This is a genomic window from Bradyrhizobium sp. LVM 105 (assembly GCF_003957705.1).
Lineage (GTDB): Bacteria > Pseudomonadota > Alphaproteobacteria > Rhizobiales > Xanthobacteraceae > Bradyrhizobium > Bradyrhizobium frederickii.
Genome location: NZ_QZMV01000014.1, coordinates 1 through 57,671, shown reverse-complemented (window position 1 = coordinate 57,671; position 57,671 = coordinate 1). Strand labels below are relative to the sequence as shown.

At 65.4% G+C, this 57,671-nt stretch carries 46 protein-coding genes and 4 pseudogenes (1 of these 50 running past the window's edge); 24 read left to right on the top strand and 26 right to left on the bottom strand.

What is annotated here, in order from left to right:
- The 5 genes from fahA to D6B98_RS29890 form a co-directional block, all read right to left on the bottom strand.
- Window positions 1-893: the 5' portion of a fumarylacetoacetase gene (gene fahA, locus D6B98_RS29910; RefSeq protein ID WP_126260621.1), read on the bottom strand. 379 nt of this gene lie to the left of the window's left edge; 893 of the gene's 1,272 nt are visible here — the first part of the coding sequence; its start codon is at window positions 891-893; its stop codon lies beyond the left edge, outside the window.
- A gap of 141 nt (window positions 894-1,034) precedes the next feature.
- A complete protein-coding gene (gene hmgA / locus D6B98_RS29905) occupies window positions 1,035-2,381 on the bottom strand; it encodes a homogentisate 1,2-dioxygenase (RefSeq protein WP_164718954.1) in 1,347 nt (448 codons plus the stop codon).
- A 2-nt stretch (window positions 2,382-2,383) separates the two neighbouring features.
- Window positions 2,384-3,340 (bottom strand): MBL fold metallo-hydrolase, encoded by a 957-nt coding sequence (locus D6B98_RS29900; RefSeq protein ID WP_126260619.1) that lies wholly within the window; start codon window positions 3,338-3,340, stop codon window positions 2,384-2,386.
- A 37-nt stretch (window positions 3,341-3,377) separates the two neighbouring features.
- The gene (locus D6B98_RS29895) at window positions 3,378-3,602 is read right to left on the bottom strand and encodes a DUF2783 domain-containing protein (protein WP_126260618.1); all 225 of its coding nucleotides are present in this window, start codon (window positions 3,600-3,602) and stop codon (window positions 3,378-3,380) included.
- Between the two features lie 21 nt (window positions 3,603-3,623).
- Window positions 3,624-5,240 (bottom strand): FAD-dependent oxidoreductase, encoded by a 1,617-nt coding sequence (locus D6B98_RS29890; protein WP_126260617.1) that lies wholly within the window; start codon window positions 5,238-5,240, stop codon window positions 3,624-3,626.
- A gap of 109 nt (window positions 5,241-5,349) precedes the next feature.
- Between D6B98_RS29890 and D6B98_RS29885 the strand changes: the two genes are divergently transcribed.
- Window positions 5,350-5,892, top strand: coding sequence for a MarR family winged helix-turn-helix transcriptional regulator (locus D6B98_RS29885; RefSeq protein WP_126260616.1), 543 nt, complete (start codon window positions 5,350-5,352; stop codon window positions 5,890-5,892).
- Window positions 5,893-6,607: 715 nt separating this feature from the next.
- Here the strand turns inward: D6B98_RS29885 and D6B98_RS29880 are convergent.
- Entirely contained in the window at window positions 6,608-7,420 is an 813-nt protein-coding gene (locus tag D6B98_RS29880) for a nickel-binding protein (protein WP_126260615.1), read from the bottom strand.
- 321 nt (window positions 7,421-7,741) lie between these two features.
- Window positions 7,742-8,548, bottom strand: coding sequence for an N-acyl homoserine lactonase family protein (locus D6B98_RS29875; protein WP_164718953.1), 807 nt, complete (start codon window positions 8,546-8,548; stop codon window positions 7,742-7,744).
- A gap of 376 nt (window positions 8,549-8,924) precedes the next feature.
- On the opposite strand from D6B98_RS29875, the gene D6B98_RS29870 reads away from it, so the two are divergent.
- From D6B98_RS29870 to D6B98_RS29845, 6 genes are all read left to right on the top strand, one after another.
- Complete coding sequence (locus tag D6B98_RS29870; protein ID WP_126260613.1) at window positions 8,925-10,472, top strand: caspase family protein; 1,548 nt, start codon at window positions 8,925-8,927, stop codon at window positions 10,470-10,472.
- Between the two features lie 143 nt (window positions 10,473-10,615).
- Complete coding sequence (locus D6B98_RS29865; RefSeq protein ID WP_164718952.1) at window positions 10,616-11,287, top strand: OmpA family protein; 672 nt, start codon at window positions 10,616-10,618, stop codon at window positions 11,285-11,287.
- A 158-nt stretch (window positions 11,288-11,445) separates the two neighbouring features.
- Complete coding sequence (locus D6B98_RS29860; RefSeq protein ID WP_126260611.1) at window positions 11,446-12,375, top strand: efflux RND transporter periplasmic adaptor subunit; 930 nt, start codon at window positions 11,446-11,448, stop codon at window positions 12,373-12,375.
- Window positions 12,375-15,524: an efflux RND transporter permease subunit gene (locus tag D6B98_RS29855; RefSeq protein WP_126260610.1), complete on the top strand. Its 3,150-nt coding sequence runs from the start codon at window positions 12,375-12,377 to the stop codon at window positions 15,522-15,524. Before D6B98_RS29860 ends, D6B98_RS29855 begins: the two co-directional genes overlap by 1 nt.
- Before the next feature lie 60 nt (window positions 15,525-15,584).
- On the top strand, window positions 15,585-15,824 hold the full coding sequence (locus D6B98_RS29850; protein ID WP_126260609.1) for a DUF433 domain-containing protein: 240 nt from the start codon (window positions 15,585-15,587) through the stop codon (window positions 15,822-15,824).
- A complete protein-coding gene (locus D6B98_RS29845; protein WP_126260608.1) occupies window positions 15,821-16,186 on the top strand; it encodes a DUF5615 family PIN-like protein in 366 nt (121 codons plus the stop codon). Before D6B98_RS29850 ends, D6B98_RS29845 begins: the two co-directional genes overlap by 4 nt.
- A gap of 2 nt (window positions 16,187-16,188) precedes the next feature.
- On the opposite strand, the gene D6B98_RS29840 is transcribed toward D6B98_RS29845, so the two are convergent.
- Window positions 16,189-16,863 (bottom strand): Crp/Fnr family transcriptional regulator, encoded by a 675-nt coding sequence (locus D6B98_RS29840; protein WP_126260607.1) that lies wholly within the window; start codon window positions 16,861-16,863, stop codon window positions 16,189-16,191.
- A 237-nt stretch (window positions 16,864-17,100) separates the two neighbouring features.
- On the opposite strand from D6B98_RS29840, the gene D6B98_RS29835 reads away from it, so the two are divergent.
- The 4 genes from D6B98_RS29835 (at window position 17,101) to D6B98_RS29825 (ending at window position 23,731) form a co-directional block, all read left to right on the top strand.
- The gene (locus D6B98_RS29835) at window positions 17,101-19,167 is read left to right on the top strand and encodes an AsmA family protein (RefSeq protein WP_126260606.1); all 2,067 of its coding nucleotides are present in this window, start codon (window positions 17,101-17,103) and stop codon (window positions 19,165-19,167) included.
- Between the two features lie 171 nt (window positions 19,168-19,338).
- Window positions 19,339-21,786, top strand: a complete 2,448-nt coding sequence (locus D6B98_RS29830; protein WP_126260605.1) for an adenylate/guanylate cyclase domain-containing protein — start codon at window positions 19,339-19,341, stop codon at window positions 21,784-21,786.
- A gap of 765 nt (window positions 21,787-22,551) precedes the next feature.
- Window positions 22,552-22,692, top strand: coding sequence for a hypothetical protein (locus tag D6B98_RS40175; RefSeq protein WP_164718951.1), 141 nt, complete (start codon window positions 22,552-22,554; stop codon window positions 22,690-22,692).
- 214 nt (window positions 22,693-22,906) lie between these two features.
- Window positions 22,907-23,731, top strand: a complete 825-nt coding sequence (locus tag D6B98_RS29825; RefSeq protein ID WP_245481484.1) for a hypothetical protein — start codon at window positions 22,907-22,909, stop codon at window positions 23,729-23,731.
- Here the strand turns inward: D6B98_RS29825 and D6B98_RS29820 are convergent, their stop codons facing one another.
- Together D6B98_RS29820 and D6B98_RS29815 are read right to left on the bottom strand one after the other, a co-directional pair.
- Window positions 23,732-25,033, bottom strand: coding sequence for a Spy/CpxP family protein refolding chaperone (locus tag D6B98_RS29820; RefSeq protein ID WP_126260603.1), 1,302 nt, complete (start codon window positions 25,031-25,033; stop codon window positions 23,732-23,734). It lies immediately after the preceding gene.
- 364 nt (window positions 25,034-25,397) lie between these two features.
- A complete protein-coding gene (locus D6B98_RS29815; protein WP_126260602.1) occupies window positions 25,398-26,477 on the bottom strand; it encodes a LysM peptidoglycan-binding domain-containing protein in 1,080 nt (359 codons plus the stop codon).
- 177 nt (window positions 26,478-26,654) lie between these two features.
- Here D6B98_RS29815 and D6B98_RS29810 point away from each other — a divergent pair, with 177 nt between their 5' ends.
- Together D6B98_RS29810 and D6B98_RS29805 are read left to right on the top strand one after the other, a co-directional pair.
- Window positions 26,655-27,347 carry a hypothetical protein gene (locus D6B98_RS29810; RefSeq protein WP_126260601.1) on the top strand — a complete coding sequence of 231 codons (693 nt, stop codon included), beginning with the start codon at window positions 26,655-26,657 and terminating at the stop codon, window positions 27,345-27,347.
- A 327-nt stretch (window positions 27,348-27,674) separates the two neighbouring features.
- Window positions 27,675-30,338 carry a bifunctional diguanylate cyclase/phosphodiesterase gene (locus D6B98_RS29805; protein WP_126260600.1) on the top strand — a complete coding sequence of 888 codons (2,664 nt, stop codon included), beginning with the start codon at window positions 27,675-27,677 and terminating at the stop codon, window positions 30,336-30,338.
- A 110-nt stretch (window positions 30,339-30,448) separates the two neighbouring features.
- Here the strand turns inward: D6B98_RS29805 and D6B98_RS29800 are convergent, their stop codons facing one another.
- From D6B98_RS29800 to D6B98_RS40170, 3 genes are all read right to left on the bottom strand, one after another.
- On the bottom strand, window positions 30,449-31,426 hold the full coding sequence (locus D6B98_RS29800; protein WP_126260599.1) for a phosphatase PAP2 family protein: 978 nt from the start codon (window positions 31,424-31,426) through the stop codon (window positions 30,449-30,451).
- Window positions 31,427-31,708: 282 nt separating this feature from the next.
- Window positions 31,709-31,831 carry a hypothetical protein gene (locus D6B98_RS41530; RefSeq protein ID WP_283810171.1) on the bottom strand — a complete coding sequence of 41 codons (123 nt, stop codon included), beginning with the start codon at window positions 31,829-31,831 and terminating at the stop codon, window positions 31,709-31,711.
- A 109-nt stretch (window positions 31,832-31,940) separates the two neighbouring features.
- Complete coding sequence (locus D6B98_RS40170; RefSeq protein ID WP_164718949.1) at window positions 31,941-32,117, bottom strand: hypothetical protein; 177 nt, start codon at window positions 32,115-32,117, stop codon at window positions 31,941-31,943.
- 279 nt (window positions 32,118-32,396) lie between these two features.
- Between D6B98_RS40170 and D6B98_RS29795 the strand changes: the two genes are divergently transcribed.
- The gene (locus tag D6B98_RS29795) at window positions 32,397-33,539 is read left to right on the top strand and encodes a lactonase family protein (RefSeq protein ID WP_126260598.1); all 1,143 of its coding nucleotides are present in this window, start codon (window positions 32,397-32,399) and stop codon (window positions 33,537-33,539) included.
- 284 nt (window positions 33,540-33,823) lie between these two features.
- Window positions 33,824-33,955, top strand: coding sequence for a hypothetical protein (locus D6B98_RS41525; protein WP_283810173.1), 132 nt, complete (start codon window positions 33,824-33,826; stop codon window positions 33,953-33,955).
- A gap of 8 nt (window positions 33,956-33,963) precedes the next feature.
- Here the strand turns inward: D6B98_RS41525 and D6B98_RS29790 are convergent, their stop codons facing one another.
- Window positions 33,964-34,575, bottom strand: coding sequence for a PAS domain-containing protein (locus D6B98_RS29790; protein ID WP_126260597.1), 612 nt, complete (start codon window positions 34,573-34,575; stop codon window positions 33,964-33,966).
- A gap of 288 nt (window positions 34,576-34,863) precedes the next feature.
- On the opposite strand from D6B98_RS29790, the gene D6B98_RS29785 reads away from it, so the two are divergent.
- Window positions 34,864-35,757, top strand: coding sequence for an efflux RND transporter periplasmic adaptor subunit (locus D6B98_RS29785; RefSeq protein WP_164718950.1), 894 nt, complete (start codon window positions 34,864-34,866; stop codon window positions 35,755-35,757).
- A gap of 175 nt (window positions 35,758-35,932) precedes the next feature.
- On the opposite strand, the gene D6B98_RS29780 is transcribed toward D6B98_RS29785, so the two are convergent.
- The gene (locus D6B98_RS29780) at window positions 35,933-36,781 is read right to left on the bottom strand and encodes a caspase family protein (protein WP_126260595.1); all 849 of its coding nucleotides are present in this window, start codon (window positions 36,779-36,781) and stop codon (window positions 35,933-35,935) included.
- 441 nt (window positions 36,782-37,222) lie between these two features.
- Here D6B98_RS29780 and D6B98_RS29775 point away from each other — a divergent pair, with 441 nt between their 5' ends.
- The 3 genes from D6B98_RS29775 (at window position 37,223) to D6B98_RS29765 (ending at window position 41,174) form a co-directional block, all read left to right on the top strand.
- Window positions 37,223-38,950 (top strand): hypothetical protein, encoded by a 1,728-nt coding sequence (locus D6B98_RS29775; RefSeq protein WP_126260594.1) that lies wholly within the window; start codon window positions 37,223-37,225, stop codon window positions 38,948-38,950.
- A gap of 213 nt (window positions 38,951-39,163) precedes the next feature.
- Window positions 39,164-39,886, top strand: coding sequence for a thermonuclease family protein (locus D6B98_RS29770; protein ID WP_126260593.1), 723 nt, complete (start codon window positions 39,164-39,166; stop codon window positions 39,884-39,886).
- Between the two features lie 100 nt (window positions 39,887-39,986).
- Window positions 39,987-41,174 (top strand): pyridoxal-phosphate-dependent aminotransferase family protein, encoded by a 1,188-nt coding sequence (locus D6B98_RS29765; RefSeq protein ID WP_126260592.1) that lies wholly within the window; start codon window positions 39,987-39,989, stop codon window positions 41,172-41,174.
- A gap of 168 nt (window positions 41,175-41,342) precedes the next feature.
- On the opposite strand, the gene D6B98_RS29760 is transcribed toward D6B98_RS29765, so the two are convergent.
- Window positions 41,343-42,446, bottom strand: a complete 1,104-nt coding sequence (locus D6B98_RS29760; RefSeq protein ID WP_126260591.1) for a hypothetical protein — start codon at window positions 42,444-42,446, stop codon at window positions 41,343-41,345.
- Window positions 42,446-43,882, bottom strand: a complete 1,437-nt coding sequence (locus D6B98_RS29755; protein WP_126260741.1) for an MBOAT family O-acyltransferase — start codon at window positions 43,880-43,882, stop codon at window positions 42,446-42,448. Before D6B98_RS29755 ends, D6B98_RS29760 begins: the two co-directional genes overlap by 1 nt.
- A 313-nt stretch (window positions 43,883-44,195) precedes the next feature.
- Here D6B98_RS29755 and D6B98_RS29750 point away from each other — a divergent pair, with 313 nt between their 5' ends.
- Window positions 44,196-46,301, top strand: a complete 2,106-nt coding sequence (locus tag D6B98_RS29750; RefSeq protein WP_126260590.1) for a S9 family peptidase — start codon at window positions 44,196-44,198, stop codon at window positions 46,299-46,301.
- A gap of 197 nt (window positions 46,302-46,498) precedes the next feature.
- Here the strand turns inward: D6B98_RS29750 and D6B98_RS29745 are convergent.
- The 3 genes and pseudogenes from D6B98_RS29745 to D6B98_RS29735 all read right to left on the bottom strand — a co-directional run.
- Window positions 46,499-47,179: pseudogene (locus tag D6B98_RS29745) on the bottom strand (ribonuclease activity regulator RraA); the annotation flags it as partial.
- A gap of 151 nt (window positions 47,180-47,330) precedes the next feature.
- Entirely contained in the window at window positions 47,331-49,067 is a 1,737-nt protein-coding gene (gene araD / locus D6B98_RS29740; protein ID WP_205680532.1) for an L-arabinonate dehydratase, read from the bottom strand.
- Window positions 49,064-49,220, bottom strand: a pseudogene (locus D6B98_RS29735) (ABC transporter permease); the annotation flags it as partial. The gene araD and the pseudogene D6B98_RS29735, both read right to left, overlap by 4 nt.
- Between D6B98_RS29735 and D6B98_RS29730 the strand changes: the two are divergent.
- From D6B98_RS29730 to D6B98_RS29720, 3 genes and pseudogenes are all read left to right on the top strand, one after another.
- Window positions 49,216-49,698: pseudogene (locus tag D6B98_RS29730) on the top strand (GntR family transcriptional regulator); the annotation flags it as partial. The pseudogenes D6B98_RS29735 and D6B98_RS29730 overlap by 5 nt on opposite strands.
- 190 nt (window positions 49,699-49,888) lie before the next feature.
- A complete protein-coding gene (locus D6B98_RS29725) occupies window positions 49,889-50,308 on the top strand; it encodes a response regulator (protein WP_126260589.1) in 420 nt (139 codons plus the stop codon).
- Complete coding sequence (locus D6B98_RS29720; RefSeq protein ID WP_126260588.1) at window positions 50,286-53,876, top strand: PAS domain S-box protein; 3,591 nt, start codon at window positions 50,286-50,288, stop codon at window positions 53,874-53,876. The genes D6B98_RS29725 and D6B98_RS29720 overlap by 23 nt, the downstream gene beginning before the upstream one ends.
- Before the next feature lie 91 nt (window positions 53,877-53,967).
- Here D6B98_RS29720 and D6B98_RS29715 read toward each other — a convergent pair whose 3' ends face one another.
- Window positions 53,968-54,603: a response regulator transcription factor gene (locus D6B98_RS29715; RefSeq protein WP_126260587.1), complete on the bottom strand. Its 636-nt coding sequence runs from the start codon at window positions 54,601-54,603 to the stop codon at window positions 53,968-53,970.
- Between the two features lie 148 nt (window positions 54,604-54,751).
- On the opposite strand from D6B98_RS29715, the gene D6B98_RS29710 reads away from it, so the two are divergent.
- Entirely contained in the window at window positions 54,752-55,063 is a 312-nt protein-coding gene (locus D6B98_RS29710; RefSeq protein WP_126260586.1) for an aldo-keto reductase family protein, read from the top strand.
- 155 nt (window positions 55,064-55,218) lie between these two features.
- Here the strand turns inward: D6B98_RS29710 and D6B98_RS29705 are convergent, their stop codons facing one another.
- From D6B98_RS29705 to D6B98_RS40995, 5 genes and pseudogenes are all read right to left on the bottom strand, one after another.
- Complete coding sequence (locus D6B98_RS29705) at window positions 55,219-55,722, bottom strand: response regulator (RefSeq protein ID WP_126260585.1); 504 nt, start codon at window positions 55,720-55,722, stop codon at window positions 55,219-55,221.
- A gap of 141 nt (window positions 55,723-55,863) precedes the next feature.
- Window positions 55,864-56,181, bottom strand: a complete 318-nt coding sequence (locus tag D6B98_RS29700; protein ID WP_126260584.1) for a PilZ domain-containing protein — start codon at window positions 56,179-56,181, stop codon at window positions 55,864-55,866.
- 2 nt (window positions 56,182-56,183) lie between these two features.
- Window positions 56,184-57,062: a CheR family methyltransferase gene (locus tag D6B98_RS29695; protein ID WP_126260583.1), complete on the bottom strand. Its 879-nt coding sequence runs from the start codon at window positions 57,060-57,062 to the stop codon at window positions 56,184-56,186.
- 59 nt (window positions 57,063-57,121) lie between these two features.
- Window positions 57,122-57,508, bottom strand: a complete 387-nt coding sequence (locus tag D6B98_RS29690) for a response regulator (RefSeq protein WP_018321619.1) — start codon at window positions 57,506-57,508, stop codon at window positions 57,122-57,124.
- A 31-nt stretch (window positions 57,509-57,539) separates the two neighbouring features.
- Window positions 57,540-57,671 (bottom strand): annotated as a pseudogene (locus D6B98_RS40995) (chemotaxis protein CheW); the annotation flags it as partial.

The window sequence follows — 57,671 nt, the reverse complement described above, 5'->3', positions numbered from 1 at the left end:
TTGCTCTGCTTGAGATAATCGAGCGGCACCGGCTCCTGCTGCGGCCCCTTCAGCCGGAACGGCTCCAGCGCCTCGTGCGTCACCACCCAGGGGCTGATCGAGGTCGCGAACGCCTTGGCAAGGAACGGCCCGAGCGGCACATATTCCCATTGCTGGATGTCGCGCGCGCTCCAGTCGTTGAGCAGCACGAAGCCGAAGATCATCTCCTCGGCCTGTTGCTCCCCAAGCATGCCGCCCATCGGCGAGGGCTGGCCGATCACCGCGCCCATCTCCAGCTCGAAATCGAGTCGCTTGCACGGCGCAAAGCTCGGCAGATCCACATTCGGCGGCTTCAACTGCCCGCGCGGGCGCTTCACCTTGGTGCCGGAGACCACGACGGTCGAGGCGCGGCCGTTATAGGCGATCGGCATATGCAGCCAGTTCGGCTGCAGCGCATTGTCCTTGCCGCGGAACATCACGCCGACATTGGTGGCGTGTTCCTTCGAGGAATAGAAATCGGTGTAGCCGGAGACGGCGAACGGCAGATGCAGCTTGGCCTCGCGCATCGGCACCAGCGCCTGTTTGCGCAGCTCCTCGTTGTCGCGCAGCTCCGGATGATCGTGGCGCAACAGCTCGCTGATCCGTGCCCGTGTCTTTGCCCAGACTTTTGGCCCCAGCGCCATGAAGGGATTGAGCGAAGCTCCGGAGAACACGCCGAGCGGACCGACATCGAGCCGGGAATCCTGCTCGAGCTCCCAGAGATCGAGCACGTAATTGCCGATCGCGACACCGACGCGCGGGGTCGGATTGACCGCGGTCGAGAACACGCCGTAGGGCAGGTTCTGGATCGGGAAGTCGGAAGAAGGATCGACCTCGATGAAGGAGCGCAGGCTGGGGTCGTTGGGGTGGGGCATGGGTTTCCTGCCGGATATTTTCTGACGGTTTCTCCACCGTCATTCCGGGGCGCGCGGAGCGCGAGCCCGGAATCCATACTCACGATCGTGGTTATGGATTCCGGGCCTGCGCCTTCGGCGCATCCCGGAATGACGCAGTAACTACGGCTTGCTCGGATCGAACTTCTTCTCCAGGCCCTTCCAGCAATCCGCATAGTCGTCCTGCAGCGTCGAAGCATTGGCGGCGTGCGCGGTGACGCGCTGCGGATAGCGGGTCTCGAACATGAAGGCCATGGTGCCGGTCAGCTTCACCGGCTTGAGCTCGCCATTGCTGGCATGCTCGAAGGCGTCGCGGTCGGGGCCGTGCGGCAGCATGCAATTGTGCAGGCTCATGCCGCCGGGGACGAAGCCTTGCGGCTTGGCGTCGTAGACGCCGTAGATCAGGCCCATGAACTCGCTCATGATGTTCATGTGGTACCAGGGCGGACGGAAGGTGTTGTCGGCCACCATCCAGCGCTCGGGGAAGATGACGAAGTCGATATTCGCGGTGCCCGCGGTTTCCGACGGCGAGGTCAGCACCGTGAAGATCGAGGGATCGGGATGATCGAACCCGATCGCACCGACCGGCGAGAAGGTGCGCAGGTCGTATTTGTAGGGCGCGTAATTGCCGTGCCAGGCGACCACGTCGATCGGCGAATGCGCGAGCTGCGTCTTGAACAGCGAACCGCCCCATTTCACGTAGAGCTCGGTCGGCGTGTCCTTGTCCTCGTAATGCGCGACCGGCGTCAGGAAGTCGCGGGCATTGGCAAGGCAATTGGCACCGATCGGCCCGCGCTCCGGCAGCGTGAACGCGCCGCCGTAATTCTCGCAGAGATAGCCGCGGGCCGGCCCGTTCGGAATCTCGACGCGAAACTTGACGCCGCGCGGGATCACCACGATCTCGCCGGGCTCGGCATCGATGCGGCCGAACTCGGTGACGAGGCGAAGATTGCCCTGCTGCAGCACGAACATCAGCTCGCCGTCGGCATTGTAGAAATGCTGGTCCACCATCGACTTGGTGATGAGGTAGACATGCGCGGCCATGCCGGCCTGCGTGTTGACGTCGCCGGCGGTGGTCATGGTCTGCACGCCCTGGACGAAGGTGACGTCCTCCTTCGGCAGCGGCGTCGGATCCCAGCGCAGCTGCGCGATCGGCAGATCGTACTCATGGCACGGTGCCGAGCGCCACAGGCCGGCATCGACCTTCTCGAAGCGGCCGGAATGCTTCACCGACGGGCGGATACGGTAGAGCCAGGAGCGCTCGTTGCTGCCGCGCGGCGCGGTGAAAGGCGAGCCGGACAATTGCTCGGCATAGAGCCCGTAGGCGCAGCGCTGCGGCGAGTTGCGCCCGATCGGCAGCGCGCCAGGCAGCGCCTCGGTCTCGAAGCTGTTGCCGAAGCCGGACATGTAGCCCGGCGTCACCTGGGCCGAGCTGCGGATGATCTGATCGGGCGAGGTGTTGATGTTCATGGCTATCCTCCTCCTTGCAGGGCGGCCCACATCTCCTGGTCGCGCTTGTCGGTCCAGATCACGGGATCGTCGATCCCCGAGGCCTCGTCATAGGCGCGCGACACGTTGAACGGCAGGCAGTGCTCGTAGATGGCAAAGCTCGAAAACTTCGGATCCATCACCTCGCGCGTCGCCGCCATCGTCTCCTTCAGCGAGCGGCCCTTGGCCACGGACAGTTCGGCGGCACCATAGAGCGAGGTGACGAAGTCGCGCGTCATCGCGATGGCCTCGCGGCCCGTGGCGAGCCCCTTCAGCGCGTCGCCTCGGCCCGGCGCGATGGCCTTGGGATTGAAGTTGCGGATCTCGTTCAGCGTCAGCGGCCATTCGCGCAAATGCGCATCGCCGCAATAACAGGCCGAATGATATTCGATCAGGTCGCCGGAGAACATCACTTCGGCATCCGGCACCCAGGCGACGATGTCGCCCGAGGTGTGGCCGGCCCCGAGCTGCATCAGCCGCACCTCGCGCTTGCCGAGGTAAATTGTCATCTCGCCTTCGAAGGTCAGCGTCGGCCAGGTCAGGCCCGGGATGCTCTGCGCATCCTGGAACAGGCGCGGGAAGCGGCCATATTCGGAATCCCAATCCTGCTTGCCGCGCTCCGCGATCAGCCGGTAGGTCTCCTGCGAGGCGACGATGCCCTGCGCCTTGTAGGCGGAGGCCCCTAACACGCGCACGGCGTGATAATGCGACAGCACGACATATTTGATCGGCTTGTCGGTGACGGCGCGGACGCGCTCGATCACCTTGTTCGCCATCGCCGGCGTCGCCTGCGCGTCGAACACGAGGCAGCCGTCGTCGCCGACGATCACGGCCGTATTCGGATCGCCCTCGGCGGTGAAGGCATAGAGATCGGTGCCGATCTCGGAGAAGGTGATCTTCTTCTCGGCGAGATCGCCGGTGGATGCGAAGTTCTTCGCCATCAATTCGTCCTTTGAGCTTTGCTTTGAATTCTCAGGGTCATTGCTGCTGTTGTTGCTGCTGCTGGCCGTCGATCATGCGGCGCTTGGCGAGGCCGATCGCCTCGCGCAGCACATCGATGTCGCCGATATGATTGGCGAGGATCAGCACCAGCGCCGCGTCGAGATCGGCGCTCTGCTCCTCGGTGAGGCCGCGATGCGCTTCGACGACGGCGCGAAAGGCGTCGTCAGGTCGCGCGAAATTGGAGCTGGTCGACAACGGCATGCAAAACCTCGATTCAGGCCGTCAATTGAAACCTTGGGCGCGCGACAGCGCCGCAGCGACGGCTTCGCGTGTGGGATGACGGAAGCGCGCCGTGACATAGCCGTCGGGCCTGAGCAGATAGGCCGTGCCGGGCTCGCCATCATAGCGCTTCGCGACGAGGCCGGAGGGATCGGCAAGTCCGCTCTCACCGCCGATCCGGATCGCCTTGACGCCGGCCGGCGCATCGATCGCGGCGCCATTGCTGAACGACAGCAGCGTGAAGTCCGTTCCACCCTTGCGGAACGCATCCGTCAGGTAGGCCTGCTCGGCAATCGGCGCATCGAGCATGGAGCAGCCGGGAGGCGGCCCGCCGTGCCAGGCATCGGCATCCGGCGACGACAGCGGGGAGTCGTAGCTGCACGGCACCGACAGCCGTCCGCCATTGACCATGCGCTTGCCGAACTCGGTCTCCTTGGCGAGCGACAGCACCGCCTTGCGCAGCCGCGCTTCCTGATGCGAGTTCGGCGCCATGAAATCGGTGGAGCGGGTGGATTCGCGGATGTTCTCGTCGGCCGCCATGCTGCGCTCGGCGTTATAGCTTTCGAGCATGCTCGCCGGCGAAGCGCCGCGCAGCACGCGGTCGAGCTTCCACGAGAGATTTTCGGCGTCCTCGAGTCCGGAATTGGCGCCACGCGCACCGAACGGCGAGACCTGATGCGCGGAATCGCCGGCGAAGATCACGCGGCCATGGATGAAACGATCCATCCGCCGACACTGGAATTTGTAGAGTGAGATCCATTCGAACTCGAACTTGTCGTGCCCAAGCATGCGCGCGATCCGCGGCCGCACATTCTCGGGCTTCTTCTCGACCACGGGGTCGGCATAACGATTGAGCTGAAGATCGATGCGCCAGACGTCGTCGGGCTGCCGGTGCAGCAGCGCGGAGCGGCCGGCATGGAACGGCGGATCGAACCAGAACCAGCGCTCGGTCGGGAATTCCGCCGTCATCTTGACGTCGGCGATCAGGAACTGGTCCTCGAACACCTGTCCCGCGAACTCGGCGCCGACCATCTGCCGCAGCGAGGATCGCGCGCCGTCGCAGGCGATGACATATTGCGCATGCAGACGATAGACGCCCTCCGGCGTCTCGATCGTCAGCGCCACGCCGTCGTTGCGCTGCTCCAGCGCCGTCACCTTGTTGCGCCAGCGCAGGTCGATCTCGGGAAGCTCGCTGACGCGATCGACCAGATAGGCCTCGGCGTAATATTGCTGAAGATTGATGAAGGCCGGCCGCTTGTGGCCGTCTTCAGGCAGGAGGTTGAACTGGTAGAGCTGGGACTCCCCGTGAAAGATCCGGCCGACGCTCCAGACCACGCCCTTGGCGACCATGCGGTCTCCGACGCCGAGCCGGTCCCAATATTCCAGCGACCGTTTCGAGAAGCAGATCGCGCGCGAGCCCTCGCCGATGCGGTCGGCGTCATCCAGCAGGACGACGCGCTGGCCGCGCTGGGCCAGATCGATCGCAAGCGACAGCCCGACCGGGCCTGCGCCGACAACCACGACCGGATGCTCGGCCGGGCTTTGGCTGGCGCGGTCCTGATCGGGATGGCGGCGATAGCCGAACTGGGCTTTGGCCTGATGCGTCGTGGGTTGCGCCATACACTAACCTCGGCTCTGGTCAGGAGAGCACTGATCTGTTAGATAGTCTCACGTGCAACTATTTTGGACCGGAGCCGGCCGGCCGTCAACTGGAATTCGGAGCACTCTCTTGGCGAGGACATCCAGCGACACCGCACTGAAGGCGCGCGAGGCCGATCAGGCCGCAGTGCGGCGAGAACCGCGGCTCGATCTGTTCAAGTTCGTGCCGTTCCGGCTCAACCGGCTCGCGGCCGAAGTCAGTTCCGCGCTCGCGGTCGAATATCAGGAACGCCACGGTCTCGACATCCCGGCCTGGCGCGTGATCGCCACGCTCGGGTTCCGTAACGATGCCTGCAGCGCGCAGTTCATCGCGCAATGCACCCGCACGCACAAATCCACCATCAGCCGCGCGGTGACCGCGCTGCTCAATCAGGATCTGATCGAGCGGGTCGAGAACAAAGCCGACCGTCGCGAATTCCGCCTGCAACTGACGGCGAAGGGCCGCGCCCTCTACGAGCAACTGTTCCCGCAATTGCTGCGGCGTGAAGACGAGATCCTCTCCTGTCTCTCGGCGCAGGAGCGCAAGCAATTGTCCATGCTGCTCGGCAAGATCGAGCAGAGCCTCGATTTGATTCAGACCAGCGAAGAGGCCGACGCGAAGCAGGCGTATTAACGCGTGTGCCCATAACGCGGACATCGACGAAGCACGGGCCCACGTCCGCGATGGGCCAGAAGCGGACATTCGCCGAGGCTGGTTAGGACCTAGGGCGTCCGTCGCTGCCCTGAAAGAAGTAAACCTTGTACAAAAAATAGAATAAGCAGACGAAGAAGCTCTCAAACAACAGCAGCGTGGCTATGAAGAGAGCTGGCTCTTCGGACAGAACAATCGTCCTGGTGAAGCCCAGTTTTCCCCATCCGATTGTTAGGTGTCCGAATAAATATGGATACGCCGCAACAGAGATCGCGCCTGTGGCAAGTCCTGCGATCGCAATGCACTTCTCCCAGAGCGGTCGAGCAGCCAATCGCCTGAGGTTCTCTGTTTTAGTTCTTTGCCGCTCAGTGTCGCTCATGAGCAGGACGCGACTGTCAAGAACACCAGCGTCGGCGAGCCATCGTTTCCATCGCGGCCAAGTTGCAAGCTGCTGAGTTTGACTCTCTTCGGATCGCAATTCGCCCATGAGTGTGTATGTCGGTCTGCGTGACGGATAGGAAGCACACCTTATGGGCACAGACTTAAGAGATTGTTCTCTGAAATGATCGAACGCTAAGGGGCGAAGAACTCAACCTGAGCAAATCTGGTTCGCAATGCCTCACTGAGCGGACCTCAATGGGCTGCGCTGCTACTTCACTGATGGGCCGAACGCAGACGTCGCCAGTAGTCGCGACAATTAACGCCATTCGATTCCGTATGCATCAATGGGCTGCTGAAAGCCTTTGAGATGGTGGGCACCCAAGCTTGACACTTGCACACGATCTCGGATGCAATCCTGTACAGCCTTTGACACGAGAATGGCATCGGGGTCGGCCAACTGACACAAACGAGCGGCCAGTTGAACGGTCGCACCGAACAGGTCGTTGCTGTCAGCAATCGGCTCGCCGACATCGATGCCAATTCGCACCTGAAGCTTCTCCTTGCTCGCCAGATTGAAGGCTTCAAATGCGCGCTGGATGGCGCGGGCGCATTGCACGGAGGCAGAGGCGTCGGCAAAGGATGCCATGATACCATCGCCGGTGTGCTTCACCACATGCCCGCCCTCGTCCTTCAAGGCCCGGCGCACCAGCGCGTCATGAGCCCGAACCATCTCCACTGAACGGGCATCGCCAAGACGCTCCGTCATGCTGGTAGAGCCAACGATGTCGGTGAACATGATAGCTCGCAGCGCCGAATCGAATTTGACATCGTCTGCCGCGCCGCTAGGGGCCGGGTCGGACACCCTCCCCAGAAACGCCTGGACCGCCGAGAGGTCCACTTCGATGACATCTTTCGCTACGTCGCCGTGAGCTTCGTCATGAACCCTCATCGCCGTTCGGATATCCGGTGCGTCAATGAGACAGAAGCCCGTACCGCGCGATTCATCAAACCAGTACGTTAGAAAACGAACGCCGTATCGATCTTGCACTTCCAAGTCTTTGCGATGCGCCTCGGCGATATCGGCGGCGGTCAGCCCCGAGAGATCGTGTCGATCAAGGAAAATTGGCATCGGCAGCACCCTATCCAATTCTTCGAAATATGGCCTGAAGTCTGCACTAAGCTTGAAGTTCCCGAAAGGCCAATCCCTGCGTCCTGATGTCAGCTCCGGGTCACAAGGCGACGTCCCGCGGGTAGGGCTGCGTGTCCGCTCGCCCCTCGAAAGCCGGCATCCAGGATCTATGAGCACGAACCCAAGTCGATCGCGGAGGTGCGTAAGCGCCGTCTCGCGATCGATGCTTCGCATCGCCGCGAGAACCATGAAGGCCCGGCTGCTGCATCTCGGCCTTCATCCTTCGAGACGCGTGCGAGGGCGCGAGGCACTGACGCCATGCTATTTCGCAAACGACCGCGACGGCGGCAGGTGCAGCGCGAAGGCGTCGACCTTGTCGCCGGCACGCGGATAGATCTCCGTCACGATCGGATCGTGGCCGGGAATGAAGCGGTCAGGATGGCCGGCGAGGCGCTCGATCGTCTCCCAGCCTTGCGCCATGTCGCCGACATTGTAGACGATCGGGAACGGGCTCCTGCGCTGCAGATTGGCGTAATAGTGCGCGGCATCGGATGCCAGCACCACCGGCCCGCGCGCGGTTTCGACCTTGACCACCTGCAAGCCGTCGGAATGGCCGCCGACACGATGCACGGTGACGCCGGGCGCGACCTCGCCCTCGCCCGAATAGAACGTGACGCGCTCGCCATAGACATGACGCACCATCTGCGTGACGTGCTCGACCGAGAACGGATGGCGCAACAGGCCGTTGCACATGCAGCGGCCGGTCGCGTAGGCCATCTCGCGCTCCTGCAGATGGAAGCGCGCCTTCGGGAAACGGTCGAGATTGCCGGCATGGTCGTAATGCAAATGCGTCACGATGACGTCGCGAATGCTTGATGCGGCGACGCCGAAGCGCTCCAGCGCATCGACGGGGTTGAGCGTCAGCTTGCGCGCCCGCGCGCTCGCCTCTTCGGCATTGAAGCCGGTGTCGACCAGAATGTCGCGGCCGCCCCCGCGGATCAGCCAGACGAAATAATCGAGATCCTGCGCCGCGCTGTCATGCGGATCGGGCGCCAGGAAGTTCATGCCGGGGGTGCGCGGCGACATCGTCGCATAGCGCAGGGCGTAGATCTCGTAGGCGCTTCCCATGGTTCTTGCTTTGCTTTTCTGAGTGGGTCTTGACGGGACGATGCTGCGCAAGCAAGCCATCGTCCGCCGTAAAGGTCAAACCCCGCGCGGCGCGACCGCGGCGGGGCCTTCAATGTGAGACCCATCACGTTTTCGACGCCGTTCCTGCCCTACCATGCTGCCGATAGGATCGAGCCGGATCGCGACGAGGACAGCCATGACAACCTGCTTATTCCCCTTGCGGCGCACCCAGGCGTTGCGGTCAATAGTCGCGATAACGCCGAATCTCCAAGCGGTTGACGCCCCCCGTCCCCGGTTTGATAATGGAAGAAGCGTAAGTTAAGGTCGCCGCGGCGCAAGCTGGGAACGGCGCCTTTTTGGCTGGACCGCGCTGATTATGAAAATTCGCTTCTTTTTTCTTCTGCCCTTGCTCATCTCGCTCGTCCCGACTGTCCCCTCGTTTGCGGCCGGTGAGCGTTTTGCGCTGGTCATCGGCAACGCCAAATATCCGGACGCGGATGCTCCGCTGAAGGAACCGATCAACGATGCGCGCAACGTCGCCGACGAGCTCAAGCGCGACGGCTTTGCGGTCGAGATCGGCGAGAATCTGACCGGCGACGGCATGCGCCGAGCCTTCGACAAGCTCTACAGCAAGATCAAGCCGGGATCGGTGGCGCTGGTGTTCTTCAGCGGCTTCGGCATCCAGTCGGCGCGCCAGAGCTACCTGCTGCCGATCGATGCGCAGATCTGGACGGAGTCCGACGTGCGCCGCGACGGTTTCAGCCTCGAGACCGTCCTCGGCGAGCTCAACACCCGTGGCGCCGGCGTCAAGATCGCACTGATCGACGCCTCGAGGCGCAATCCGTTCGAGCGCCGGTTCCGCAGCTTCTCGGCCGGCCTGACCCCGGTCATCGCGCCGAACGGCACGCTGGTGATGTATTCGGCGGCGCTGGCCTCGGTGGTCTCCGACGCCGGCGGCGATCACAGCCTGTTCGTCCAGGAGCTTTTGAAGGAAATCCGCGTCCCCGACCTGATGGCCGAGGAGACGCTGAACCGTACCAAGATGGGCGTTACAAGGGCGTCGCGCGGCGAGCAGGTGCCGTGGATATCCTCTTCATTGGCCGAAGATTTCTCGTTCAGCCCGGGAGCCGGCGGACCGCGTCCGGCACCGGCGGCATCGCCCGCGCCTCCCGCGCCGCCGCCGGTCGTCGCCAACAACCCGCCGGCCCCGCCCGCGCCGCCGACACCGCCTCCGCCGCCGAAGCCGGCCGACACCGCCGCGGCACCCGCGCCCGCTCCCCCGCCTGCACCTGCACCGGCGCCGGCGCCCCCGCCGAAGCCGCAGGTCGAGGCAGCCCTGCCCCCGCCGCCACCGCCTGCGCCGGTGAAGCCGATCGAGGCCGCGCCGGCGCCGAGCACGGACAGCGGACCGAGTGCCGCGGCCCTGGCCGACGATCCCACGATCAAGAGCCTGACCTCCAAGATTGCCGCCAATCCGGACGACGTGAACGCGCTGTACCGGCGCGGCCAGGTCTACGCCAGCAAGGGCGCCTACAACCTCGCCATCAAGGATTTCGACGATACGCTTCGGATCAATTCGAAGGACGTCGAGGCGCTGAACAATCGTTGCTGGACCCGCACCGTGGTCGGTGACCTCCAGGGCGCATTGAAGGATTGCAACGAGGCGCTGCGGCTGCGGCCGAATTTCGTCGATGCGCTGGATAGCCGCGGGCTCGTCAATCTCAAGTCGGGCGCGGTCAAGAACGCCATCGCCGATTTCGATGCGGCCCTGAAGATCAACCCGCGCCTGACCTCCTCGCTCTACGGACGCGGCCTCGCCAAGCAGCGCAACGGCTCCGCCCAGGAAGGGGCACTCGATATCGCCAACGCCAAGGCGATGGATCCGAACATCGTTCAGGAATTTGCAAGCTACGGAGTGCGCTAGTATTTTTTTGAGCTGAGGCCGGCGGCGCCTCGAACCCTGGGGGGCCCAGGCAAGACTAACGAACGGATGCCGCAGGCTCCCCACGGGGGCTGATTGCAGGAATTTTCGAACCGCGCGAGCTGGCTGCACTGGAGGGACTGGCTATGAAATCGGCTGCAAAGGGACTTACCGCGATCCTGTCCATCATCGCTCTTGGCGCCGCCCTGTCGCTGCCGGCCGCGCCCGCATTCGCCGGCGACGACGGCAACAGCAAGAACGTCACCGAGGACGACATCGTCCGCGCACTGGCACCGGCGCCGAAGAAGCCCCTGACCCGCGGCCTCTCGATCGGCCCGCAGGCCAATCCCGCGCCGAACGCGGCGGAGACCAAGCTGATCCAGTCGGTGCGCGGCCGCTCGACGCGTTCGCTGTCGTCGACCGAGCGCGAGGAGATCGCGTCAGTCGCCAAGGACAAGCCGAACATCGATCTCGAAATCACGTTCGACTACAACTCCGCCAATATCAGCGCCAAGTCGATGCCTTCCGTGCAGGCGCTCGGCCGCGCACTGACCAGTCCCGACCTGAAGGGCTCCACCTTCGTGGTTGCCGGCCATACCGACGCCGCCGGCGGCGAAGCCTACAATCAGGACCTGTCGGAGCGTCGCGCCGACGCGATCAAGCGCTACCTCGTCGACAAGTACAGCATCTCCGCGACCGACCTCGTCACCGTCGGCTACGGCAAGAGCAAGCTGAAGGATCCGAGCCAGCCGATGGCGGAGGTCAACCGCCGCGTGCAGGTCGTCAATATGGAAAACAAGACCACCGCATCGAAGTAAGCACGACGCAATCCTTTGAAGTGACCGGTCGTGATGTGGTGTAAAGTCTCGCTTCCAAAGCGCGTCCCGCAGCCTTGCGGGACGCCGCTTCGTTTCAGGGAAACGCGTTTCATGGGCCTCGCACGGACGGCCGTGAGCCAGGCCAGGATGATCCGGCGATGAATCTCTCCGAATATCTCAAGCCTGCCGGAACCGTGGTGTTCGTCGTGGCACTCGGCGTCGGCTATTATCTGTTCGAGCATCGCAAGCGCCCCGAGCCGAAGGAGACGCAAAGCGATGCGCTCGTCATCGTGACGAAGTCGACCAATGCCTGCTTCTCCGACCTCGTGCGTGTGACCGGCTTCTTCGTGCCGCGCCGCGAGGCCGTGGTCATCGCCGACCAGGAAGGCTCCAAGGTCACCGACCTCCTGGTCACCGAGGGAACAATCGTCGCCGACAACCAGGAGCTGGCGCGCCTGACCGCGCCGCCGCAGATCCCGGGCCAGCCGCAGCGACCGGGCCCGCAAGGTCCGATTTCGCTGAAGGCACCGGCGGCGGGCCTCGTCACCGAGGTCCGCACCATCGTCGGCGCGCCGGCCTCGCCGCAGGCCGGTCCGATGTTCCGTATCGCTGTCAACAACGAGATCGAGCTCGATGCTCAGGTCCCGGCGGTGCACATGACCAAGCTCAACTCCGGCGCCACCGTGCGCATCAGCCGCGACGACGCGCCCGATCTGATCGGCCGGGTCCGGCTGGTCGCGCCCGAGATCGACCGCACCACGCAGCTCGGCCGGGTCCGTATCAGCGTCACCAACAATCCCTCGCTGAAGGTCGGCGTGTTCGCGCGCGCCTCGATCGACGCGAAGCGAAGCTGCGGCGTCTCGATTCCCAAGACGGCGATCGACCATCTCACCATTCAGGTCGTCAAGGGCAACACGATCCAGACGCGCAAGGTACGGGTCGGACTGTCGTCCGACAGTGCCACGGAAATCCTGGAAGGGCTCGAGGTCGGCGAGATCGTCGTCGCCGATGCCGGCTCTTCGCTCCATGACGGCGACCAGATCAAGACCATGTTCGCCGATGAACTCGATCGCACGCGGGTACGCTGATGGCTCTCAATATCTCGGCATGGTCGATCCGCAATCCGCTGCCGTCGGTCGTCTTCTCGATCATCCTGCTGATTCTCGGCTGGGTCTCCTTCACCAAGCTCGCAGTGACGCGGCTGCCGTCGGCCGACATTCCCGTGATCTCGGTCGTGGTCTCGCAATTCGGCGCGGCACCCGCCGAGCTGGAATCCCAGGTCACCAAGACGATCGAAGACGCCGTCTCCGGCGTCGAGGGCGTGCGGCACATCACCTCCTCGATCACCGACGGCGTGTCGGTCACCACGATCCAGTTTGCGCTGGAGACCAATACCGACCGCGCCCTCAACGACGTCAAGGACGCGGTGACGCGCGTGCGCTCCAACCTGCCGCAGAACGTCACCGAGCCGCTGATCCAGCGCGTCGACGTCATCGGCCTGCCGATCGTCACCTATGCCGCGATCTCGCCCGGCAAGACGCCGGAGCAGCTCTCCTATTTCGTCGACGACGTGGTCAAGCGCGCGCTGCAAGGGGTCCGCGGCGTCGCCCAGGTCGAACGTATCGGCGGTGTCGAGCGCGAGATCCTGGTCTCGCTCGACCCGGACCGTCTGCAGGCCATGGGCCTGACCGCCGTCAATGTCAGCCAGAGCCTGCGCGGCACCAATGTCGACGTCGCCGGCGGGCGCGCCGAGATCGGCAAGAACGACCAGGCGATCCGCACGCTCGCGGGCGCCAAGACGCTGGGTGACCTTGCCGGCACCATGATTCCGCTGTTCGGCGGCGGCGAGGTCCGGCTCGACGATCTCGGCACCGTCACCGACACCATCGCCGACCGCCGCACCTTCGCCCGCTTCAACGGCGAGCCGATCGTCGCGCTCGGCATCAAGCGGTCCAAGGGCGCCAGCGACGTCAAGGTGGCCGAGGCCGTTCAGAAGCGCATCGACGCGCTCAAGGCCGCCTATCCCGACGTCGATCTGAAGGTGATCGACACCTCGGTCGAATACACCAACGGCAATTACCACGCGGCGATCTCGACCCTGTTCGAAGGCGCCATCCTCGCCGTCATCATCGTGCTGCTGTTCCTGCGGGACCTGCGCGCCACCATCATTGCCGCGATCTCGTTGCCGCTGTCGATCTTCCCGGCGTTCTGGGCGATGGATCTGCTCGGCTTCTCGCTCAACCTCGTCAGCTTCCTCGCTATCACGCTGTCGACGGGTATCCTGGTCGACGACGCCATCGTCGAGATCGAGAATATCGTTCGGCACATGAACATGGGCAAATCGCCCTATCGCGCCGCGCTCGAGGCCGCCGACGAGATCGGCCTCGCGGTGATCGCGATTTCGCTGACCATCATCGCGATCTTCGCACCCGCAAGCTTCATGTCGGGCATCGCCGGACAGTTCTTCAAGCAATTCGGCATCACCGTCTCGGTGCAGGTGTTCTTCTCGCTGCTCGCCGCGCGCTTCGTCACGCCGGTGCTGGCCGCCTATTTCCTCAAACATGGCCATCACGAGGAGCCGCCGCCCGGACGCATCTTGCGGTCCTATCACCGCATCGTGACCTGGTCGGTGAAACACTATTTCATCACGGTGCTGATCGGCCTCGGCATCTTCGCCGCCTCGATCTGGAGCATCACGCTGCTGCCGCAGGGCTTCCTGCCGGCGCAGGACAGCGCCCGCTCGCTGCTTGCCCTCGAGCTGCCGCCGGGCACCCAGCTCGCCTACACCGAAAAGGTCACCGAGGACATCGTCGCGCGCCTGCGCAAGCGGCCCGAGGTCAAGAGCATCTTCGTCGACGGCGGGCGCGTCCCGCCGGGCACGCAGGAAGTGCGGCGCGCCGCCCTGATCATCAACTACACGCCCAAGGGCAGCCGCGACATCACCCAGCGCGAGCTCGAGTTCTCGATCAGCCAGGAGCTGGAGAACGTTCCCGATATCCGCTTCTGGTTCCTGGACGAGAACGGCCTGCGCGCCATCTCGCTGGTGGTGACCGGCGTCGATCCCAACATCGTCAACAACGTCGCGAGCGAGCTTGCGACGCAGATGAAGCGCATTCCCACCATCGCCAATGTGATCTCGGAGACCTCGCTGGAGCGTCCCGAGCTGCGTATCGAACCGCGCGCCGATCTTGCCGCGCGGCTCGGCGTGTCCACCGAAAGCCTGTCGCAGACCATCCGCGTCGCCACCATCGGCGACGTCGGCCCTGCGCTCGCCAAATTCGACGTCGGCGATCGCCTGGTACCGATCCGGGTGCAGCTCGAGGATGCCGCGCGCGGCAATCTGAAGACGCTCGAACAGTTGCGCGTGCCGCTCGGCGAGCGCGGCGAGAAGGGCGGCGTGCCGCTCTCGGTCATCGCCGACGTCAAGCTCGACCAGGGTCCGACCAGCATCAACCGCTACGACCGCGAGCGGCAGGCCACCGTCGCCGCCGACCTCGTCGGCTCCGCCGCGCTCGGCGATGCCACCAAGAAGATCTACGACCTGCCGGTCATGAAGACCCTGCCGAAGGGCGTGAAGGTCTCGCCCTCCGGCGACGCGGAAAGCCTGAACGAACTGTCCGAGGGCTTCGCCACCGCGATCACGGCGGGACTGATGATGGTCTACGCCGTGCTGGTGCTGCTGTTCGGCACCTTCCTGCAGCCGATCACCATCCTGTTCTCGCTGCCACTCTCGATCGGCGGCGCCATCGCCGCCCTGCTCCTCACCGGCAAGCAGCTCACCACGCCGGTGTGGATCGGCATCCTGATGCTGATGGGCATCGTCACCAAGAACGCGATCATGCTGGTGGAATTCGCGATCGAAGCCATTCGCGCCGGCAAGCCGCGCGAGGAGGCCATGATCGACGCCGGCATGAAACGCGCCCGGCCGATCGTGATGACCACGATCGCGATGGCCGCCGGCATGATACCGAGCGCCCTCGCGGTCGGCGCCGGCGGCGAGTTCCGCTCGCCAATGGCGCTCGCGGTGATCGGCGGCCTGATCTTCTCAACCATCCTGTCGCTGGTGTTCGTGCCCGCGATGTTCATGGTGATGGACGATTTCGGCGCCCTGATCTGGCGCTTCGCCAAGCGCCTGATCGTGCACAGCGAGGACGCCGAGACGGACGGCCATCGCGGGGCGACGCCGGCGGAAGCCGGGCCAGCGCCGAGGAATATCGTGCATCCCGCGGCGGAGTAGGGTTCGAAAGGCCGCGGTCGTGCACTGGCGAAAGGCGGCCGCTGGCGCTATGTTGTGCCTATGACGTTTACGCGCATTACGATCGATCCCGCGGTCTGCACCGGCAAGCCCTGTATTCGCGGGTTGCGGTTTCCAGTGGCGCGGCTGCTCGGCCTGCTGGCCGCCGGCGAAACCCGGGAATCCGTCCTGAACGACTACCCGTATCTCGAACGTGAAGACATTGACGAAGCGTTGGCCTATGCGGCCTTCCTCGCTGAGGACGAGGCCGTCGAGCTGCGTCCCACAGTCCCGGCTAAGTGAAGTCCCTCGTCGACATGCCCCTCTCGCCGGTGCCGTCGCGCTGGCTCACAGAGATGGGACATGATGCCGTCCACGCCTCTGCGATAGGACTTCATGCTGCGAGCGATGTTGAGATCATCGATCGCGCCAGGCAGGAGGCGCGCACAGTCGTCACAGCAGACCTCGACTATCCGCGCCTCATTGCAACGGCGGGCGGCGACAGCCCAAGCCTCATTCTTTTCCGAGGTGGTGACTGGACCGAGGCGAGGGTCCGGGTCCGGCTGGCGGAGGTTCTATCCGCTCTCGCCGAGTACGAGATTCAGCACAGCATCATCGCCATTGACCGGGATCGCGTCCGCCGACGCAGGCTGCCGATCGGTTGACCTCACTCGTTTCGCGCGATCGCCGTCAGCTTGGTCATGTTCCGCAGCAATATCCGGCCGCGCTGCAGATCGAGGATCGCCTCCTTGCGCCAGGCCTGGAGCTGACGGTTGACGCTCTCGCGGGCGGCGCCGACGAAGACGCCGAGCTGCTCCTGCGAGATGTGCACCTCGGAGCCGAAATCGGCGGCGAGCGCGCAGAGCCGTCGCGCCAGGCGGACCGGCAGCGGCTGCAGCATGGATTCCTCCATGCGCTCGCTCTGCCAGCGGATGCGCTGGCACAGCAGCGCGATGATCTTGATCGCGACCTTCGGCTCGCGTTCGAGGAAGCTGAGAAAATCTTCGCGCCGCAGCACGAATAATTCGCTGGCCTCGCCCGCGGTCGCATCCGCGGTGCGATTCTGGCCGTCCAGCACCGCGACCTCGCCGAACAGGTCGCCCGGTCCCATGAAATTCAGCGTCAGCCGGCTGCCGTCGGCGGCGCCGGTCTCGATGCGGACCTGGCCACGGCGCACGCCGAACAGCGCGTCCCCGGGGTCCCCTTTCTGGAACAGCACCTCGCCATTGCCCAGATGCTGGGTGTGGCAGAGGTTGGACAGCCGCTGGAGCTCGTCTGTACCGAGATCCGCGAACATCGCGTTCATCTTCAGGATGACCGCAAATTCGGCCTGCTTGCTCATTTCAATGTCCTTGTGAACGTTTCTGGTCCGTTGTCTCGGCAAATCGCTTGAAACCATCACCATCAGGATCGCGTAAAACCGCGTCGGAGAAGTGTGTCATAAGTCACATAACTTTGCAGCACCCCCTGACTATTTTTACGCGCTTGGAGCCGCTTCCCGTCCGGGGATAAACTCAGGGCGCGAAGGATGGGTGGCCGGCGGGATTCGACGCCGACCGTCCGTCATTGGAAAGTCGACATGAGAGCAGTGAAATTCGTCGGCGCGGCTCTGGCCGCCGTCATTATCGTGATTGCAGCCCTGCTGGTGATCGGGATCCCGTCGGGCTTCCTGACCTCGACGATCGCCTCGCGGGTCGAGAGTGCGACCGGCTATCGGCTGTCGATCGACGGCACCACGAAGATCAGCCTGTGGCCGACGCTGAACGTCACCCTGAACGACCTCACGCTTGCAGACCCCAGGGATCGCAGCGGCATCACGCGCCTGACGGTCGACAGCGTGCAGGCCGAGATGTCGCTCTCCAGCCTGTGGTCGGGCCGCCCCGAGATCAGCGAGCTCATCGTCACCCATCCCGTGCTCTACCAGCCGCTGCTGCGTGAGCGCCTGCCGAATGCCGGATCGTCCTCGAAGCCGCCGACGCTGAAGGTCGACGGCGCGACCATCGACCGCGTCAAGGTCACCGACGGCGAAGTCGCCTTCTCCCGCCTGCGCGATCGGGTCGAGGGCCGCATCAGCGCCATCAACGCCGACGCAATCGTCGGCCGTGACCGCAGGGTCAACGTCACCGGCACCGCGCGCGTGGGCGATCATCCGACCAAGTTCGACATCAAGGCAACCGCGCCGGCATCGCCGGCCGAACGGCCGACCGTTCCCGTGGATTTCGCCATCGACATGCCCGATGTGCTCAAGTCTCAACTCACCGGACATGCCGAGATGCGGCTGAGCGGCGACGTCGTGATGATCAACGGCGTGAATGGCCGGCTCGGCGACGGCGCGTTCAACGGCTGGGCGTCGGTCGACATCGCGAGCAAGCCCCTGGTGAAGGTCGATCTCGACTTCCAGCGGCTGGCGATCCCGCTGGCGAAATCGCCGCAGGGCGCGGCCGGACAGCCCTGGAGCAATGCGCCGATCGACGTCTCCGGGCTCAATTATGTCGATGCGCAGGTGAGAATCTCCGCGAACGAGGCCGTGATCGGCGATGCGCGCATCGCGCCGCTGGCGCTCGATGCAAAGCTCGCCGGCGGCGTGCTGAAGGCCGGCACCGCCAATCTCGGCGCCTATGGCGGCCAGGTCTCGGGCGAGGTGATCCTCGATGCGACCACGGGCGCGCCGAGCTTTGCCATGCATTCCGATCTGGTCGGCGTGCGGGCGCTGCCGCTGCTTCAGGGCCTTGCCGAATTCGACCGCATCGACGGCAAGCTGCAGGCCAAGCTCGCGCTGCGCAGCGCCGGCACCAGCCAGCGCGCCCTGATGGCGAACATGCAGGGCACCGCCTTCGTCAATTTCCAGGACGGCGCCATCCGCGGCATCAACGTCGCGCAGATGATCCGCTCGCTGACGACGGGCACGCTGTCCGGCTGGCAGGACAGCCAGAGCCCCGCTCAGGAGCAAAGCACGGACCTGTCACAGCTCTCGGCCTCGTTCCGCATCGACAAGGGGCAGGCGGTCACGACCGATCTCAACCTGATCGGACCGCTGGTGCGCGTCACCGGCGCCGGCACCATCGCGCTCGACACCAAGATGATGGGTTTCCGCGTCGAGCCGAAGCTGGTGATGACCACCGAAGGCCAGGGCCGCACCAATGAGCCGGTCGGCTTCGGCATTCCCGTGATGATCCAGGGCTCCTGGTCGCAGCCGCGAATCTACCCTGATATGGCCGGCATGCTGGACAATCCGGACGCCGCCTATGCCAAGCTGCGCGAGATGGGCAAGGGCCTGTTCGGCCCTGACGGCGCCGGGCTCGGCAACATTCTGGGCAGCCTCGGTCTCGGTGGGGCCAATGCGCCGGGCAGCGGCAATGCGGCCGGCAGCGCCAATCCGCAGGCCCAGCAGTCCGGTCAGAACAACCCGCTCGGCGGCCCGCTGGGGGAGGCGATCGGCAATCTGATCCAGCAGGGGTTGTCCGGTGGCGCGGGAAGCAGCACCGGCACCGCGCCAGGCAGTGGCCGCAACCGCAGCCTGCCGGCCCCATCCTCCACACCGGCGCCGCAGGCTTCGCCCACCGCCCCGACCCTGGACGACCCGCCGGTCGCGCAGCAGGACAGTCAGCCAATGAACGACGTGCTGCGGCAACTCTTCAACCGCTGATGGGGCTGCGACCATCCCTCCTTCCATCCGCCCCGGCGTCCACAGCGGGTAACCACGCCGGCTTGTCGCCGGGGCGCGCGGCGGTCCTTTGGCCCAAATTGTGATAGAACGACCCCGCATGGGCCCATCGGCCCTTAGCGCCGGCGTCGATGGCGGCGCAAGAGGATCGGGATGGCAGGAGCGAACGACAAGACACGGTTTCTGCGCGAGGGCCTGTTCGCCAAATATGTCGTCTCCCTCGTCGGCCTCGTCGTGTTCGTCCTCGCGGTCAACGGCGCGATGGAGACCTGGATCTCCTACCGCGCCACCAGGACCCAGCTGACCGACGGCCTGGAGGACAAGGCGCAAAGCGCCGCCCGGCGCATCGAGCAGTCGATCTCGGAGCTCGACCGCCAGATCAGCTGGGTGACGCGGGCGAGCCAGGACACGCTCGAGAAGCGCCGCGCCGACTATGCCTCGCTGCTGCACCAGGTCTCGGTCGTCAAGCAGCTGTTCCAGCTCAACGGCGAGGGCCGCGAGGTGCTGCGCGTCTCGCGCCAGTCGACCACGACCGGCAGCAACGCCGACCTCTCCCGCGACATCCGCTTCACCGAGACGGTCGCCCGCGGCGTCAGCTATGCGCCGGCCTGGTTCGCCGACGGCACGCCCTTGATGTCGATCTCGGTGGCGCATTCCGGCTTCAATGCCGGCGTCACCGTGGCCGAGATCGATCTCAGCTTTCTCTCCGACTTCCTGTCCGACGCACAGGTCGGCAAGGCCGCCTTTGCCTATGTGGTCGATCCGCGCGGCCGCGTGCTGGCGACGTCGTCGAAGGGACCCGAGGTCGGCAAGGATCTGTCGAAGCTGCCGCAGGTCGCGGCCGCGATCGCGCCCGACCACGCGGCCGACACCTCCGGCACCGACTTCAACGGCCATGCGGTGATGAGCGCCGCGAGCACCGTGCCGAAGCTCGGCTGGAGCGTGCTGTTCGAGCAGCCGACCACGCAGGCCCTGATGCCGATCCGCGACCAGCTGGTGCGCATCGCGCTGCTGATCGGGATGGGCCTGATGGTCGCGATCCTCGCCGGCACGCTGCTCGCCCGCCGCATGATCATCCCGATCACGGCGCTGCGCGACGGCGCCCACAAGCTCGGCGAAGGCGATTTCAGCCACCGCATCGACGTGCACACCTCGGACGAGCTGGAAGACCTCGCCAGCCAGTTCAACCGCATGGCCGACCAGATCCAGGAGACCTATTCGAACCTGGAGACCAAGGTCGAGGAGCGCACCCGCGATCTCGCGCAGTCGATCAACGAGCTGAAGGTGCTGGAGGAGGTCGGCCGCGCGCTCGCCGCCTCGCTCGATCTCGACGCCGTGCTGCCGACGATTGCCGCGCGCGCGATCGAGATCACCCATGCCGATGCCGTGCTGATCTACGGCTTCGACGCCGAGCGGCGCCGCTTCAATCTGGTCGAGGCGGGCGGCATCGACAGATCCGCCGACGGCGCACATGTCACCATCGACGAGGGCGACAACATCCTGAGCGATGCCGCTAGCAGCGGCGAGCCGATCGCGCTGGCCGATCTCGATCAGGCCACTGAACAGCCGCTGCGCGAGGTCGCGCTCGCGGCCGGCTTCCACTCGGTGCTGGTGGTGCCGCTGGTCGACCAGCAGGGCACGCTCGGCTCGCTGGTGGTGCTGCGCCGCGGCGGTGGCGAGTTCGCTCCCAGCCTGATCGGCCTGATGCGCACCTTCGCCAACCAGGCCGTGCTGGCGATGCGCAATGCGCGCCTGTTCACCGAGGTCGACCACAAGGGCCGCGAGCTCGAGGCCGCGAACGAGACCGTGCGCGCCCAGGCCGACAAGCTGCGGATGCAGACCGAGCAGCTCAAGGACTGGAACAAGTCGCTGGAGGAGCGGGTCAAGACCCAGCTCGGCGAGATCGAGCGCATCCGCAAGCTCGAACGTTTCCTGGCGCCGCAGGTGGCGCAGCTGATCGCCTCCTCCGACAGCCCGGAAGGGCTGCTCACCAGCCAGCGCCGCGAGGTGACGGTGGTGTTCTGCGATTTGCGCGGCTTCACCGCGTTCACGGAAGCCACCGAGCCGGAAGAGGCGATGAACGTGCTGCGCGAATATCACGCCGCGCTCGGCGGGCTGATCTTCAAATACGAGGGCACGCTCGACAAATATGCCGGCGACGGCGTGATGATCCTGTTCAACGCGCCGATCCAGTTCGAGGACCACACCAGGCGCGCCGTGAAGATGGCGGTGGAGATGCGCGACACCATCGGCCCCCTGACCGAGCGCTGGCGCAACCGCGGGCACAGCCTGGGGTTCGGCATCGGCATCGCGCTCGGCTATGCCACGCTCGGCCAGGTCGGCTTCGAGCAGCGGCTGGAATATGCCGCGATCGGCAGCGTCACCAACCTCGCCTCACGCCTGTGCGGCGAAGCCAAGCCCAACCAGATCGTGGTCAGCCGCCGCGTCTACGGCATGGTCGAGCCCTGGGTCGAAGCCCGCGCCCTCGACGATCTCCAGCTCAAGGGTTTCAATCACCCCGTGCTGGCGATGGAGATCCTGAGCTGGAACGATGAGGCGGAGAACGTGGTGGACGCATCAGCGGTGCGGCGACGGGGATAATCTTTCCGCCTGCGTCATGGCTTGTTCTCGTTCGCCGGCAGCATGTCGCGATCCCGCGGCGCATGGCGCCCGGGTTTTGCGCAGGTCTTGCGACCCTTCGAAATGGAAGGGCGCAGGGAAGGCCGGGCACCGGCTGGCACCCGCAAGACCCCTGTGCGTGAGTGCGCAATAAGTCGCTCACAGGGGAGAAACAGGTGTGGCCGAATGCCCGGCCTTCCCTGCGCGATGGTTGAAACGGCTTATGTCGCGCTCTCGCCGGTGAGTCGGTCCCTTTGCCACCGTCGCCTTGCGGCTTTCATCGGATGCACAGGTCCGGTTGGACCCACGCAACGCCGCAAGACTTGACGCCGGAGATTCGGGCGTCACGACCACACGATTTTGCCGTACGCATGCAGCGCCGTCGTACACGCGCCCGCTGATCGCTCACGGGGACTACCCGCCCTGCGACCGCATTTGGCGCCAACGCCGCCCGCGTCCACCGCCCCTCACCCCACGAACCCTGACGATCGCGATCCGTCCCTTACCATGGGATGAGTTGGGAGAGATCATAGGGTGTGTCGCGCTTCTGGTAAAGAGAATTTTTGATTATTCGAATGTGGCCGGCTGCGGCCCGGACACGGAATGTAAAAAACAACCCCATGCACAGTAGATGGGGCCAGCCGGATCAAGGGGTTAGAGGACACGGATTCCGGCAGACTGAGGCTTGAGCGGGCACGTTCGCTGAGAGCTTGTTTGCTCATCGTGGTATGAGCCGAGAATGCATCCATGATGGCGTTCATCAACTCTTTCGACAACGTCGGCGCCCCCGCGCTCGCGACCCAACTCGAGCAACGGGATCAGCCGACGGTAGAGCATGAAACGCTTCTCAATGAGGGCGGAAAACGGCTCGTCAACGTTTTTCCTTGACGACGGATAGACCTCCTTCTGGACTACCCCTCTCCCGCTCCCTCCCCCGCAAGGGGGAGGGAGCGCAGCAGGGCATGCCGCGCCGCAGGTCTCTCAATTTGGCACGAACCACATCCCCGCTCCCCGCGACTAACCCTCGCCTCAACGGCGAGGCGGCTTCGATAGGAGACGGCCTGTGGCGTTTGCCTTGCCTTCGCGTGCGTATGATCTGCAGATGCTGGACCGGCCCACTGACCGCGCACGCGACCAGGGCTGGGTCTTTGGGCTGCCGCCGGGCATCGCGAGCGAGCAATGGCCGCTCGATCCCGTCACCGGATATCCGCTGATGCACGGCTTCACGCTGAAGCTGCCGGAGGATTACCGCGTGCATGGCAAGGACATCGTCGCATTGTCGTTCTTCGCCACTCCGGCCGATCACACTGACGGCGGCGCGATCGATGCCCCCGAGATCCGCGAGGCCGTGATGGCGCGGCCGTCGCATCCCCGTCTGTCGCGGATGACCGACATCCTCGACTACGAATATGCTGCGCTGTTGCTGACCAAGAGCGAGTACGAAGGCGCGTTGGCGACGCCGCCGGCGCCGCTTGCGCTGGCGACGGCCGATCGGCCGCGCTGGCTCGATGTCGGCGGCGCCAGCGCCTTCTACGGGGCCGCCCCACCCTTTGCGCAGAAAATGTTCGCGGGCCCTCCGCGCGCCGATCTGACCGAGAACCTCGGAATTGCCTTGAGGCCGCGGGCGACCGATCCCAACGCCGGCAAGCCCCCGCAGGACCCGCACTTCCCGCGCAACCCGCCGAGCGACTATCAGCCCTACTACTACTTTGTGGGCGCCCCGAGTCCCGAGAATTACCGCCTGCACGAATGGGCCAAGGACCACGCCCACAATCATCTCGGCGGCACCATGCGGCCGTGCCAGGCGGTGCCGGAGATGAGCCCGTTCTACATCGAGTTCGAGGAATATTTCGGCGGTTACAATTTCGGCACGGGCAATGCGCAGCTCGATTTCAAGGAGATGAAGTTCGACTGGGCGTGCGGGTGATCACGCCCCCCGCTTCGGCCCGATCGCCTCGAACCCCGCCTTCTGCTCGTCGCTCAAATCCGCCTCGAAATCGTCGAGCGCGTCGGTGACGCCGCTCACGGCCTGCAGCATCGTCTCCAGCCGTGCCTTCACTGCGGTGAGGCGGGCTTGGGGTGTCGCGGCGGGCTGCGTCGGGCAGGCGCTGAGCGTCTGCATGGTGCGCAGGGCGGTGTCCTGGAGCACCTCGAAGCGGGCGCGGGCGGTCTCGTCGAGGCGCAGCGTGGCGGCGATGTCGTTCGCGGGCCATTGCTGCTGCACCAGCTGCTCGTATTGACGCTGCAGCTTTTCGTCATAGCGGGGATCGCTGTCGGCATCGCAGGCGGCCGCCTGCGCATCCTTGCTCGTGTCCTTGCTCGTGTCCTTGTTCGTTTCCTTGCGCTGCATCGACGCCAGCGCGGCGCGGCGCTCGCCCCCGAGCGCATTGAGCCGGGCCTTCTGTTCGTCGTCGAGCAGATCCGTGAACTTCGCCAGCGGCGGCGCGACGGCGTCGATGGCCTTGATCATGGCATCTAAGCGCTCGCGCATCAGGCCGAGGCGCTCGGCGGCCGCGGCCGGCGCCTGCGCCGGGCAGGCCGCGCGAATGGTGTCGCGCGCACTGGTCCAGGCGGATGCGAGCTCGTCGAGCGCGGTGCGCTGCAGTTCATTGGGTGCCACGGCCGCAGCGATGCGGTCGACCGGCAGGCCGCCGGTGTCGCTGGCCTCGCAGAGGGTCTCGGCGGTCGGCACACGGCGGCCGCGCCGGCCTTGCGGCGCGGTGTAGGCCGCGAGCTCGGTCGCCGCATAGGGCGCGAAGATCGCGGCATAGATGTCGCCATAGCCGTACAGCGAGAGGCTGGTCGCATCGCCGAGGATGATTGCGTTGGTGAGGTCGTCGTGCGCGAACGGCCAGAACACCGGGCCGACCCAGCCATAGCTGCCGTCGGGATGGCGCCACCAGCCTTGCAGGCGGCGGCCGCCCTGCCAGCCGGCAAGCGCGGCCTGCGCCGTGAGCGCCGCGCGCAGCACGTAAGGGTTGGCAGGCTGGCCGCGCTCGGCGCCGCGCGGGTCCTGCGATCGCAAGGCGGCGGAGCGGTAGCGGCCGCTCCGCACCGCCATGCGGGAATGGCGCAGCCGCGACATGCCGATCATGTGGCCGACGGCGAAACGCGCAACGCCGAGCGGGCCGCCGCGGATGCCGAATTGCGCCTCGGCTCTCTCAGGCAGCAGCACGGCCGCAATCAGGAGGGTCGCGCCGGTCAGCGCCAGTCCCATGCGTCCCGACATGACCGCCGACCTGACCAATCCGGCCTCCCTCCCAGCTGCTCACGCGCGCACTGCGTCGCAGGGGACATGACGCGCAAGGGAACCAATTGTTCCGGGGAGACACAGGGCAAAGCGTCGCGGGCGACCTGTGTCGGGGCCTGCACAATGACGCTTTGGCAACGGCCTGCGCGCGCGCCTCGCCCTTCGAGACGCTTGCTGCGCAAGCTCCTCAGGATGAGGCTAAGCACCATCGGTGTCCGTGGAAATTGGCGCCACACACTCTGTCCACATCCTGAGGGCCCGCCAGAGGCGGGCGTCTCGAAGGATGGCCGCAGGGAAGCACTCTCGGAGGCTTAGCTCGCAGAAAGACGAGAAGAACCGCCGCTCACTCCGGCTTTTGCGGCAGCACGAAAGTCTGGCCGGGATAGATCAGATTGGGGTTGTTGATCTTGTCGCGGTTGGCCTTGAAGATGACGGCATAGCGGGCGCCGTCGCCATAGGCGAGCCGGCTCAGCGCCCACAGGCTGTCGCCGCGGGAGATCACGCGGCTGCCGCCGGCCTCCGGTGCGGCGTGAAGCACATCCGCCGGCGAGGCCGATGCCACGGTCGTGGCCGCGGGCACCCGCGCCATGGCCCGGGGTTTCGGCCGGGCCGCTTGCCTGTCGGGCACTGACGCCAGGCGCGGCGATGCCGACGGCAGCGCGGCCACGACGTCCGATTTGTCATCGACCTTCTCGGCCTGCTTCGGCTCCGGCTTGATCTCCGGCTTGATCTCCGGCTTGGTCTCTTGCCTTGCCACAGGCGCCGGGCGCGCGGGCGGCGGCGCCGCCTCGGCGATAGTCACCGGCATGGTCCGGCCGGACTGCGTGACCGTGCCATCCGGCGCCTTGGCGCGCAGCGTCAATTCATAGGACCCGGCGGGAAGCCGCGGCGGGGTCATCACGAACTGGCCCGAGGCGTCGGCGATCACCGTATCGAGCGGCTTGCCGTCGCGCAGCAGCTCGACCTTGGCTCCCGGCGCGGCCTGGCCCGCGATCACCGCCGCCTCGCCGTGATCGTCGACGCGGGCGACGTCGAAACGGGGCCCGGTGTCGGCGGCCGCCGGCGGCTTGACCGGCGCGAGATCGGGCAGCGCCGCAGCCTGCTTCGCCGTCTCGGCCAGCGGGGCCGCCTTCGGCGCGAGGGCCGACGCCGGCGCAGGTTCAGGGGCGGGCGGCGTGACGGCAGCCAGCTTTGACTGATCCGGTTTGGGCTGTTCCGGTTTCGGCTCGGGCTTGAGCTCGACCTTGGCCTCGACTTTGGGTTCGACCTTGGCTTCCGGCTTGGCTTCCGGCTTGGCGGCGATTGCGGTCTTGGTCCCGTCGTCCGGCAGCAGGCGGCGCAGCTCGGTCGGACCGATCACCAGCACCGTGCCGACCAGGGCGAGCAGGCAGAAAGCAATGAAGGCCTTGGATGCGGTGATCATCGGAAAAACCTTGGATGGCAAATCAACCGAGGCCGGCAGGGTGCGCCGATTTGGCTGCGGCAGCAAGCCGGTCGAAGGGATGATCGCCCGGTCGCGCCCACGCGCCGCGGATGAACCGGCGCCGCCCCCTCGGCGTCATATCAGCGAGGCCACAACTCTATATTGTAGGATCTTCCAGTGACCGCATCCATTCGCACCGCGCGATGGCTGGCGCTCGCCTTGATGCTCGCCGCCGCCCCCGCGCTGGCGGCCTCCGGTCCGCCGCCCGGCTTCACCGTCACCGACGACGCCGACCTCGCCTTCACCTCGCCCGACGGCGCCACCAGGCTCGAACAATACATGAAGGACAATGGCGACTGGGACGTCAAATGGCAGGTCTGGGCGCGGCGCGGCGAGCAGATGACGGAGCTGAAGCCGGAGCAGGACTATCCGGCCGGCTTCCGCTTCACCAGCGACTCGCAATGGCTGGTTCGCATGCAGAAAACCGGCTCCGGCGAGCAGGACCTCTTTCTCTACCGTGTCGAGAACGGCGCCTTCGTCAGCGCCACCAAGCAATCCCTCGGCGATCTCGCCTGGGCCTATTTCCGCAGCCGGCCCGACACCCACAAGATGAAGCTCGACTACCACATCTCGGCCAATCTCGTGAAAGGCACCGAGGACGCCTATCGCTGGCTCGGCGTCGACTGGCCGAGCAACCGCTATCTCGTCATCTCGCTGTCGGGCGAAATGGACAAGCATCCGAAGAACGTCGCGGTGAAGGGATTGGCGGATTGGAAATGCCGTTACGATCTCACGACCGGCAAATTCGACGTGCCCAAGATGTTCGCCAAGGGCAATGCGGAAGCGCTGAGATGGGAGATCAAGCGGTGAATGCCGCAACGGTGCTCTCGCCGTTCCCTCCCCCCTTGCGGGGGAGGTCAGGGAGGGGGGTGCCACACGGGGACTCCTTCCGTCACTCGCCACAATGAATGCGTCGTCAATAAGGGGCACCTTTTCCTGAGCCACCCCTCTCCCTAGCCCTCCCCCACAAGGGGGGAGGGAACATACTTCCGTCGCGGCGCCATGCGGGTCTCGACCAGCGGTCGCTTTCGCTAGAAACCAACCCACTCGCTCCGCTCCGATTCATATTTTCCTAACCCTTGCTGGTAACGGGGTCTTGTCGGTTTTGCCGCATCCTGCATTCCACGGGAGGGCTGGATGGGCGCATCGATCCGATGGACCGCGCGACTACGCGCGTTGCTTCGCCGTTGGCAGGGAGCCCCGCTGACGTGGCTGATCGTCGGCGGCTTCGTGCTGATGGCTGCGATGGCGATCGGCACCGCGCTCACCGTCGACCGCTTCCGGCAGAATGCGATCGAAAGCGGCCGCGACCACCTGGAAAGCTCCGTGCGCCTGCTGGCCCGGCATTTCGACCGCGAGTTCGAGGACTTCGCGGTGCTGCAGAAGAGCATCGTCGCCGAACTGGAGAGCCGCGGCATCGAATCCGCCGATGTGTTCCGCAGCGAGATGGGCACGCTGGCCGTGCACGAGGTGCTGCGCGCGAAGGCCAGCGGCTGGGCCGACGTCGCCGGCGCCAATCTGTTCGATTCCGGGGGCATGCTGATCAACTCGTCGCGGCGATGGCCGGTCGCCGACATCTCGGTCGCCGACCGCGGCTATTTCCGCCGCCTCCAGAACGATCCGGCCGCGCAGGAGGAGATCGAGGTCGTCCAGGGCCGGCTCGACAACAGACCGGCCATCGTGCTGGCGCGGCGCGTGTCCGGGCCGCACGGCCAATTCCTCGGCATCGTCGCGCGCGCGATCGCGCCCGAGCAGCTCGAATCCTTCTTCGTCTCGGTCGGGCTCGGCGAGGAATCCTCGATCGCCATGCATCACCAGAACGGCCAATTGCTCGCGCGCATCCCGCGCGTCGATGCGATGATCGGGCAGAACTTCCGCAAGGGCACGCCAGAGCAGATCGCGGTGTTCCAGCGCACCTTCGTCTCCACGCAGCTCGCAAGCCCGATCGACGGCAAGGACCGCATCGTCGCCTCGCGCCTCCTCACCGGCGTGCCGCTGGTCGTGGTCGCGACCAAGTCGCTGGACGCGGCGCTCGCGACCTGGCGCACGCAGACGAAATTCTTCGTCACCATCGCCGTGCTGTCGATCAGCCTCCTGGTGCTCACGCTGTTCCTGATCTTCCGCCAGGTGACGCACCGGCTCTCGCTGGAGAAGCAGCGGCTCGACACCGCGATGAACACGATGACGCAAGGGCTCCTGATGTTCGACCGGCACGAGCGGCTGATCGTCTGCAACCGGCGCTACATCGAGATGTACGGCTTGTCGACCGACGTGGTGAAACCCGGCGCCTGGTTCCGCGACGTCATCCAGCATCGCCATGACACCGGCTCGTTCCATGGCGACGTCGAATCCTATTGCGGCGACGTCCTGAGCAATGTCGGCCGCACCCAGAGCGCCATCGTGGAAACCGCCGACGGCCGCCTGATCGAGATCAAGAACCAGCCTGCAGCCGCCGGCGGCTGGCTCGCGACCCATGAGGACGTCACCGACCGCATCCGCGCCGACGAGCGCATCGCGCATATGGCGCATTACGACGCGCTGACCGACCTGCCCAACCGCGTGCTGATGCGCGGGCACCTGGAGCGGCGCGTTGCCGAGCTCGGCGAGGGCAAGCCGTTCGCCATCCTCTATATCGACGTCGACGAGTTCAAGGGCGTCAACGATTCGCTCGGACACGAGGTCGGCGACGAGCTGCTGCGCCAGGTCGCCAACCGCCTGCGCGCCTGCGTCGGCGGCAACGACCTGGTCGCGCGGCTCGGCGGCGACGAGTTCGCCATCGTCAAGGCCGGCACCAGCGACCAGGCCGAGCTGACGGCGCTGGCGGAGAACATCCTTGCGGCGTTGCGCGCCCCGGTGGATTGCAAGGGCCAGGAGATCCCGACCGACGCCAGCATCGGCATCGCGATCGCGCCCGACCATGGCGACAATCTCGACGACCTGCTCAAGTGCGCCGATCTTGCCATGTATGCAGCGAAGTCGGAGGGACGCCGCACCTACCGTATCTTCGCGCCCGAATACGACGCCAAGGCGAAGCAGCGCCGTCAGCTCGAGCTCGATCTGCGTCAGGCCCTGCTCCGCGGCGAGTTCGAGGTGCACTACCAGCCGCTGGTCGACCTCGCGGCCAATGTCGTGACCGGCTGCGAGGCGCTCTTGCGCTGGCGCCATCCGCAGCGCGGCATGATCTCGCCGGCGGACTTCATTCCCGTGGCGGAGGATACCGGGCTGATCGGCGAGATCGGCGAGTGGGTCTTGCGGCAGGCCTGCCTCGAGGCCGCCTCCTGGCCCGGCCAGATCCACATCGCCGTCAACGTCTCGCCGCTGCAGTTCCGCTCGCGGACGCTGGCGCTCAAGGTCGCCGCCGCCCTCGCCGAGTCAGGCCTAGCGCCCGGACGGCTCGAGCTCGAGATCACCGAGACGGTGCTGATCCGCGACGACGAGGAGGCGCTGACGATCCTGCAGCAGCTGCGCGAGCTCGGCGTGCGCATCGCGCTCGACGATTTCGGCACCGGCTATTCGTCGCTGAGCTATCTGCACCGCTTCCCGTTCGACAAGATCAAGATCGACCGCAGCTTCATCAGCGACATCGGCGAACCCGAGGATTCCTCGCCGATCGTGCAGGCCGTGGTGCACATGGCCGCCGCCCGCCGCATGGCGACGACCGCCGAAGGCGTCGAGACCGAAGCCCAGCGCGAGGTGCTGCGTCAGCTCGGCTGCAGCCAGATGCAGGGCTGGCTGTTCAGCCCGGCGGTACCGGCGGCGAAGCTGAAGCAGTTGCTGGCGGCGCAGGCGGCGGCGGCCTAAAGCGCGCTGCGATCAGGATGAATCGTCATCGCGCTTCCGGCTGTTGTTCAAGCATGATCTCTGCGGAAAACCGCTGCGCACTTGTCCGGATCATGCTTTAGCGAACGCGATTATTTCGGAACGCGGGCGAATACGGCGTCGGCTTCGACAGGCCCGGCAGGCTGCATGCGTTCACCCGCCAAACGGGCGAGCGCGCGTTGCACGGCGATCCAGCTCAACAGCGCGATCGCCAGGCCGGCGATGACGTCGCAGAAATAGTGGCTTCCATCCACCGGCGTCGCCGCGATCATCGCAACATTGAGCAGGGCGGCGATTCCGCCGACATACTTCACCGGCCACAGCGCCAACAGGAACAGCAATCCGAGCGCGGCATGCAGGCTCGGGAAGCTGATGATGCCGTCGGCGCCCTCGGCGACCAGCTGGCGGATGGTTCCGTCGCGCAATCCGAAGAATACGGGAAGAGGCAGATCCCGCGTGACCGGCACGATCGCCGGAGAGTCGACCGACGACAGATGCAGATAACCCCAGACGCCCTGCGCCGGCATCAAGGTCGACACGCCGATCGTCACAAGGGTCGTCAGCACGAAGCTCAGCATGAAGACGCGCAATCGCAGAGCATGCCCCGCGGCGGCCAGGACGAGAACGATAGCGGTCGCTTGCAAGGCAAAGCTCGCATAGGCAAACGCCAGCGTCCGATGCAGAAGCGGCGCGGCGTTCATGGCGTCGAGCCACGACATCCAGTCGAAGCCGAGGCGCCGGTCCAGTGCGGCGAACTCATTGTCCCACAATGGCAATGCCGCGCTCGCCGCGACATAGGACAGAGGGGCGGCCACCGCTGCAAATGCAATGAGCTGGGCCGCCGCGATCAACGCGCCGGCGAGGGCCGCGTCCTTTCGGACGGCCGTGTAGAACCAGCTCATCGATACGAGCAGGATGCCGACGAGGGCAGGCTTCCAGAACGAAAGCCATTCGATCCGGAACGGCCCCAGCATCGCCGCGATCAGCACGACACCGGCCGTGGACCCGATCGCGAGCCAGGCGATGCGATCGGCGTGCTTCGACGCGTCGGGGGCGGTGGGGTGGGTCATGGACGGCGATCGACCAGGGCGGCAGCGGGAACGACCGGCGGGATGACGTATGACAATTCGGCCGCCAGGTGGGGCCAGCTTTATCGGACGAAGATTAAAAGAGTCGTTCCTGGGACCCTTCAATTGCCTTCAGTCGGCGGCACGATCGAAGCCGTCGTCCTAAAATGGACGTTGCACCACGCCCATCGCAGGCAGTCTCTCGCCTGCACCGTGGCGCGCGCGTGCATGGAGGACGATTCCGCCCTGAGATGGCCGACCTAGCGCTTTGAGGATAGCGCGGGCTTAGAGCTTCTGTTTGGCCGCGCTGATTTCGACGAACTCGGCGTCGGGATGGCTGACGATGGTGGCGACCCAGATGCCGCTGATGATCAGCGACCAGGCGGTGTTCCAATAGATCCAAAACACGAGCCAGCCTCCATTTTCGATCGCCGTCCGCGGCATCGGGATCGCGACAAGCCGAGGGCTGCTCTTCCCAGGGCGGGGTGCGGTGCGGCCACCGGCGCTATGTTGGCCACTATTTAGATTTGGTCGGCGGCGACACATGATCGGTTTGGCCGGTGTGGCGCTTTGCCACGACGTCCTCATCGCGCTCGCCGTCGCGCGGACGCGGCGGCGACTTGGGGAGGCCGGCCTGGCCGCCATGCTTGCCACCCATGTCGGGCTTACCTTCGAGATCGTTTTCACGGGGCATGCGGGTTCAATGCGCTGGCGCGGCTTTGGTTCGCATGGTGCCGGCCAATTTGGCTGCGAGCGATCTCATGGGATGGCCGCACGTTGCATCCCTCGGGCCCGCCTTTGCCGTCGCGCACGGCGGCGATGCGGTCGTCATCCCGCGGCGACCGATACGATTTCGGCATCGATCGATCCCAATTCGAATTTGGTGCGGCGGTGCGCCGCCCGCTATCCTCACGGGCAAAAGGACAAGGTCGGCAAAAGGACAAGGCCGCGACGCGTCCTGCAGGAGGAGCCCATGTCGAGACCGCCCCGAGGCAGCGCAGCCACGGCGCCCCGCGCTGCGATCGCCGTCACCCTGTTCGCTTCCCTCACTCTCTTTTTTGGAGTCCGCGCCGGCATGGCCGAAACCTACACCTATGTCGGCAACGCCGACAGCAACGACATCAGCGTGTTCAAGATGGCCGAGAGCGGCGAGATGATTCCGCTGCAGACGGCCGCCTTCAAGGGCGTCGACAAGCCCGGCTCCTCGACGCCGCTTGCGATCACGCCTGATCGCCGCGTGCTGATTGCCGGTGTCCGCTCGCAGCCATACCTCGCCGTGAGCTTCGCGATCGATCCCAAAACGGGACAGCTCAGCCCTGTCGGCAGCGGGCCGCTCGCCGACAGCATGGCCAATATCGCCGTCGACCGCAGCGGCAGGTTCCTGTTCAGCGCCTCCTATGGCGGCAACAAGGTCGCGCTGAATCCGCTTCCTGCAAACGGCGTCGCCGGCGAGCCGAAGCAGGTGATCCCGACCGGGCTGAACGCGCACGCCTTCCTGCCCTCGCCCGACAACCGCTTCGTGTTCGCGACCAATCTCGGCTCCGACCAGGTGCTGGCCTTCGCGTTCGACGCCGCGACCGGCACGCTGACGCCGAGCGATCCGCCGGCCCGCAAGGTGCCGGAGAAATCAGGGCCGCGGCACTTCGTGTTCCACCCCAATGGCAGGTTCGTCTATCTCGTCCACGAGCTGAACGGCGACGTCGCTGCGTTCGCCTACGAGGCCACGAGCGGCGCCTGGGACGAGATCCAGCGCATCACCGCGCTGCCGGAAGGTTTTACCGGCAAAGAGCCTGACAAGAAACCCTGGGCCGCCGACATCCACATCACCCCGGACGGCCGCTTCCTCTACGCCTCCGAGCGCAGGACGAGCACGCTGACCGCCTACAAGGTCGACGCGGCCAGCGGCAAGCTGACCACGATCGGCAGCGTGCCGACCGAGAAGCAGCCGCGTGGCTTCCACATCGATCCCTCCGGCCGCTACCTCGCCGCGGTCGGCGAACTCTCCGACAGCATGACGGTCTATGCGATCGACCAGAGCAGCGGCGCGCTGGCCAAGCTGAAATCCTATCCCACCGGCAAGAAGCCGAACTGGGTTGAGTTCGTGACCCTGCCGTGAGCAGGGCAATCGTTTCGAGCCCTGCACTTTCGAGCACGATAATTCCACATCGTCATGGCCGGGCTTGTCCCGGCCATCCACGGCTTGCCCGCGGCACGAAGAACGTGGATGCCCGGGACAAGCCCGGGCATGACGACCTCCCGTGCAGGTGCATACGATCACCCTCCGCCGTGAGGGGCGCCACGACCGACCTACGTAATCATCCGTAATTTCGGAGAGCGCGCCTTGTCGTCATATCATCGGCCATGGACCGTCATATCGTCTTCAAATGCCCGCAGACGGGCATGAACGTGCAGCATCGGCTCGGCAACGAGCCGACCGACCGCACGCATGAATCGGTGTCCTGTCCGGCCTGCACGCGGCTGCATCTGATCGACCGGGCCAGCGGCAAGCTGCTGGGCGAGCGCCGCGGCTGACGGGCCGTTTACGGCCGGGCCGCGACCTGCGCCGTGATGTCCTCGACGTGGTGCAGCAGGTAGAGCAGACGGCCCGCCGCGTCGTGGATCGGCGAGTTGATCGGCTGCCAATGGCGCTCGACGAAGACCCCGCCGGGATCCCTGATGTCGTAGCGCTGGACCGCCATGGCGTGCGCCCGGCCGGTCTCGCCGACGATCTTCAAGCTGCTGTAGAGGTTGCTGACGCCATCGGCGAGCGGATCGTCGGGATTATCGGGAAATATCTCGAACAACGACCGGCCGGCGATTTCGGCCCGGTCGGTCAAGGTCGCCACGGCATAGGCATCGTTGATGTCGACGATCACGAGGCCCGGCCCCGGGTCCAGCAGCATATAAGGATGCGGCGAGGCATCGAATTCGGGCTGGAATTGCCGCCGGATCGTGTCGGCGTCGCCTTGCTGCCGCCGCCGCTGTTCGAACGGCGTCGTATCGGCGCCTGAAACCACCGAGCTCAGCAGCGCCAATTGGCGCTTCGCCGATGCCAGCAGCCCCCGCACGGTGTTCTGGACCGTCGGATCGGTCGCTTCATGGAGCAGCCGCTCGAAATGAGCGATATTCTGCTCGCAAACGAACCGTTGCATCCCACCTTGACCATGAGCTGTGCGGCGGCACTACCGCGTTATCCCGATCCCAATCCCATACAGGCGGCTCTGGCCTGTGAGAAGGCCGCCAGAGTCGCACCTTGGAAGTAGCGCCGGCCGCGGGGCGCCGCCCGCAAGAAGCGAACCTGTTCTCCATTCCCGCGACTAATCAAGGACTTGCTGCGACGGCCCGCGGCGGTGCGGCCTCCTTTTGGGGGACAACGCTGCCGTAGTCCGCGACCCTGCCATCTGCTATCGATTGGAGGCATAGAACCCGTGGAATTTCCGATGCGTCATTTGCCCCGTGCCGTTGTTCGAAGCTTGTGTCCCGCAGCCGTCGCCGGCGCGCTGGTCCTCGGTTCATTTCCGGCCAGAGCCGCCGATGACGAGGCGCCCAAGGGGCCGGCGGTCACGGTGCTGAAGGTCGCAAAATCCTGCTTCTCCGACATCGTCGAGGCCACAGGCACGATCATCGCGCGGGAGGAGACCTCGGTGCGGCCCGAGCGTCCGGGCCTGAAGGTCACGGACGTGCTGGCGGAAGCCGGCGACACCACCACCGCCGGCCAGGTGCTGGCGCGGCTGGCGCTGCCCGAGGGCGGCACGCTGCAGGTCACCGCGCCCGTGGCGGGCGTGATCGCGACATCGACCGCCCAGATCGGCAATTTCGCCTCGGCCAAGGGCGAGGCACTGTTCACGATCGTGGCGCGCAGCGAATACGATCTCGTCGGCCTCGTGGCGACCTCCGATATACGCAAGCTCGCCGTCAATCAGCCGGCGTCGGTGCGGATCGCAGGGAGCGGCGACATCGACGGCAAGGTGCGCCGCATCGGCCCGACCATCGAGCCCAACATCCAGCAGGGCATGGTCTATATCGGCATCTCCTCGCAGAAGCGGCTGCTGCTGAAAGCGAGCGGACGCGCGCTGATCAAGACCGGGCAGAGCTGCAACGTCGCGGTGCCTCTGACATCAGTGCAATATTCCTCCGCCGGCACCGTGGTGCAGGTGATCCGCCGCAACCGCGTCGAGACCAAGCGTGTCGAGGTCGGCTTGATGTCGGGCGGCAATATCGAGGTCCGCGACGGCCTCAACGAAGGCGATGTCGTCGTCGCCCGCGCCGGCGCGCTGCTGCGTGAAGGCGATCCGGTGCGTCCCGTGATGGCGAGCGCGGAAGCGGCGAAGTAGGGCGATGCTTCACCCTCCCCTGGAGGGGGAGGGTCGGCTCACATGAGCGCAGCGAAATGTGAGACGGGGTGGGGTGATCTCTCGGCAACGGGCACTGTTCGTGGGGAGAGATCACCCCACCCCGCTCGCGCTTACGCGCGATCGACCCTCCCCCTCCAGGGGAGGGTAAGAAAAATTAGCCGCCGGCTTCGCCGAAATGGACGTCTTCGAGCAGCGAGGAGGAGACGGTCGGGACCTGATCGCCTTCGCTGGCGCGGGAGATGGCGAGGCGGGTCTTGTTGAAGACGCCTTCGGCGCTGCCCTTGGCATTGAGGTTGCTCAGGAACTCGCTGACCAGCACGCTGTGCTCGCCCTTGCCGTCGTCGACGACCTTGCCGGGCGAGGCCGAGGAGAGGATCAGCGCATTGTCGGACGCGCTGATCGGCGCGAGACCGTGGCTGTAGGAGCGGAAGCGGCGCTCGTAGGGGTTACGGCGGGAGGCGTCGACGACGACGAGCTTGGCCTTGGCGCCCTGCTCCTTCATCATGTCGAGCACGCCGTCGATCGAGACGCCCTGGCGGCGGACGTCGCTTTCCTTCCAGATCACGGCATCGACCGGCAGCATGTAGCTCTCGCGGCCGGCCTGCACGCCGTAGCCGCCGAAGAACAGCATGACGACGCTGTCGGGCTTGATCCGGGACTTCAGGCGGCTCACGGCACGGACCATGTCGTCCCGGGTCGCGTCTTCCACCATGTCGACGTCAAAGCCGTTCTTGCGCAGGGACGAGGACAGCGCGCGGGCGTCGTTGATCGACTGCGTCAGCGGCGCGCTGGCGTCGGGATAATGTCCATTGCCGATGACCAGCGCGAGGCGCGAGGACTGGCCGATCGAGCCGGTGATCTGGTCGGTCGAGACGGCCTTGGCGGCATCGATCGCACGCATGTTGAGAGCAGCATGGGCGCCGATCACCAGCGAGACCGTGCCGATCAGGGCAGCGGCCACCGCGATGGTGCGTCGGGAAAGGTCGAGCTGCTTTACATTCATCTCGGTTCGTTTCCTGTGCCAAAGACCAGCCAAGCGCGCGCACACTGTTTGAGTAGCGCGATAGCGTCTTTAGGTTTGAGGGATTGGCCGGGGATGTGCCCCCGAATTGCGCGCAATTTGCGGCGCCGCACCAAACAAACCTTTAACCGGATATAGGGCGCCCGGCAACAGATTGCTCAGAATTTCAGCTAAGCTACTGAAGTTTCTTGATAATTCTGCCGCCTGGATTGCTGCATTTCCTGCTCTCCCGTACCCTTCCGGGTCCGATCATGCAGCCTTCGTGCCGGCTTCTTCCGTGACTTTCATCACATTTGTTTTTCCTGCGAATCCGGGTAGCTTTTTCAACGACTTGCAGGGGGTGGCGCGCGGCTGGGAGTGCGCTGGCCGGCCCCTGGCCAAGACCCGCCAAGACTCTGCCAAAGCCCCGCGACCAGGTACTTCATGAGCTTTCATTATTTTGCCGGCGCCGCCTGCCGGGCGCTGCTGGCGCCGAAGGACGGCCCTTCGCTTTACGACGTGTGCGATCCCGTCCTATCGGGCCCGGCCAGCGGCGATCCGCATCTGGCCAAGTTCTACAAGACCGCGCTCGGCAATCCCGCGCTGCGGGTGCTGCTGCGGCGGGCCGGGCTGCCCGAGCTGCGCGACGAGGCCAGGCTGACGGCGCTGCGCGAGGCGCTGGTACGTGCCCGCGACGAGGCCGAACCCGACTGGGCGGCGGTGGGCCAGCCGGTCGCCGATCTCGTCGACAGCATCGCGCTCGACCATCCCAAGCCGCCGCCGGCGATGTTCACCGGCTCCGCGCCGCCCGAGGCGCAGATCGACGCCGTGATCCGGGATTGCGCGCAGCATCTGCTCGGCTCCTACCGCAAGAACGGCTTCCTGCCGACCTATGCCGCCTTCAATCTGATCGGCGATCCCGATTTTCGCGGCCGCGAGCTGATCATGGCGCTCACGGGCCTCAATGCCCGCGGCTACAAGAATTCCTCGCTGCTGTTCAACCTCGCCCGCGTCTTCATCGGGCGCTCGCCGGCCCGGGCCGTCGTCAATCCGCCCTGGCGAGGAATCGCCGAACCGATGTGGGAGCCGGTGCAGATCCGGCACCGCTCGGCCTATTACGACGCGTTCTTCATCGAGGCGCTGCTGAGCTATGGCGAGACCGGCCTCGCCTCATCCGCCGACAAGGTCGCGGCACAGCGCGCCATCGCCGACATGGTGGATTTCTGCGTCAATATCAGCCGCGAGGAGGTCGACGGCATCGACGGCGCGCGCTTCAACGTCGTCACCGCGCTGGCACCCGCGCCGCATCCGCGCTTCTCGCGCTACTTCGCGCAGATCAAGCAGGATCTCGGTTTCGGCATCTACGTGCCGGATTGCGACACCACGGCGTGCTCGATCTCGGCAGCGACGCAGGCCGGCTGCCTTGATCCGATCATCGACCAGCCGCTGCTCGACTTCTATTCCGGCTACCAGGTGCGCGCCGGAATCAACGCGCCGCGCGTGACCGTGCCGCTCAACGACAACATCGATTACGAGGGCGGGGTCGCGACCTGGATCGACAACATCGAGGGCGAGCGGCCCTACGGCAACGATCTCGATCCGACGCTCAATCTCGACATTCTCGAGGTGAGCTTTCGCAACCTCGCACGCTGGAAAGTGCTGGAGACGCCGTCGCGGCTCGCCACGGTGCATCGCATCATCGGCTTCCAGAAGCGGCTGGCTGCGAGTGCCGCCTTCGCCAATCCGCGTTCCCACATCTATTACCTGCCGGAACTCTACAGCGCCTATTTCGGCCGCTGCTATGCGGCCTTCCTGGCGCTGCCGCTGGCGGCGCAGGCCGCGATCGATCCCGGCGGCGATTTCGACTTCATCCGCGATCGCGTGCTGTCCTACGTCAAGGGCGAGCTGATGGCCGCGGAGATGAACGTGTTCGACGCCGCGCTGGCGCTGATCGCACTCGGCCATCTCGGCGCCGACCCGCGCGCCTTCGCACCGGCGCTGAGCGTGATCCTCAGTGCCATCGGCGAAGGCGGCCGCCGCGGCCCGTTCCGCGCCTATGAATGGAACAAGATGAAGACGCCGACGCGGATCCTGGTGGGCGGGCCGGAGGTGACGTCGGCCTTCGTGCTGATGGGGCTCGCGCTGGCGAAGCGGGCGATGGCGCGGGGGTAGGTCTCGTAGGGTGGGCAAAGGCGCAGAGCGCCGTGCCCACCAGCTTTCGACGAATCGCGAGAAATGGTGGGCACGCTCCGCTTTGCCCACCCTACGGGACCTTCCGCAATGACGGGAAGTTGAAAGCCTCTCTGCGAAGCAGAAGCTGGCCGACAGGCCAAAAGCCGACCACAATTGCACCGTCTATCGAGATTTCATCACACCCGGACCGGCATGTTGCGAAGATTCCTGATTGCGCTTGCTTTGCTCGCCCCCTCGCTCGCGCACGCCGCCGACATCACCGGCACGGCAAAGGTCCGCGCCGGCGATGCCGTCGTGATCGGCAATACGCGGATCCGGCTCGGCGGCATCGACGCGCCGGCGATCGACCAGCTCTGCCTCAACACCAAGACCGAGCGCTGGACCTGCGGGATCGCGGCGCGCGACGAGCTCGCCAAATATGCCGACGGCAAGAACTGGGCCTGCCACACGCGGTCGATCGACCGGCGCGGCCGCACCGTGGCGCGCTGCGAGGTTGGCGGCGAAGACATCCAGAAATGGCTGGTGCGCAGCGGCTGGGCGCTGGCCTACACCCGCATGTCCCACGATTACGAAGCGGACGAAAAGGCTGCGCGCGAGGACAAAGCCGGGATGTGGCAGGGGGCCTTCATCGCGCCCTGGGACTGGCGCGTCCGCAACAAGAAGACGGCCATCCTGGGCGCCACCAAGCCGCCCGACGGCGCGCATGCGGTGCTGCTCGCCTCGGCCTCGGGCCCGGTCGCCCCCTCCCCGGATTGCACCATCAAGGGCAACGTCAACAGCGCCGGCGAGTGCATCTTTCACCAGCCCACCAGCCGCTGGTACACCCAGATCAAGATGAAGATCAGCAAGGGCACCCGCTGGTTCTGCTCGGTCGAGGAGGCCGAAGCCGCCGGCTGCCGCGAGACGAAGCGATAACCAGACCTGCGTTTTACGTGCTTTTCTCAAACCCCAGCCGCGCGTAAAACGTGATTCAGCAACCCACCATCCTGTTCTCTGGCAACAAGGACTGACAGCAATGACCGTTCGCGCGGGCCGGGAGTTTCTGGCCATCCCCGGGCCCACCACGATGCCCGACGAGGTGCTGCGGGCGATGCACCGTCCGGCGATCGACATCTACTCCAAGGAGATGCTCGACCTGACCGAGAGCCTGCTCAGCGACATCTCGAAGCTGTTTGCGACCAAGGGCAAGTCCTACATCTACATCGCCAACGGACACGGGGCCTGGGAGGCGGCGCTGAGCAACGTGCTGTCGCGCGGCGACAAGGTGCTGGTGCTGGAGAGCGGGCGCTTTGCGATCGGCTGGGGCAATGCGGCGGCGCTGATGGGCGCCGAGGTCGAGGTGCTCAAGGGCGACTGGCGCCGCGCGGTGCGGCCGCACGAGGTCGAGGAGCGCCTGCGCCGCGACAAGGAGCACACCATCAAGGCCGTCGTCGTGGTCCAGGTCGACACGGCTAGCGGCGTGCAGAACGACATCGAGGCGATCGGCAAGGCGATCAAGGCGGCCGGCCATCCCGCGCTGTACATGGTCGACACCGTGGCCTCGCTCGGCTGCATGGAGTTCGAGATGGACAAATGGGGCATCGACGTCGCGATGTCCGGCTCGCAGAAGGGCCTGATGACCCCGCCCGGCCTCGGCTTCGTCGCCGCCAATGCGCGCGCGCTCGAGGTGCACAAGAAGGCCAACATGGCGACGCCCTATTGGAGCTGGAGCGAGCGCGAGGGCACCGAGAATTATCGCAAATATGCCGGCACTGCGCCGGTACACCTGTTGTTCGCTCTGCGCCGTGCGATCGACATGCTGCACGAGGAAGGGCTTGAGAACGCCTTCCGCCGCCACAGCCTGCTCAGCGAAGCCGCGCGCCGCGCCGTTGCCGTCTGGGCGGAAGGCCAGGTGCTCGGCTTCAACGTCGCCGAAGCGAGCGAGCGCTCCAACACCGTGACCACGGTGACCATGAGCAACGGCTACGACCCCGCAGTGCTGCAACGCTATTGCAAGGACAAGTGCGGCGTGGTGCTCGGAACCGGCATCGGCGACCTCTCCGGCCAGGCCTTCCGCATCGCCCATATGGGCCACGTCAACGCTCCGATGCTGCTCGGCACGCTCGGCGTGATCGAGGTCGGCCTGAACGCGCTGAAGATCCCGCACGGCAAGGGCGGACTCGAGGCGGCGGTGTCGTATCTCGGCGACGAGGTGGCGGTGTAATAAAGCGGCGCTCGTGCCCCGGACGCAGCGCAGCACGGAGTGATGCGCTGCTGAGCCGAGGCCCACGTGGCTGCGATGGTCCCGGCTCAGCGGAGCGGCACTTCGCGCCGCACCGCGTCCGGGACACGAGACCGACGATCAGCAAATCGATCTTGAGCTCTGGCCAGGTTACGGCTGTGGCACGCGATACGCCTCGACCTGCGCCTTCAGCTCCTCCAGCGACGCGGTCGGCTGCTTCGGATCGACGCGATATTCCCCGCTCGCCAGCCATCTCAGCACCATGGCGTCCACCACCGGCGAATGGTGGATGACGTCGCTGTAATTGTTCAGATCGTGCGTCACTTCCTTGACCGCGCGGAAATCGTGCAGGCGCACATTGGGAAGCGGCGTCAGGCGCCGCGCGATGACGGCCGTGAGATCGGTAACAATCTTCAGCGTGGCAGGCGAGGCCTCGCGCATCGCGACGAATTGCAGGATCGAATAGGGCGGGAAGTAGACATCGAAGGTGACGTCGGGGTGACGCGCGATCAGGCCGACGGCATCGCGCTCGAAATGCCGCACCATGGCCTCATAATTGTAGCCTTCGCCGAGGAAACGGCTTCGCGTGGGATTGGTGATGTAACTGAAGGCAGCGAGCGTCTTCTTCGCATTGTAGTCGCGCGCGACGTCGAAATCCCGCGGCAGCGCGTAGATGTCGTCGACGTCAGGCAGCGCAAATTTCACAGGCAGGAACGGCGCGGCCCGGGTCAGCGGCTGCCGCAATGGCGGAGCCGAGCGCAGCAGCGCGAACATGGATTCCTTCGCCATCGCGGCGCTGAACAGATAGGACGCAACGCCCTTCGCCGTCCCGCGATAGAGATCGACGGAGAGATAAGGATCGGCCTCGATATCGGCGGCATCGATGAAGATGAAATCGTCCATCGCCCAGATCACACGCCTGGCGCCGCGCCCGATCGCCTGCTCCAGCACGAAGCCCTGCTGGCGCGAGTTGGAGCCTGTCATCGCCAGCTTGAGCGAATGCACGCCGAGCGCGCGGTCGATGTCGCTCTGGCGGAAATGGATTGCGAGCGAGGTGCCCATGAAAGCAGTGTCGAACGGCTGGCTGCGGATCAGCCCGGCATTCTGCATGCGCGTGTCGTCTGAATAGAAGGCAAGGCGCGAAGGACGGAACAGCTGCAGGGGATCGACGGCATAGGTGAGCGCTGCGGCGCCCAGCACGCACACGATGCTCGCGAGCAGAAGACGCGCCAGATGTGTGAAAGCCCCGCGCATCAGAACCGGAAATAGATGAATTCGCTGTGGCTCTGGATGCCCAGGATTCCGAACGCGAGCACCAGCGACGCCGCATAGAGGAACAGCGGCCGCATCCGCCCTGCCCGCAAGGCTTCGCCGACCCTGCGGCCGGCGTGGTCGTATCCCATGATGCCTTGCGTGTTCGGCGCCAGCCACACCAGCGCGGCGTAGATGGCGACCATCACCAGCGCCGCGATCTCCTCGCGGCCGAAGACGATATTCGAGGGGTCGGCCATCGCCTGGAGCACGCGCAGCGCCCATGTGACGCTCTCGGCGCGGAAGAACACCCAGGCGACGACGACGGCCAGGAATGTCAGCGCAGCTCCGGCGATTCGGGCCGGCCGCGCGAGACCAGATGGAATCGTCGGCACCAGCGCAGTGAAGGCGTGATTGACACAGAGATAGGCGCCGTGCAGCGCACCCCAGATGACGAAGGTCCAGGCCGCGCCGTGCCAGAGCCCGCCGAGCAGCATCGTGAGCATCAGATTGACGTAGCGCAGCACGCGTCCCCTGCGGTTGCCGCCGAGCGGGATGTAGAGATAGTCGCGCAAAAATTGCGACAACGTCATGTGCCAGCGGCGCCAGAACTCGACGATGCTGGTCGCCTTGTAGGGCGAGTTGAAGTTCACGGGCAGGAAGATGCCGAACATCAGCGATATCCCGATCGCCATGTCGGAATAGCCGGAGAAGTCGAAATAGAGCTGGAACGTGTAGGCCAGCGCACCCAGCCAGGCCTGGTCGAAGCTCGGCGAGCGCGCCTCGAAGGCGAGCGCGACCAGCGGCTGGATGCCGTCGGCGAGGCAGGTCTTCTTGAACAGGCCGATGGCGAAGATGATGACGCCGCACAAGATGAGATGCGCGTCAGGATGTTTGGACTTTTCCTGCTCGAATTGCGGGACCATGTCCTTGTGGTGGAGGATGGGCCCGGCGATCAGATGCGGGAAGTAAGTCACGAACAGTGCGTAATGCGGCAGCGCGTAGGCCGCGACCTGGCCGCGATAGGCATCGACCAGGAACGCGATCTGCGTGAACGTGTAGAAGGAGATGCCGACCGGCAGCAGGATGTGGACCGCGACATGCGTGCCGAACAGCGCGTTGATGTTCTCGGTGACGAAACCGGCATATTTGAAGATGCCGAGCCCGAGGAGATCGCCGGCGACGCCAAGCGCGAGCACCGCCTTTCGTCGTGACGGGGTGAGCTCCGACACGATCAGAAGATGGCCGACGCCGTAGTTGAAGCCGATCGACAGCAGCAACAGGGCCACGAACTGCCAGTTGCCGATGGCGTAGAAGGCGAGCGAGGCCAATGCCAGCCAGATCACCGGCGTGAGATTGCTGCGCTGCCCGAGCCAGAAATAGCCTGCCAGCACCAGGGGCAGGAACAGCAGGATGAACGGGTAGGAATTGAACAGCATCTGGCTGGACCGGCGGCGGGGATATGGTCCGTAAAGCATACACGGGGCCGATCAACAACCCGGCGGCCTGGCGCGGACGCGCTGGCAATTCGTGGAATCGGGACGATATAAGGGAGGGCAGCGAGTTGCCCTCTTCCCCCTCTCCCCGCTTGCGGGGAGAGGGTCGGGGTGAGGGGGAGTCTCCGCAAGACTGGTGAGAGTTGGACTCGCGGAGAGTCCCCCTCACCCGGATTGCATCTTCGATGCAATCCGGCCTCTCCCCGCAAGCGGGGAGAGGCGAAGAGCAGCGACGTCGGACACGAACGAGGACCGAGTGACCCAAGCCAAGATGCCTTCCCAGCTCCCCGTCGCCCCGCGCCGGCCGCATTCCTTCACGCGGCACGGGATCACCGTGACCGACGACTATGCCTGGCTGAAGGACGCGAAATGGCAGGAGGTGCTGCGCGATCCCGGCGTGCTCGATCCCGATATCCGCAAATATCTCGACGAGGAGAACGCCTACACCGAGAGCCTGCTCGGCCACACCGCTCCGCTTCAGAAGACGCTGGTGCGCGAGATGCGCGGACGGATCAAGGAGGACGATTCCAGCGTGCCGTCGCCCGATGGTCCCTTCGCCTATTTCCGCCGGTTTCGCGAGGGCGGGCAGCACGAGCTGTTCGGCCGCATGCCGCGCGAGGGCGGCGACGGCGAGATCGTGCTCGACGGCGACGCGCTCGCCAAGGACCACAAATATTTCAAGTTCGGCGGCAGCCGGCACTCCTATGATCACAAGCTGCAGGCCTGGAGCGCGGACACCAAGGGCTCCGAATATTTCTCGATCCGCGTCCGCGACTGGGCAAGCGGCAAGGACTTCGACGACCTCGTCGAGGAGACCGATGGCGGCGTGGTCTGGGCCAAGGATTGCAAGAGCTTCTTCTATGTGAAGCTCGACGACAATCACCGGCCGATGCAGGTGTGGCGCCACAGGCTCGGCACTGGGCAGGCCGACGACACGCTGGTCTATGAAGAGCAGGATGCCGGCTGGTTCACCCATCTGCACGAGAGCACCAGCGGCCGCTTCTGCGTGATCGCGGGCGGCGATCACGAGACAAGCGAGCAGCGGCTGATCGATCTCGCCAATCCCGAGGCGCCGCCGCGCCTGGTCGCCGCGCGCGAGGAAGGCGTGCAATATTCGCTCGCCGACCGCGGCGATCAGCTGTTCATCCTCACCAATGCCGATGACGCCATCGACTTCAAGCTCGTCACCGCGCCGCTCTCTTCGCCCGAGCGCAAGAACTGGCGCGACCTGATCCCGTATCGGCCCGGCATCTACATCATCGATCTCGATCTCTATGCCGGCCATCTGGTGCGGCTGGAGCGCGCCAATGCGCTGCCCTCGATCGTGATCCGCGATCTCTCGACGAAGGAAGAACACGCGATCGCGTTTGACGAGGCCGCCTATTCGCTGGATACGATGGGCTCCTACGAGTTCGAGACGACGAATTTGCGCTTTGCCTATTCGTCGATGACGACGCCGTCCGAAGTCTACGACTACGACATGGCGAAGCGCACGCGCACCCTGCGCAAGCGCCAGGAGATCCCGTCCGGCCACAACGCGGCCGATTACGTCACCACGCGTATCATGGCGAAGGCGCATGACGGAGCCGAGGTGCCGGTCTCGATCCTCTATCGCCGCGGGCTCAAGCTCGACGGCTCGGCGCCGCTGCTGCTCTACGGCTACGGCTCCTACGGCATGGCGATGCCGGCCTCGTTCAATGCCAACCGCCTGTCGCTGGTCGACCGCGGCTTCGTCTACGCCATCGCGCATATTCGCGGCGGCGCCGACAAGGGCTGGGGCTGGTATCTCGACGGCAAGCGCGAGAAGAAGACCAACTCGTTCGACGATTTCGCGGCCAGCGCCCGTGCGCTGATCGACGCGAAATACACCAGCGCCAAGCGCATCATTGGCCATGGCGGCTCGGCCGGCGGCATGCTGATGGGCGCGGTCGCCAACCGCGCCGGCGAATTGTTCGCCGGCATCGTCGCCGAGGTGCCGTTCGTCGACGTGCTCAATACCATGCTCGACGACACGCTGCCGCTGACGCCGCCGGAATGGCCGGAATGGGGCAACCCGATCGAGAGCGAGAAGGATTTTCGCACGATCCTGTCCTACTCGCCCTACGACAACGTCGCGGCGAAGGACTATCCGGCGATCCTGGCCATGGGGGGCCTGACCGATCCGCGCGTCACCTATTGGGAGCCCGCCAAATGGATCGCGCGCCTGCGCGCCACCATGACCAGCGGCGGCCCGGTCCTCTTGCGCACCAACATGGGCGCCGGCCACGGCGGCGCCTCAGGCCGCTTCGACCGGCTCGACGAAGTCGCGATCGTCTATGCGTTCGCGCTGTGGGCGGCAGGGATGGCGGAGGCCGGGGTGTAGCCATCGCCGCGGCCTTGTAGGGTGGGCAAAGGCGCGTAGCGCCGTGCCCACCATCTCTCAACAACTAAAGCGAGGTGGGCACGCTTCGCTTTGCCCACCCTACGGCCTACGGCAGCTTTGTCCGTCACTTCTCTCTCACCGCCGTGCGCCTCGACGTAGTTATCTGCGCGGGCCGCATTACCTCCCGTTCTTCTTCCGAGCGTCTGCGGGTCGGTGGCGGGATAGAGGCCGAAGATGCCGCGGCCCTTGCCGACTTCCTCGGTGACGAAATCCTCGAACGCGGTCATCTCGAAGGTCTCGCTCGCGATCTCGTCCGCGAGATGCGCCGGGATCACGATGACACCGTCGGCATCGCCCAGGATGACGTCGCCGGGAAACACCGGCGCGTCGCCGCAGCCGATGGGAACGTTGATCTCGATCGCCTGGTGCAGCGTGAGATTGGTCGGCGCCGAGGGGCGATGGTGATAGGCGGGAATGCCGAGCCTGGCGATTTCGGCGGAATCGCGAAAACCGCCGTCGGTGACGACGCCGGCGACGCCGCGCTTCATCAGCCGCGTCACCAGGATCGCGCCGGCAGAAGCCGCGCGCGCGTCCTTGCGGCTATCCATCACCAGCACGGCGCCCGGCGGGCAATCCTCGACCGCCTTCCGCTGCGGATGCGAGCGGTCCTTGAAGACCTCTATCGTATTGAGATCCTCGCGCGCCGGCATGTAGCGCAGCGTGTAGGCCTCGCCGACCATGGTGGGCTGGTTGGGTCCGACGGGATGGACGTCCTGGATCATCTGGATGCGCAGGCCGCGCTTGAAGAGCGCGGTGGCGACCGTGGCGGTGGAGACGGATTTGAGCTTGTTGCGGGTGGCTTCGGAAAGTTTTGTCATGTCGTTCTCTCTCATGGCGTCATTCCGGGGCGCGCCACTTGGCGCGAGCCCGGAATCCATCGAGCGACAGCGATTGCGGTCTGATGGATTCTCAGGTGCGCAATTGCGCACCATAGCTCGCCGCTTCGCGGCGCCCCGGAATGACAGGTGGCTAATAAATCGACGGCTCGCCGATCGGCGCGCCGAAATCGGTCTCGAGGAAGTCGAAGTCGCAGCCGTCATTGGCCTGCTTGATGTGCTTGGTGAACATCCAGCCATAACCGCGCTCGAAGCGGCGCTCGGGCTGCTTCCAGGCGGCGCGGCGTTTTTCCAGCTCGGCTTCGGGAACATCGAGATTGATGGTGCGCGCGGCGACGTCGAGCGTGATGCGGTCGCCGTTCCGCACCAGCGCGAGCGGACCGCCGACATAGGATTCCGGCGCGACGTGCAGGATGCAGGCGCCATAGCTGGTGCCGCTCATGCGCGCATCCGAGATGCGAACCATGTCGCGCACGCCCTGCTTCACGAGCCTGGTCGGAATCGGCAGCATGCCCCATTCCGGCATGCCCGGCCCGCCTTGCGGCCCGGCATTGCGCAGGATGAGAATGTGGTCCTCGGTGACGTCCAAGTCGGGATCGTCGACCGCCTTCTTCATCGACGGATAGTCGTCGAACACCAGCGCAGGCCCGGTATGCTTGAGGAAGCGCGGCGCGCAGGCGGAGGGCTTGATGACGCAGCCGTCGGGCGCGAGATTGCCCTTGAGCACGGCAAGCGCCCCCTCCTTGTAGATGGGATCGTCGATGGAGCGGATCACGTCGGCGTTGTGCACCTCGGCGCCGTCGATGTTCTCAGCCACCGTCCTGCCAGTGACGGTGATGCAGTCGAGATGCAGATGCGGCTTAATCTGGCCCATCAGCGCCGGCAGGCCGCCGGCATAGAAGAAGTCCTCCATCAGGTAGGTGTCGCCGCTCGGCCGGACGTTGGCGATGACGGGCACCTTGCGGCTCGCGATCTCGAAATCGTCGAGGCCGATGTCCTGGCCGGCACGGCGGGCCTGCGCGATCAGATGGATGATCGCATTGGTCGAGCAGCCCATCGCCATCGCGACCGCGATCGCGTTCTCGAAGGCCTTGCGGGTCTGGATCGTCTTTGGCGTCAGATCTTCCCACACCATCTCGACGATGCGGCGGCCGCATTCTGAGGCCATGCGGATGTGGTTGGCGTCGGCGGCCGGAATCGAGGAGGCGCCGGGCAAGGTCATGCCGATCGCTTCCGCAATCGCGGTCATGGTCGAGGCCGTGCCCATGGTCATGCAGGTGCCGTAGCTGCGCGCGATGCCGGCTTCGATGTCGAGCCAGTCCTTGTCGGAGATCTTTCCGGCGCGGCGCTCGTCCCAATATTTCCAGCCGTCGGAGCCGGAGCCGAGCGTCTTGCCCTTCCAATTGCCGCGCAGCATCGGGCCCGCCGGCAGATAGATCGCCGGAATGTTCATCGAGGTGGCACCGAGCAGCAGCGCCGGCGTGGTCTTGTCGCAGCCGCCCATCAGCACGACGCCGTCGACGGGATGGCTGCGCAGCAGCTCCTCGGCGTCCATCGCCAGCAGGTTGCGATAGAGCATGGTGGTCGGCTTGAGCAGCGATTCCGACAGCGACAGCGCCGGCAGCTCCAGCGGCAGGCCGCCGGCCATCAGGATGCCGCGCTTGACGTCGTCCACGCGCGATTTGAAGTGCATGTGGCAGGGCTGCGCGTCCGACCAGGTGTTGAGGATCGCGATGATCGGCCGGTCCTTCCACTCCTCCGGAGCGTAGCCCATCTGCATGGCACGGGAGCGGTGGCCGAACGAGCGCAGATCGTCGGGCGCGAACCAGCGCGCACTGCGGAGCTGATCGGGTGTTTTCTTCTTGCTCATGATTGAGTGCCCCATTTCTGGACCGTGTTCCGCTCGATGGCGCGGAAGATCAGGTTCTCGACAAAGAGGCCCGATGATTATCACGGTCAAGAGGCCTGCGAAGACTGCAGGTATGTCGAGCAGATTGCGGTTCTCGAAGATGAACCAGCCGAGCCGCGACGCCCTGATGCGCCTCGAGGAAGAAGGGCTCGTCGAGGTGTTTCCGCAGCACGCGACCGTGGTCAGCCGGGTCGATGTCGGCCGCGCCGAGCAGGCCCATTTCCTGCGCCAGGCGCTCGAGCTCGAAATCGTCCGGCTGCTCGCCGAGCAGCACGAGCAGGCCCTGGTTCTCCGCCTCGACCACGCCATCGCGCTGCAGCAGCAATTCGCCAAGGCCGGCGATTTCGAGAGCTTCATCGCCGCCGACAATGATTTTCACGCGCAGCTTTATGCCGCGGCCGGCAAGCAGGTTGTGGACGCTGGTGCGTAGCCGCAGCGGACATATCGACCGGCTGCGCCGGCTGCACCTGCCCGTGCGATCGAGGCCGGCGACCCCGGCGCCGCGCAACGGCATCTGCGCAAGCACCTGTCGGGCACGCTGAGCGAGCTCGACAAGATTCGAAGCCATTATCCGGAATATCTAACCGATTAGACGGCGATTCCGGCGCTTATGCACGCAACCGTGCATAAGCATGCTGTATTTTGTTTCGGCTTAGGCGAGCGTTCACCGGCCATTCGCGAAGTGCTTGCAGGCCGGGCGGAATCCGCGCAACAATTTCATCTTTGATGGCTTGATTTGCGGCCGATGGGGAATGGCCTGTCCGGCGCGGAGGAATGCAGACGTGGCCAACATCCTGATCGTGGATGACGACCCGGCCGTTCAAATCACGATCCGGCTGCTCCTGGAGAGGGCCGGTCATCACGTCACCCTCGCCGGCGATGGCCGCAAGGGGCTTGCGCTGTTCGAGGCCGGCCGGTTCGATCTGCTGTTCCTCGACATCTTCATGCCCGGCATGGATGGGCTGGAGACGATGCGTCACATCCGGGCGTTGGCCCCGGCCATTCCCATCATCGTCATTTCCGGCCGCTCGGCCGCGCCGGATGCCTATGCGGAACCCGATTTCCTGAAGATGGCGACCAAGCTCGGCGCGGTGGCAAGCCTGCCGAAGCCATTCCGGCCCGGCGCACTGCTCGCCGCAGTCGATGGCTGCCTGAAGGCGGGTGAGCCGGAGGGGTCCGATGTCAGCTCCGGCCGCCGATAACGCGGGCTCCTCTGCTTCAGGCCAGATCGGCCGTGATCATCCGGGAAGTCCTGCGAGCATCCCCATGACGCTCACCACGCGGCTGGCCATCGCCATGATCCTGCTGGTGGCGGTCACCGTGGCCGCGGTCGGCTGGCTGGGCTATCGCAACACCACGCAAGCGGTCATTCCGCGGGTCCTGGAACGGGTCGAGGCCCAGTCGCGCCTGCTGGCGACCAATCTTGAATCCTATGTTTCCGGAGTGCGCGGCGATCTGATGGGCTATCGCGCCGCCGCGGCCATCCAGGGCCTGATCCGCGCTCACGGCGGCGGCGGAATTGATCCTGCTGACGGCGTCTCGGAACAAACCTGGCGCGAACGTATCGCCGCGCGGCTCGCGGCCGAGATCGAGGCCAAACCGATCTATGGGCAGTTTCGGATCATCGGCGTCGATAACGACCAGCGCGAGCTCGTCCGTGTCGATCGCTCCGGACCGGACGGAGTACGGATCGCCCCGGACAACGAGCTGGAGAGCAAGAGCGATCGACCGTACTTTCAGCAAACGATCCGGCTGCCGCCTGGCGAGATCTATGTGTCGCCCGTCGATCTTGCCACCCGCCAAGGGGGCACCACGACCCCTCACGTTCCGACTCTCCGGGTGGCGATGCCATTGTTCGCACAGGACGGCAAGCCGTTCGGCATCATCGTCGCCAATATCGACATGCGCCCGGCCCTCGACCACGTCCGCGCGACGACGAACTCGGGAGGAGAGATCTACGTCGTGAATTCGCACGGCGACTATCTCGTTCATCCCGATCGCTCGCGCGAATTCGGCACGTTGCGTGATCGTCCCAGCGACTGGCGCAAGGACTTCCCCTATTTCGCGGCTCTGACGGGCACGCAGGATGTATCCACGCGGCTTATGACCGACGGGTCGGGCCGGCCGAGCGGTGCGGCCCTCGCCCCTGCGCTGCTTGCCGGCAAGGAATGGGTCGCCGTCATCGAAACAATTCCCGCGCCTGTGTTCGGCCTCGTACCGGCAGCGATCCAGAAGACGTCCCTGCTGGTCGGCATACTGGCCGTTCTCGCCGCAGCCGGGCTTGCGGTTCTGGTGGCGCGCTCGCTCACGCGTCCGATCGGCCGCTTGACCGCGGCGGTCCAGGCCATCGGCAGCGGCCGTCCGGCGGACATCCCGGTCGATGCCAGCGGTGAGACGGGCGTGTTGGCGCGGGCCTTCGCGCAGATGGTCGAGGAAACAAGGGTGAAAACCGCTGCGCTCGAACGCGAGATCGAGGAGCATCGCCGCACCGAGGCCGCGCGCAGCCATCACGCGGCGCGCGAGCGCCTGTTCAGCGCCGCGATCGAATCCTCCGACGACGCGATCGTGATGCAGACGCTCGACGCCATCATCACGGGCTGGAATCCGGCCGCCGAGCGTCTGTATGGCTATTCGGCGGACGAGGCGATCGGCAAGCCGACATCGATCATCGTCCCGGCGGACCGCCGCGAGCAGGGCAAGGAATATCTGGCGCGGATCGCGGGGGGCGAGCCGATCGAACGCTTCGAGACGGTGCGCCTGCGCAAGGACGGCACGCCGGTCGAAATCTCGCTCAGCCTGTCGCCGATCAAAGGTCCGTCGGGCGAGATCATCGGCGTCTCCGGGACCGCGCACAGCCTGACCGAGGCGCGGCGGGCCGAGCGGCAGCTCCAGCAGCAGCTCGAGGAGCGCCGGCAGATCTTCGACACTTCGCAAGACCTGATCATGGTCATGGACTCGCACGGCCACATCGCGCAGATCAGCCCGAGCAGCGAGACCATTCTCGGCTACCGGCCGGACGAGATGATCGGCCGGAGCGGCGCCGACTTCATTCATCCCGGTCATCTGGAGGGCTCCCGCGCCGAGATGCGCGCGCTGCGCCGCGGCGAGCGCGTCAAGATTGCCGACACGCGCTGCCTCCACCGCAACGGACACGAAGTCTGGCTGTCCTGGCTCGGCAGCTGGTCCGAGCAGGCGCAGCGCTACTTCTTCGTCGGGCGCGACATGACGGAGGCACGGCTCGCGCAGGAATCGCTGCGCGAGAGCGAGCGGCTCGCCCGCAACATCATCGAGACTTCGCTCGACGCCTTCATCCAGACCGACGAGACCGGCAGCATCCTGAACTGGAACTCGCAGGCAGAGCAGCTGTTCGGCTGGCGCCGCGAGGAGGTGCTCGGCAAGAGCACGATCGACCTCATCGTCGCCGAGAGCGAACGCGAGCGAGTGAGGTCGGGTCTGCAGCAGTTCCTGGCGAACGAGAACGGCAGGACGCTGAACCGGCGCCGCGAGCTCATATGCCGCCGCCGCGACGGCAAGGAATTCAAGGCCGAGCTGAGCGTCACCGCGCTGAAGCGCCGCGAAGGCCTGCTGTTCAACGTCTTCTACCGCGACCTCACCGACAAGATCGCCGCCGAGGAGCGCATCCGTCACGCCGAGAAGATGGAGGCGATCGGCCAGCTCACCGGCGGCGTGGCGCACGATTTCAACAACATCCTCACCGTCATCACCGGGACGATCGAAATCCTCGCGGAGGCCGTCGAGAAGGAGCCGCAGCTTGCGGCCATCACGAAGATGATCGACGAGGCGGCCGCGCGCGGCGCCGATCTGACCCAGCACCTGCTCGCCTTCGCGCGCAAGCAGCCGCTCCAGCCGCGCGAGATCGACATCAACTCGCTGGTGGTCGACACCGCGAAGCTGTTGCGGCCGACGCTGGGCGAGCAGATCCAGATCGAATCGGTGTTCGAGGACGAGAACTGCGTCGCGATCGTCGATCCCAACCAGCTCACCACCGCGATCCTCAACCTCGCGCTCAATGCCCGCGACGCCATGCCCGGCGGCGGCAAGCTGATCCTGGAGACGGGCGCGGCCTATCTCGACGAGGTCTACGCCAGTGCGAACGATGTGCCGCCGGGGCACTACGTGTTGATAGCCGTGAGCGACACCGGCACTGGAATCCCCGCGCACCTGCTGACCAGGGTGTTCGATCCCTTCTTCACCTCGAAGGGACCGGGCAAGGGCACCGGACTCGGGCTGTCGATGGTCTACGGCTTCATCAAGCAGTCCGCGGGCCACATCAAGATCTACAGCGAAGAGGGCCACGGCACCACGATCAAGATGTACCTGCCGCCCGGCAAGACGCCGACAGCGGCCGGCGAGGGTGTGACGCCGGCGACCATCGAGGGCGGACACGAGACAATCCTGGTGGTCGAGGACGACAGGCTGGTGCGCGACTACGTGCTGGCGCAGCTGCATTCGCTGGGCTACGTCACCTTGCAGGCCGCGAACGCCGCGGAGGCGCTCGCGATCGTCGCCGCCGGAAAGCCGTTCGACCTTCTGTTCACCGACGTCATCATGCCCGGCAAGATGAACGGACGGCAGCTTGCCGACGAGCTGATGAAGACGCGGCCCGATCTCAAGGTGGTCTACACATCGGGCTATACCGAGAATGCGATCATCCATCACGGCCGGCTGGATTCCGGCGTGATGCTGCTGGCCAAGCCTTATCGCAAATCGGATCTGGCGCGGATCATCCGCAAGGCGCTGAGCGCCTGAGGCTGCGTAGCCCGGATGAGCGAAGCGATATCCGGGACTTTGCAGCAGCGGTCCCGGGTGTCGCTTCGCTCACCCGGGCTACAAGAGCTTGCTACGACGCGCGCTGGGCCGCGGTCATCACGATGCGGATCAGATCCGCGGCGTTGCGCGCGCCGAGCTTCTTCATGATGTTGGCGCGGTGATCCTCGATCGTGCGCGGGCTGATGCCGAGCGTGCGACCGGCTTCCTTGTTGGACGCACCGGAAGCAAACTGCTCGAGCACCTCGCGCTCCCTGCGCGTCAGCGGCTCGCGTCCGGGGAAATGCAGCGAGCTGAATTTCGGCGAGGCGTTCTCCGCCTGCCTGCGTGCATAGGCGCCGATCGCCTCGTCGAGCCGGCCGACGATCTCGCTGCCGCGGAACGGCTTCTCGATGAAGTCGAGCGCGCCGCTCTTGATCGCGCCCACCGCCATCGCGATGTCGCCCTGTCCGGAGATCATGAAGATCGGCGCCGGATAGTCCTCGCCCTGCAGCTCGTTCAGAATGTCGAGCCCTGACTTTCCGGGAATGTGCACGTCGAGCAGGATTGCAGCCGGCGTTCGGTTTCGCGCGACGGAGAGCAGCGCCGCGCCGTCCGCAAAACAGATCACCTCATAACCCGCCGCCTTCAACACCATCGACAGAGTGTCGCGAACGGCAGGGTCGTCGTCGACCACGAAGATTTCACCGCGAGAGCTTTGTTCGGCCATGTGCCACATCCGGTTGGCATGAAGGACTCGCGTCCGCGCCAACCGTTATGGCGTTCGGCGCGGATTCGGCCCACCCGTATTTGTACGGGACATGGACTTACCGCACAAGTAGCGGCAGGGTGCCTAATTGCGGATAGGGAGACTATCCATGCAAAATTTCGCTGGCGCACCCCCGATCATCGCGAGGCCCGAAACCGACAGCCGTCAGTTGATCGCCGCCGATCTTCGCGCTCTGATCACAGGGATCGAGAGCAGCATGCGCCTGATCGACGCAGCCATGATGGAAGCCAGCGCGTTGGAAACGGGTCCGGCCCGCGGCGATCCGGCCGGTTCCGCCGACATTTTCGTGCTCGACGACGTCACGCCGCGTTATGCGACGGCGAGCGCCGCCCTCAATGCGTGTCGGGCGGGCCTTGGCCACGCCCTGCGATGTCTGTCTGATTCCGGCAACCCGGCATAGAGCGCGATCGGCGCGGCGCGCCGCTCGCATCCCATCGCATGGCGGTTCCGCACGCCTAAAGCAGGATCCGGAAGAGCGCACGGCGGTCTTCCGAGAAGATCATGCTTAAACAACAAGCTGAAGCGCGATCGCGCTTCATTCTCATTGTATCGTGCTCAGGCGCGGTGCCGTTCCACGATCGCGTCGGTGGCGACACCGCCCCAGGTGTGGATCGCGGGAAGGCCCATCGCGATCTTGCCCAGATTGGCGAGGCTGATGCGCAGGGCCGCGAGGTCGAGCGGCTTCGGCAGGCTCTGGAGCTCGATCCCGACGGACCTGGCGAAGCTGCGAGCGGCGCTGCGGCGCTTGCCGTCCATGCCGCTGATGACGATCACGGCGCCGCCGAACTTCGCCGCCGCCATCTCGCGCAGCACGTCGATGCCGTCGCCATCCTCCAGCACGAGATCCAGCGTCACGCAATCGAAGCGGGCGGTGCGCAGCTTCTCGATCGCATTCGCCACGGACGGCGCCACGGTGACTTCGTGGCCGGCCTGCTTGGCGGCGACGGTGATCAGGCTGCGCTGCGTGGCGTCGTCATCGACCACCAGAAGCTGAAGCGCACGCCGTTCGGCGCCGTCGGGCAGGTTTGACGTCATGGGCGAAAGAGGGCTTCTGGGCATTTCCGTATCCTGAGATTGAGACCGGCAACGGATACAATGTTCGCGCTTAGGCCCCGTAAAGCTGCCGCCGCGAATTCGCTTTGAAATCTTCAGAAAATGTGAAGCAAGAGATCGGAAGGGACGGCAACGGACGCGGGCGGATCACGCCGCGGCGTCATGGCCGCCGGCCGCTCCGCGCTTCTTCCTGTTCTTGCCGCGCAGGAACTGGATGTCCATTTCGGCGCCGTTGACGCGGACCAGCTCGCAGCGACGATAGGCAAGGCCCGTGGACGACAACAGCAGGAAGAACTCTTTCAGGTTCAACCCCTGGATCGAGCCTTCCACCGTGAGAATGGCGTCGGTGTCGGAGATCGCGTTGAGCTTGCAGTCGCGGCGCCAGGTGCCGTCGATGGCCATGATGCAGACATCGTAGCCGCGACTGAAAGTCACGCGTTCGCTACCCTTGCCATCCTCGGCCATGTCTATCGTCCTGCCATCACCGCGAGGCGCGGCGCCGCGCCGGCGAGAACCGGCTTGGCGGCGGCGGCACGCGGATCGTTCGGCTTGTAGAGGCCGCGCCGCTCCGCAATCGGGCGGAACGTATCGGTGAGACCGACCACGGTTTCGGCCGCGCCCAGCACCAGGAAGCCATCGGGCTCGATCTGGCGCGCCAGCCGGTTGAAGATGTTGATCTTGGTATCCTGGTCGAAATAGATCAGCACGTTGCGACAGAAGATGACGTCGAAAGTGCCGAGCTGGGAGAAGTCGTGCAGCAGGTTGAGCTGGCGATGCTGGATCATCGCCCGCAATTCGGGATTGATCTGCCAGGTCTCGCCGGTCTGCTTGAAGTATTTGACCAGCATCTGGATCGGCAGGCCGCGCTGCACCTCGAACTGGCTGTAGACGCCGGCCTTGGCCTTCTCCAGCACCTCCTGCGACAGATCGGTCGCGATGATCTCGATGCGCCAGCCGGTGAGGGCCGCGCCCATCTCCTTCAGGCACATCGCCAGCGAATAGGGCTCCTGCCCGGTCGAGCCGGCGGCGCACCAGATCCGCACGCTGCGTTTGCCGGCACGCGCCTTGATGATCTCGGGCATGATGTGGTCGCGGAAATGATCGAACGGGACCTTGTCGCGGAAGAAGAAGGTCTCATTGGTGGTCATGGCTTCGACCACGTCGGTGATCAGCTGACGCGCGCCGCCTTGCAGCTTCTGCACGAGCTCGGCGATGCCGGAGAGCCCGGCCTTGCGGGCGAGCGGCAGCAGGCGACTCTCGATCAGATATTGCTTGTCTGCGGACAGGTCGAGACCGGAATTGTCCTTCAGGAACTTACGCAGGTACTCATACTCGGTCGGGGTCACTGATCGCCTCTTCGAAGCTGTACTGGAACATTCTGGCCAAATGCGCGGGCCAGATTCGCTCAGACCATGGCTTGTCCGACCGGAATCAAGCCGACTTCAGCAAACTTGTCGGCGATAATGTCCTTGTCGAAGGGCTTCATGATGTACTCGTTGGCGCCGCCGCTGAGCGCCTGGGCGATATGAGCCACATTGTTCTCGGTGGTGCAGAACACCACCTTGGGCTGGTCGCCGCCGGGCAGGCGGCGCATGTGGCCCATGAACTCGAAACCATCCATCACGGGCATGTTCCAGTCGAGCAGCACCGCGTCGGGCAGCTGCCGCTGGCAGATCTCGAGCGCCTTCGAGCCGTCCTCGGCCTCGGTCACCTCGAATTCCAGGCCTTCCAGAATCCGGCGCGCGATCTTGCGCACCACGCTGGAATCATCGACCACCAAGCAGGTTTTCATTTTGGTTCTCCGGCTCCGATGTTTCGTTGGCTCACGCGGCCATCTGCACTTTGGTTTCGAGCTCGAGGACGCGATCGACGTCGAGCACGACCATGAGCTGTCCGTCGAGGCGGTGGACGCCGCCGGCGAGCTTGGCCATGCGGGGATCGAGGTTGACGGGGTT

Coding starts and splice junctions, on each gene's coding strand:
- hmgA (WP_164718954.1), bottom strand. CDS start 2,381: ATGAACATCAACACCTCGCCCGATCAGATCATCCGCAGCTCGGCCCAG.
- D6B98_RS29900 (WP_126260619.1), bottom strand. CDS start 3,340: ATGGCGAAGAACTTCGCATCCACCGGCGATCTCGCCGAGAAGAAGATC.
- D6B98_RS29895 (WP_126260618.1), bottom strand. CDS start 3,602: ATGCCGTTGTCGACCAGCTCCAATTTCGCGCGACCTGACGACGCCTTT.
- D6B98_RS29890 (WP_126260617.1), bottom strand. CDS start 5,240: ATGGCGCAACCCACGACGCATCAGGCCAAAGCCCAGTTCGGCTATCGC.
- D6B98_RS29880 (WP_126260615.1), bottom strand. CDS start 7,420: ATGCCAATTTTCCTTGATCGACACGATCTCTCGGGGCTGACCGCCGCC.
- D6B98_RS29875 (WP_164718953.1), bottom strand. CDS start 8,548: ATGGGAAGCGCCTACGAGATCTACGCCCTGCGCTATGCGACGATGTCG.
- D6B98_RS29870 (WP_126260613.1), top strand. CDS start 8,925: ATGAAAATTCGCTTCTTTTTTCTTCTGCCCTTGCTCATCTCGCTCGTC.
- D6B98_RS29865 (WP_164718952.1), top strand. CDS start 10,616: ATGAAATCGGCTGCAAAGGGACTTACCGCGATCCTGTCCATCATCGCT.
- D6B98_RS29860 (WP_126260611.1), top strand. CDS start 11,446: ATGAATCTCTCCGAATATCTCAAGCCTGCCGGAACCGTGGTGTTCGTC.
- D6B98_RS29855 (WP_126260610.1), top strand. CDS start 12,375: ATGGCTCTCAATATCTCGGCATGGTCGATCCGCAATCCGCTGCCGTCG.
- D6B98_RS29850 (WP_126260609.1), top strand. CDS start 15,585: ATGACGTTTACGCGCATTACGATCGATCCCGCGGTCTGCACCGGCAAG.
- D6B98_RS29840 (WP_126260607.1), bottom strand. CDS start 16,863: ATGAGCAAGCAGGCCGAATTTGCGGTCATCCTGAAGATGAACGCGATG.
- D6B98_RS29835 (WP_126260606.1), top strand. CDS start 17,101: ATGAGAGCAGTGAAATTCGTCGGCGCGGCTCTGGCCGCCGTCATTATC.
- D6B98_RS29830 (WP_126260605.1), top strand. CDS start 19,339: ATGGCAGGAGCGAACGACAAGACACGGTTTCTGCGCGAGGGCCTGTTC.
- D6B98_RS40175 (WP_164718951.1), top strand. CDS start 22,552: ATGATGGCGTTCATCAACTCTTTCGACAACGTCGGCGCCCCCGCGCTC.
- D6B98_RS29825 (WP_245481484.1), top strand. CDS start 22,907: ATGCTGGACCGGCCCACTGACCGCGCACGCGACCAGGGCTGGGTCTTT.
- D6B98_RS29820 (WP_126260603.1), bottom strand. CDS start 25,033: ATGTCGGGACGCATGGGACTGGCGCTGACCGGCGCGACCCTCCTGATT.
- D6B98_RS29815 (WP_126260602.1), bottom strand. CDS start 26,477: ATGATCACCGCATCCAAGGCCTTCATTGCTTTCTGCCTGCTCGCCCTG.
- D6B98_RS29805 (WP_126260600.1), top strand. CDS start 27,675: ATGGGCGCATCGATCCGATGGACCGCGCGACTACGCGCGTTGCTTCGC.
- D6B98_RS29800 (WP_126260599.1), bottom strand. CDS start 31,426: ATGACCCACCCCACCGCCCCCGACGCGTCGAAGCACGCCGATCGCATC.
- D6B98_RS40170 (WP_164718949.1), bottom strand. CDS start 32,117: ATGCCCCGTGAAAACGATCTCGAAGGTAAGCCCGACATGGGTGGCAAG.
- D6B98_RS29795 (WP_126260598.1), top strand. CDS start 32,397: ATGTCGAGACCGCCCCGAGGCAGCGCAGCCACGGCGCCCCGCGCTGCG.
- D6B98_RS41525 (WP_283810173.1), top strand. CDS start 33,824: ATGAACGTGCAGCATCGGCTCGGCAACGAGCCGACCGACCGCACGCAT.
- D6B98_RS29790 (WP_126260597.1), bottom strand. CDS start 34,575: ATGCAACGGTTCGTTTGCGAGCAGAATATCGCTCATTTCGAGCGGCTG.
- D6B98_RS29785 (WP_164718950.1), top strand. CDS start 34,864: ATGCGTCATTTGCCCCGTGCCGTTGTTCGAAGCTTGTGTCCCGCAGCC.
- D6B98_RS29780 (WP_126260595.1), bottom strand. CDS start 36,781: ATGAATGTAAAGCAGCTCGACCTTTCCCGACGCACCATCGCGGTGGCC.
- D6B98_RS29775 (WP_126260594.1), top strand. CDS start 37,223: ATGAGCTTTCATTATTTTGCCGGCGCCGCCTGCCGGGCGCTGCTGGCG.
- D6B98_RS29770 (WP_126260593.1), top strand. CDS start 39,164: ATGTTGCGAAGATTCCTGATTGCGCTTGCTTTGCTCGCCCCCTCGCTC.
- D6B98_RS29765 (WP_126260592.1), top strand. CDS start 39,987: ATGACCGTTCGCGCGGGCCGGGAGTTTCTGGCCATCCCCGGGCCCACC.
- D6B98_RS29760 (WP_126260591.1), bottom strand. CDS start 42,446: ATGCGCGGGGCTTTCACACATCTGGCGCGTCTTCTGCTCGCGAGCATC.
- D6B98_RS29755 (WP_126260741.1), bottom strand. CDS start 43,882: ATGCTGTTCAATTCCTACCCGTTCATCCTGCTGTTCCTGCCCCTGGTG.
- araD (WP_205680532.1), bottom strand. CDS start 49,067: ATGAGCAAGAAGAAAACACCCGATCAGCTCCGCAGTGCGCGCTGGTTC.
- D6B98_RS29720 (WP_126260588.1), top strand. CDS start 50,286: ATGTCAGCTCCGGCCGCCGATAACGCGGGCTCCTCTGCTTCAGGCCAG.
- D6B98_RS29715 (WP_126260587.1), bottom strand. CDS start 54,603: ATGGCCGAACAAAGCTCTCGCGGTGAAATCTTCGTGGTCGACGACGAC.
- D6B98_RS29710 (WP_126260586.1), top strand. CDS start 54,752: ATGCAAAATTTCGCTGGCGCACCCCCGATCATCGCGAGGCCCGAAACC.
- D6B98_RS29705 (WP_126260585.1), bottom strand. CDS start 55,722: ATGCCCAGAAGCCCTCTTTCGCCCATGACGTCAAACCTGCCCGACGGC.
- D6B98_RS29700 (WP_126260584.1), bottom strand. CDS start 56,181: ATGGCCGAGGATGGCAAGGGTAGCGAACGCGTGACTTTCAGTCGCGGC.
- D6B98_RS29690 (WP_018321619.1), bottom strand. CDS start 57,508: ATGAAAACCTGCTTGGTGGTCGATGATTCCAGCGTGGTGCGCAAGATC.